The organism is Bifidobacterium reuteri DSM 23975, from assembly GCF_000741695.1.
GTDB classification, from domain to species: domain Bacteria; phylum Actinomycetota; class Actinomycetes; order Actinomycetales; family Bifidobacteriaceae; genus Bifidobacterium; species Bifidobacterium reuteri.
In genome coordinates, this window is record NZ_JGZK01000017.1 from 173,014 (window position 1) to 230,684 (window position 57,671).

45 protein-coding genes and 1 tRNA gene (2 of these 46 only partly in view) are annotated in these 57,671 nt (G+C 60.1%); 32 read left to right on the forward strand and 14 right to left on the reverse strand.

Translation table 11 applies throughout. From position 1 onward, the window contains the following. The 7 genes from BREU_RS10055 to BREU_RS11355 form a co-directional block, all read left to right on the forward strand. On the forward strand, nt 1-14 hold the final stretch of the coding sequence (locus BREU_RS10055; protein WP_081886678.1) for an HK97 gp10 family phage protein. The gene continues 403 nt to the left of window position 1, outside the view; the window shows 14 of its 417 coding nt (coding positions 404-417); the start codon falls outside the window, past its left edge; its stop codon occupies nt 12-14. Next, on the forward strand, nt 11-406 hold the full coding sequence (locus BREU_RS12020) for a hypothetical protein (protein WP_052382118.1): 396 nt from the start codon (nt 11-13) through the stop codon (nt 404-406). The genes BREU_RS10055 and BREU_RS12020 overlap by 4 nt, the downstream gene beginning before the upstream one ends. 155 nt (nt 407-561) lie before the next feature. Continuing rightward, entirely contained in the window at nt 562-2,136 is a 1,575-nt protein-coding gene (locus BREU_RS11350; RefSeq protein ID WP_052382119.1) for a phage tail tape measure protein, read from the forward strand. Continuing rightward, complete coding sequence (locus BREU_RS10070) at nt 2,133-3,551, forward strand: hypothetical protein (RefSeq protein ID WP_044089679.1); 1,419 nt, start codon at nt 2,133-2,135, stop codon at nt 3,549-3,551. The genes BREU_RS11350 and BREU_RS10070 overlap by 4 nt, the downstream gene beginning before the upstream one ends. After that, nucleotides 3,548-4,078 carry a hypothetical protein gene (locus tag BREU_RS10075; protein WP_044089680.1) on the forward strand — a complete coding sequence of 177 codons (531 nt, stop codon included), beginning with the start codon at nt 3,548-3,550 and terminating at the stop codon, nt 4,076-4,078. The genes BREU_RS10070 and BREU_RS10075 overlap by 4 nt, the downstream gene beginning before the upstream one ends. A 25-nt stretch (nt 4,079-4,103) precedes the next feature. Then, on the forward strand, nt 4,104-4,478 hold the full coding sequence (locus BREU_RS10080; protein WP_238567074.1) for a phage holin family protein: 375 nt from the start codon (nt 4,104-4,106) through the stop codon (nt 4,476-4,478). A gap of 196 nt (nt 4,479-4,674) precedes the next feature. Beyond that, nucleotides 4,675-5,334, forward strand: coding sequence for an SH3 domain-containing protein (locus tag BREU_RS11355; protein WP_052382120.1), 660 nt, complete (start codon nt 4,675-4,677; stop codon nt 5,332-5,334). A gap of 29 nt (nt 5,335-5,363) precedes the next feature. Here the strand turns inward: BREU_RS11355 and BREU_RS10090 are convergent, their stop codons facing one another. Further along, nucleotides 5,364-6,203: a tyrosine-type recombinase/integrase gene (locus BREU_RS10090; protein WP_044089681.1), complete on the reverse strand. Its 840-nt coding sequence runs from the start codon at nt 6,201-6,203 to the stop codon at nt 5,364-5,366. Nucleotides 6,204-6,515: 312 nt separating this feature from the next. Between BREU_RS10090 and rpmE the strand changes: the two genes are divergently transcribed. The 3 genes from rpmE to prmC all read left to right on the forward strand — a co-directional run bounded on the left by rpmE (nt 6,516) and on the right by prmC (nt 8,994). Continuing rightward, nucleotides 6,516-6,728, forward strand: a complete 213-nt coding sequence (gene rpmE, locus BREU_RS10095) for a 50S ribosomal protein L31 (protein WP_044089693.1) — start codon at nt 6,516-6,518, stop codon at nt 6,726-6,728. 130 nt (nt 6,729-6,858) lie between these two features. Next, on the forward strand, nt 6,859-7,947 hold the full coding sequence (gene prfA / locus BREU_RS10100; protein WP_044089694.1) for a peptide chain release factor 1: 1,089 nt from the start codon (nt 6,859-6,861) through the stop codon (nt 7,945-7,947). Between the two features lie 156 nt (nt 7,948-8,103). Next, a complete protein-coding gene (gene prmC, locus BREU_RS10105) occupies nt 8,104-8,994 on the forward strand; it encodes a peptide chain release factor N(5)-glutamine methyltransferase (RefSeq protein ID WP_044089695.1) in 891 nt (296 codons plus the stop codon). A 238-nt stretch (nt 8,995-9,232) separates the two neighbouring features. Here prmC and BREU_RS10110 read toward each other — a convergent pair whose 3' ends face one another. Next, nucleotides 9,233-9,904 (reverse strand): sugar O-acetyltransferase, encoded by a 672-nt coding sequence (locus BREU_RS10110; RefSeq protein WP_044089697.1) that lies wholly within the window; start codon nt 9,902-9,904, stop codon nt 9,233-9,235. A gap of 264 nt (nt 9,905-10,168) precedes the next feature. Here BREU_RS10110 and BREU_RS10115 point away from each other — a divergent pair, with 264 nt between their 5' ends. The 8 genes from BREU_RS10115 to amrS all read left to right on the forward strand — a co-directional run bounded on the left by BREU_RS10115 (nt 10,169) and on the right by amrS (nt 20,927). Next, the gene (locus tag BREU_RS10115; RefSeq protein WP_044089698.1) at nt 10,169-10,837 is read left to right on the forward strand and encodes an L-threonylcarbamoyladenylate synthase; all 669 of its coding nucleotides are present in this window, start codon (nt 10,169-10,171) and stop codon (nt 10,835-10,837) included. Beyond that, nucleotides 10,834-12,030: an MraY family glycosyltransferase gene (locus BREU_RS10120; protein WP_044089699.1), complete on the forward strand. Its 1,197-nt coding sequence runs from the start codon at nt 10,834-10,836 to the stop codon at nt 12,028-12,030. Before BREU_RS10115 ends, BREU_RS10120 begins: the two co-directional genes overlap by 4 nt. Nucleotides 12,031-12,094: 64 nt before the next feature. Then, nucleotides 12,095-13,645 carry an IMP dehydrogenase gene (gene guaB, locus BREU_RS10125; protein WP_044089700.1) on the forward strand — a complete coding sequence of 517 codons (1,551 nt, stop codon included), beginning with the start codon at nt 12,095-12,097 and terminating at the stop codon, nt 13,643-13,645. 221 nt (nt 13,646-13,866) lie between these two features. Beyond that, a complete protein-coding gene (gene orn / locus BREU_RS10130) occupies nt 13,867-14,517 on the forward strand; it encodes an oligoribonuclease (RefSeq protein ID WP_044089701.1) in 651 nt (216 codons plus the stop codon). A 249-nt stretch (nt 14,518-14,766) separates the two neighbouring features. Continuing rightward, nucleotides 14,767-16,086, forward strand: a complete 1,320-nt coding sequence (locus BREU_RS11360; protein ID WP_052382121.1) for a DEAD/DEAH box helicase — start codon at nt 14,767-14,769, stop codon at nt 16,084-16,086. A gap of 18 nt (nt 16,087-16,104) precedes the next feature. Next, nucleotides 16,105-17,517 carry a DEAD/DEAH box helicase gene (locus BREU_RS10140; RefSeq protein ID WP_044089702.1) on the forward strand — a complete coding sequence of 471 codons (1,413 nt, stop codon included), beginning with the start codon at nt 16,105-16,107 and terminating at the stop codon, nt 17,515-17,517. A 295-nt stretch (nt 17,518-17,812) separates the two neighbouring features. After that, on the forward strand, nt 17,813-19,855 hold the full coding sequence (amrB, locus tag BREU_RS12475; RefSeq protein ID WP_044095962.1) for an AmmeMemoRadiSam system protein B: 2,043 nt from the start codon (nt 17,813-17,815) through the stop codon (nt 19,853-19,855). Continuing rightward, nucleotides 19,842-20,927 carry an AmmeMemoRadiSam system radical SAM enzyme gene (gene amrS / locus BREU_RS10150; RefSeq protein WP_081886681.1) on the forward strand — a complete coding sequence of 362 codons (1,086 nt, stop codon included), beginning with the start codon at nt 19,842-19,844 and terminating at the stop codon, nt 20,925-20,927. Before amrB ends, amrS begins: the two co-directional genes overlap by 14 nt. Nucleotides 20,928-20,952: 25 nt before the next feature. Here amrS and BREU_RS11365 read toward each other — a convergent pair whose 3' ends face one another. Beyond that, nucleotides 20,953-23,256: an SCO7613 C-terminal domain-containing membrane protein gene (locus tag BREU_RS11365; protein WP_152598605.1), complete on the reverse strand. Its 2,304-nt coding sequence runs from the start codon at nt 23,254-23,256 to the stop codon at nt 20,953-20,955. Between the two features lie 625 nt (nt 23,257-23,881). On the opposite strand from BREU_RS11365, the gene BREU_RS10165 reads away from it, so the two are divergent. Continuing rightward, entirely contained in the window at nt 23,882-25,663 is a 1,782-nt protein-coding gene (locus BREU_RS10165; RefSeq protein ID WP_044089704.1) for a proline--tRNA ligase, read from the forward strand. Between the two features lie 348 nt (nt 25,664-26,011). Continuing rightward, complete coding sequence (locus BREU_RS10170; RefSeq protein WP_044089705.1) at nt 26,012-26,656, forward strand: single-stranded DNA-binding protein; 645 nt, start codon at nt 26,012-26,014, stop codon at nt 26,654-26,656. 132 nt (nt 26,657-26,788) lie between these two features. Here the strand turns inward: BREU_RS10170 and BREU_RS10175 are convergent, their stop codons facing one another. Next, nucleotides 26,789-29,011: a M13 family metallopeptidase gene (locus tag BREU_RS10175; protein ID WP_044089706.1), complete on the reverse strand. Its 2,223-nt coding sequence runs from the start codon at nt 29,009-29,011 to the stop codon at nt 26,789-26,791. Between the two features lie 265 nt (nt 29,012-29,276). On the opposite strand from BREU_RS10175, the gene BREU_RS10180 reads away from it, so the two are divergent. The 5 genes from BREU_RS10180 to BREU_RS12030 all read left to right on the forward strand — a co-directional run bounded on the left by BREU_RS10180 (nt 29,277) and on the right by BREU_RS12030 (nt 34,243). Beyond that, the gene (locus BREU_RS10180) at nt 29,277-30,209 is read left to right on the forward strand and encodes an HdeD family acid-resistance protein (protein ID WP_044089707.1); all 933 of its coding nucleotides are present in this window, start codon (nt 29,277-29,279) and stop codon (nt 30,207-30,209) included. A 308-nt stretch (nt 30,210-30,517) separates the two neighbouring features. Continuing rightward, complete coding sequence (map, locus tag BREU_RS10185; RefSeq protein ID WP_044089708.1) at nt 30,518-31,300, forward strand: type I methionyl aminopeptidase; 783 nt, start codon at nt 30,518-30,520, stop codon at nt 31,298-31,300. 148 nt (nt 31,301-31,448) lie between these two features. Then, nucleotides 31,449-32,741: a citrate synthase gene (locus BREU_RS10190; protein ID WP_044089709.1), complete on the forward strand. Its 1,293-nt coding sequence runs from the start codon at nt 31,449-31,451 to the stop codon at nt 32,739-32,741. A gap of 220 nt (nt 32,742-32,961) precedes the next feature. Beyond that, a complete protein-coding gene (locus BREU_RS12025) occupies nt 32,962-33,603 on the forward strand; it encodes a hypothetical protein (protein WP_150335698.1) in 642 nt (213 codons plus the stop codon). A gap of 232 nt (nt 33,604-33,835) precedes the next feature. Beyond that, entirely contained in the window at nt 33,836-34,243 is a 408-nt protein-coding gene (locus BREU_RS12030; RefSeq protein WP_140462699.1) for a chymotrypsin family serine protease, read from the forward strand. A 463-nt stretch (nt 34,244-34,706) separates the two neighbouring features. Here the strand turns inward: BREU_RS12030 and dapD are convergent, their stop codons facing one another. Together dapD and BREU_RS10205 are read right to left on the reverse strand one after the other, a co-directional pair. After that, nucleotides 34,707-35,726: a 2,3,4,5-tetrahydropyridine-2,6-dicarboxylate N-succinyltransferase gene (gene dapD / locus BREU_RS10200; RefSeq protein ID WP_044089710.1), complete on the reverse strand. Its 1,020-nt coding sequence runs from the start codon at nt 35,724-35,726 to the stop codon at nt 34,707-34,709. 59 nt (nt 35,727-35,785) lie between these two features. Continuing rightward, nucleotides 35,786-36,907, reverse strand: coding sequence for a helix-turn-helix transcriptional regulator (locus BREU_RS10205; RefSeq protein WP_044089711.1), 1,122 nt, complete (start codon nt 36,905-36,907; stop codon nt 35,786-35,788). A gap of 114 nt (nt 36,908-37,021) precedes the next feature. On the opposite strand from BREU_RS10205, the gene BREU_RS10210 reads away from it, so the two are divergent. Continuing rightward, the gene (locus tag BREU_RS10210; RefSeq protein ID WP_044089713.1) at nt 37,022-41,164 is read left to right on the forward strand and encodes a DEAD/DEAH box helicase; all 4,143 of its coding nucleotides are present in this window, start codon (nt 37,022-37,024) and stop codon (nt 41,162-41,164) included. A gap of 79 nt (nt 41,165-41,243) precedes the next feature. Here the strand turns inward: BREU_RS10210 and BREU_RS10215 are convergent, their stop codons facing one another. Both BREU_RS10215 and BREU_RS10220 read right to left on the reverse strand, forming a co-directional pair. Further along, on the reverse strand, nt 41,244-41,723 hold the full coding sequence (locus BREU_RS10215; protein ID WP_044089716.1) for a GNAT family N-acetyltransferase: 480 nt from the start codon (nt 41,721-41,723) through the stop codon (nt 41,244-41,246). A gap of 120 nt (nt 41,724-41,843) precedes the next feature. Further along, on the reverse strand, nt 41,844-42,899 hold the full coding sequence (locus BREU_RS10220; protein WP_044089717.1) for a Gfo/Idh/MocA family protein: 1,056 nt from the start codon (nt 42,897-42,899) through the stop codon (nt 41,844-41,846). A gap of 169 nt (nt 42,900-43,068) precedes the next feature. Between BREU_RS10220 and BREU_RS10225 the strand changes: the two genes are divergently transcribed. Continuing rightward, nucleotides 43,069-44,241 (forward strand): aminotransferase class I/II-fold pyridoxal phosphate-dependent enzyme, encoded by a 1,173-nt coding sequence (locus tag BREU_RS10225; protein WP_414133025.1) that lies wholly within the window; start codon nt 43,069-43,071, stop codon nt 44,239-44,241. Nucleotides 44,242-44,407: 166 nt separating this feature from the next. Beyond that, nucleotides 44,408-45,376, forward strand: a complete 969-nt coding sequence (locus tag BREU_RS10230) for a Ppx/GppA phosphatase family protein (RefSeq protein ID WP_044089719.1) — start codon at nt 44,408-44,410, stop codon at nt 45,374-45,376. A gap of 2 nt (nt 45,377-45,378) precedes the next feature. On the opposite strand, the gene BREU_RS10235 is transcribed toward BREU_RS10230, so the two are convergent. Next, the gene (locus BREU_RS10235; RefSeq protein WP_044089720.1) at nt 45,379-46,539 is read right to left on the reverse strand and encodes an endonuclease/exonuclease/phosphatase family protein; all 1,161 of its coding nucleotides are present in this window, start codon (nt 46,537-46,539) and stop codon (nt 45,379-45,381) included. 289 nt (nt 46,540-46,828) lie between these two features. Between BREU_RS10235 and BREU_RS10240 the strand changes: the two genes are divergently transcribed. The 4 genes from BREU_RS10240 to BREU_RS10255 all read left to right on the forward strand — a co-directional run bounded on the left by BREU_RS10240 (nt 46,829) and on the right by BREU_RS10255 (nt 49,918). Next, nucleotides 46,829-46,901, forward strand: a tRNA-Arg gene (locus tag BREU_RS10240). Nucleotides 46,902-46,982: 81 nt separating this feature from the next. Beyond that, on the forward strand, nt 46,983-47,387 hold the full coding sequence (locus BREU_RS10245) for a GNAT family N-acetyltransferase (protein ID WP_044089721.1): 405 nt from the start codon (nt 46,983-46,985) through the stop codon (nt 47,385-47,387). A gap of 122 nt (nt 47,388-47,509) precedes the next feature. Beyond that, nucleotides 47,510-47,935 carry a nucleoside 2-deoxyribosyltransferase gene (locus BREU_RS10250; RefSeq protein ID WP_044089722.1) on the forward strand — a complete coding sequence of 142 codons (426 nt, stop codon included), beginning with the start codon at nt 47,510-47,512 and terminating at the stop codon, nt 47,933-47,935. Nucleotides 47,936-48,061: 126 nt separating this feature from the next. Then, nucleotides 48,062-49,918: an AMP-dependent synthetase/ligase gene (locus BREU_RS10255; RefSeq protein ID WP_044089723.1), complete on the forward strand. Its 1,857-nt coding sequence runs from the start codon at nt 48,062-48,064 to the stop codon at nt 49,916-49,918. A 137-nt stretch (nt 49,919-50,055) separates the two neighbouring features. On the opposite strand, the gene BREU_RS10260 is transcribed toward BREU_RS10255, so the two are convergent. The 5 genes from BREU_RS10260 to BREU_RS10280 all read right to left on the reverse strand — a co-directional run. Next, nucleotides 50,056-50,343, reverse strand: coding sequence for an exodeoxyribonuclease VII small subunit (locus BREU_RS10260; protein WP_044089725.1), 288 nt, complete (start codon nt 50,341-50,343; stop codon nt 50,056-50,058). Nucleotides 50,344-50,447: 104 nt separating this feature from the next. Beyond that, on the reverse strand, nt 50,448-51,812 hold the full coding sequence (gene xseA, locus BREU_RS10265; RefSeq protein WP_052382123.1) for an exodeoxyribonuclease VII large subunit: 1,365 nt from the start codon (nt 51,810-51,812) through the stop codon (nt 50,448-50,450). A 65-nt stretch (nt 51,813-51,877) separates the two neighbouring features. After that, on the reverse strand, nt 51,878-54,937 hold the full coding sequence (locus tag BREU_RS10270) for a type I restriction endonuclease subunit R (protein WP_044089726.1): 3,060 nt from the start codon (nt 54,935-54,937) through the stop codon (nt 51,878-51,880). Nucleotides 54,938-54,939: 2 nt separating this feature from the next. Further along, the gene (locus BREU_RS10275; RefSeq protein ID WP_044089727.1) at nt 54,940-56,118 is read right to left on the reverse strand and encodes a restriction endonuclease subunit S; all 1,179 of its coding nucleotides are present in this window, start codon (nt 56,116-56,118) and stop codon (nt 54,940-54,942) included. Continuing rightward, nucleotides 56,118-57,671, reverse strand: partial view of a type I restriction-modification system subunit M gene (locus tag BREU_RS10280; RefSeq protein WP_044089728.1) — the 3' portion only. It continues 174 nt past the right edge of the window; the window shows 1,554 of its 1,728 coding nt (coding positions 175-1,728); the start codon falls outside the window, past its right edge; the stop codon is at nt 56,118-56,120. The genes BREU_RS10275 and BREU_RS10280 overlap by 1 nt, the downstream gene beginning before the upstream one ends.

Genomic DNA, 57,671 nt, shown 5'->3' on the forward strand with positions numbered 1-57,671 from the left:
ATCTAAGCAAATGACCACCAACGAGGACAAGACCCCGAACACCCGAATCAAGTACATGGACGGCACCACCGACGAAGTGTGCGTGACCATGTGGCAGCGATGCCAAGCGGAAACACACGCGAAGGCTAAAGGCTGGGGAAACCTCATGGACGCCGCCGTGAAGTTCAACACCTACAGCGCCTATGTGCGCTGCCGACAGATCGGGGCCACAACGCTGCCGTTCGAGCAGTGGGCCGACACCGTGATTTCAGTGGAAGACATGACCAACGACGCCGCCGCCGACTCCGACGACACGGCCCCCGCCTACGACGGCACCGCGCTTCTTGCCGCCACGCCGGACAGCAACGGCATGGCGGACACACCGGATTTTTTGAGCAATGGGACTCAGGAAGCTACGGCGAACTGAGCTGCGTACTGGCGGCGCGCTTCGGCGGCACGCCGTGGGCATGGAGACGCGAACATGTGCCCCAAGAAGCCGATTGGGGCACATGCACGCAGCTCCTGAAGGACGAAGCCGAGGAAACGGAACAGTTACGACGCAAGGCAAAGTGAGGTGATCGCATGAAGTCGGCTATCCTGGCTATACGCATCATAGGCGACGCCACACAGGCCGTCGCGGCCATGGACAAGGCCGAACGCGCGTCAATGAGCTTCAAGGACAAGATAGGCAAGGCGTCAGTCGCGGCCGGTGCCGCCCTCGCCGCCATCGGCGCGGGGGCCGCCACTTGCGCGAAGAGCGCGGCCGACCTACAGCAGTCGGTGGGCGGCGTCGAAACCGTGTTCGGCAGCAGCGCAAGCAAAATGCTGGAATGGTCCAACAACGCGGCTCAGGCCGTGGGCCTCAGCAAGAACGAGTACAACGAGTTCGCCACGCTTGTCGGCTCACAGCTTCAGAACTTCGGCATGTCGGTGGAACAGTCGGCAAGCAAGACCAACGAGCTTATCGGACTTGGCGCTGACCTGTCTTCCATGTTCGGCGGTACCACCGCCGACGCCGTGGACGCGATCAGCGCAGCGCTGAAGGGCGAGATGGACCCCATCGAAAAATACGGCATCTCGCTTAACGACGCGACACTACAGGCTCAGGCCGCGTCTATGGGACTAGGCGACCTGTACAAGAGCGGCGACCGCAACGCGAAGATGCAAGCCACCCTTGCGGCCATCACGGCCCAGTCAGGCAAGGCCGTGGGCAACTTCGCGCGTGAGAGCGACACGGCACAGGGACAACAGCAGCGCATGGCCGCATCGTTCGAGAACGCCAAAGCTGCCCTTGGCGAAGCCCTGTTGCCCGCCATCACCGCAGCCGCTAGCAAGTTGGCAGAGTTCGCCACATGGGTACAGGCCAACAGCGCATGGCTGTTGCCGCTCATCGGCGTCATCAGCGCAGTCGCGGCCATCATTGTCGTTCTCAACGCGGCCATGACCGCCTATAGCGTCGTGGCCGGTATCGTCGCCATTGCACAGGGTTCGGTAAATCTCGCCTTTTTGCCGGTGATCGCGGTAATCGTCGCCATCATCGCCGTCGTGGCCCTGTTGGTGATGAACTGGGACAAGGTGAAACAGGCGGGCGCGGCGGCGGCGCAATGGATAGCCGACAAATGGCAGGCGTTCACGTCGTGGCTGAGCGGTATCGGCGCAAGCATCGGGCAGTGGGGCAGCGACACATGGAACGGCATCAAGGACACCGCCAAGGGTGCCGTGGACGGTATCGCCGACTTCTTCGGCGGGCTGAAAGACAAGGTGCTCGGCGTGTTCGACGGCATCATAGGCGGCATCAGGAAGGCGTTCGACTGGGTATCTGACCTATGGGGCAAGATCACGGGCGCGCAGAACGCGGCAAGCGGCCTCAGCGCTTCGGCCGCCAGCGTCCGGTATGCGGCGCAGCCAATGGCCGCGTATCAGATGGCCCGAACCATCACGCCCATGGCAGCGCGCGGCTACGCGGTGGCCCCGGCATTGTCCCGCGCCGTCACGTCCACCGTCGCCAACCGTGCGGCCCCCGCGCGCCAGGTATCCCAGACCATCAGCATCAACGTAGACGCGCACGGCAATCTCGATAACGACACGGTGGCCGGCGAGATCGTGACCGCCCTCGACCGTTGGGCAAGAGTGAGAGGAAAGGAGCTTGCATTATGAGCACGGCTACACCAATTCCCGAAACGTGCCGCATCTTCCTGGACTCGGAACCACTGCCGAAAAACGAAGACGGCGGCACCCTTCCAGTCCCGCTATCTCCACTCACCATCACATGGGGCGCTTCGACCCCTTGGGATGAAACCACGCCCAACGTGCTTAAGATAACCCTTATCGACCAAGGCGGACGATACGCGCGCACCGGCGACACGCTGTTAGGGCATCGAATCACCGTTACGCCCGAATGGAAGAACACCAACAGTCCACTGCCATTCTGCCTGTTTGATGGCGTCATCACAGACACGGACATCATTCCCGACAAGTCGCGCCACCGCCTGAACATCACGGCATCCGACCGCTTGTATCTGCTGCGCACAGACTGCCGCAAGGGGCCGAACTGGAATCAGAACGAAACCATGGTGCAAGGCTTCCAATGGTGGCCAAAAGGTGACACCACTGCTCAATTCAAACAGTGGATTGAAAACGACGGCATCAACGGATCCTGGTTTCCATGGTCCACGCATATCGCCGGCATCAAATCGGACGAACGTTCAAGCCTGTTGAATTGGGCGGAATCCCTGAAGACACGTCAGATCAATAACAAATACATGTTCGAGATCGACCGAATGCTGTTTATGTCCTATCAGAACATCAACGCCGACGTGCTCCCCTCATTTGAAGCCGTGTATCTGCGGTGGACCACTGAAACCGTTCTTACAGGCCCTTATATCAGGACGGGAGACGACAACACCGACATTTACAAGGACACACGATACATAGACGCCGCCGACGTGCTGACAGACCCGAAGCCCACCTTAACCGGCGCGGATTCCTATTACACGCAATTGGAGCTTCGCTATTCGCATCTCAAACTGGCGACATCATCAGGCCAACAGATATTTGAGGTGGTCCAGGACGGCAGCAGTGTCAAACAGATAGCAACCCCACGCCGTGAAGGCGAGACATGCCTAAGCGTCACGCTTAACTGGGCGGACTCGGGGGCGGCGCAGAACAATATCAGCGTCGTGGACACCTCCCGCGCGGAAACCGTTCTAAAAACCCAGAACGAACGCGTAAGACTGCCAGAGGTCACCTTCAGAGGCGACAGGCTCAACCAACTGTTCTTCTTCTGTCGGCCCCGCGTTATTGTCATCGTCAATTCAATGTTCGAGCGGACAACCCGAGCCACACACGGGCCATGGGCGATAATCGGCGGAACCCTCACCTACGACGTGACCAACCAGAAAAGTCATTGGACGCACAAAGTGCGATTGTTCCCCGCCGTGGACGCATCAAGCGGCGGCACACCCACCTGCGGGGAGCTGAAACAGATCAACAGTAAAGCGACCTTCGCCGCCGCAAATTGGACGCTCGGCGGACTGCGCTACGTGACGAAGACAGGAGACGAACCCGTATGACGGTAGCAACCACACCCGTTTACAATCTTCCCTACCCGGAAGACAACGAACCCATCAAAAACCTTCCCGACATCCTGCAGCAGCAGGCCGAAGGCATCGAAGCAGTGCTGGAAAGATTCGACTTCAACGGAGCCGACGCGGAACAGTATGCGGCCAGGCTTGCCAAAGTGGAAACCCTGCTGGCCGCACTCGGCATGAGAACCGGCGCTTTCGGCTACGACGCCACGAAAATCACCGTGACCACCAACAGCCTTATAAGATTGGGCAACTTGGTCATCGCGTCAGCAGTATTCACCTACAAGAGCGGAGTCATCACCGGCAACAGTGCATCCTTCGACCCGCTGACTGTTCCGCGAGGCTTCGGAAAGAACGGCTCCGACAGAAGCCGCATCAGCATCACACACACCCAAATCGCCCCCGATACCGACGACTCATGCGTCGTGGGGCACGTCATCCGGCAATGGTCAATCAACAACCCCACCAGCGAATACTCACTTATGGGCATCTGGCAGACCGACGACGAATAAAACCATCAAAGGAAAGGAAAGATCCATGCATTTCATGCAGACAAGCGAAATCGCCGCACTGTCCATCGTGGCATTGCTCATCTGTCTGGACTATCTCACCGGGCTCATGAAGGCAGCCATGCAGCACGACATCAGCAGCGAAAAGATGCGATTGGGCCTATGGCACAAAAGCGGCCTCGTGCTGGTCATGGTATTGGCCGAAGTAGTGGAACGCGGCCAACAATACCTTGACATGGGCTTCGCAGTGCCGCTCATCATCCCGGCCGGCGTATACATCAGCATCACCGAGATTAGCAGCATCCTGGAAAACATCGGGGAAATCAATCCCGAGATAAAAACCGGTCCCATCATGGGACTCTTCCGCAGCGGCAAGGAGCCGAACAATGGGACGCAGGCATGAAAACACTAACGATTCTCTGGCTTCTGGGCCTCGCCATCGTGATTCTGTTCATCCACGGCAGCGACACGCGCCGCTGAATGACCTGACCGACTGGCTGCTTGCCATAGGAGCATGCCTGTTCCTCGCCGCAGTCGCGGGTGCCATCGCCGCCGCATTCATATACTTTGCCCTCTCTCTTCTCTGAAAGGAAACCATCATGAACATCGACCAGTTCGCCGCCGCGTACAACGGTAAGACCGTGGACGTTGACAAGGCATATGGCGGGCAATGCTGGGATTTATGGAGCCGATACGCGCAGGACGTAGCCGGCGTGCCTCAATCAGCCACGAACACCAGCAATGGTTATGCTGGCAGCGTCTACACCACCACCTACGACCAGCAATCTGCGCTACGAGACAGATTCGACAGGCTCCCCGCGAACGCCACCCCCGCAAAGGGCGATGTGGCTTTTTGGGGCCAAGCCCCCGCCACACCATACACGCATGTGGCCATCGTCCTTGCCGACCAGGGAGGCAGCCTGTTGTGTCTGACCCAGAATCCCGGGGCCACACATCAAGCCGCCATCACCAAAAACGGGCTGCTCGGCTACCTACGACCCAAGACCATTGATGCAACTCCGACGCGCGGCATCGAAGGCGCTTGGCGTGTCAACGTAGCCAAACTCAACGTGCGAGCCCAGCCAAGCACCGGTGCACAGATCGTGGCCCAATACTCGGCGGGCCAGACCGTCAACCTAGACGGCTGGACCACCCGAGCCGATGGCTACGATTGGGGCCGCTATATAGGCGCGTCCAGTGGTCAATACCGCTACATCGCCTTGGGGCCGGCCGGCACCACCAGCTATCTCACACGTTGAGTAAACCGTCAAGTCATTTCATATTCACGTCACATGGCCAACGCTGCCATCATGCCTCTCAAATGCTCGGGAGGCATGGCCACGTACCTTTGCGTGGTGGCCACGCTCGTGTGTCCAAGCAGGGCGCACACAGCGAGCAGATCGCGCGTCTGTACGTAGGCGCGCGTGGCCGCTCGATGGCGCAGGCTGTGAGTGGAATAGCCTTCTGGTAGGCGACGGCTGATTATCTTGCCTACCCGTTCAGGCATGATATGGCTTTTCCCGCCATCGTTGCGTGATGGGAATAGCCAGCCGTCGCCGGCCTCGGCTATCCGCTCGGCCAGGTCATCGGTCAAGGGTACCAGACGTTGTTTGTTCCCCTTGCCGTTCACTATCAGGCTGCGCCCGCCCCATGTGTCCGCCAGCACATCGGTACCACGTATCTGCGCTATCTCGCTACGCCTCAACGCCAGTTCGGCGCCTAGCCTGACCATGAGCCTGTCCCGCTCGTTCATGCCCTCCATCGCCATGCGTATGCCGGCATCGGGACAAGGGTGCGGACGCGGGTGTGACCCGGTTATATGCGGCAGCTTTGCTGCCGGGTCTACGGCGATGCGTCCGTGGTCGTGCATCCACTCGAAGAAGCTGGCCAGCGTGGCCCTAATGCCCTTGCGGGTCTCCGCCGCCAGATGATCGCGCCCCATCCATGTTTCGCAGTCGGTGCGTGTGACCTGTTCGGGCGGTTTGTCCACCCAACGGGCGAAGCCGGCCAGCTTCAGGCGTCTGGTGTCTATCGTCGTGGCCGCCCGGCCGCACGCCGCGAGATACGTGAGCCACTGTTCGGCAGGTTCCCGCCATGATTCAGGCCACGGTTGTCTCTGTACTCGCATGATTGACCACCTCCTTGTGGTCATACGAATTTAGGACTACCTAGGCTGCTAGGATGAGCCAGCGAAAAAATGCGCGGCCGCGCAGGGGCTTGGACCCTGGACGCGGGCCGCCCGGTCCAGGGTCCAAGCCCCTGCGGCCCCACTCATTTCCTTATATGATGCGCTGCTCTTTCAAATGATGCGAAGGAACGATTAGCGTGTCTGCAAGACGTATTCACGTCCATATGCACGAGTATCATCCCTTAGGTTCCGGTTCACGCTATGCCATTGGGGCATGGCGACCCGGGTCCCCCGAATCCATAGGAGACGCAAATGAAGCAGGGTATCCATCCTGATTATCACCCCGTTGAGGTGACGTGCTCGTGCGGCAACACCTTCGTGACCCGCACTGCTGGCAAGGAAGACCACATGTTCGTTGACGTGTGCTCTCAGTGCCACCCGTTCTACACCGGCAAGCAGAAGATTCTCGACACCGGTGGCCGTGTTGCTCGCTTCGAGAAGCGCTACGGCAAGAAGAGCAAGTAGCATACTTCACGCCAGTCCGACTTGGTTCGGCATGCTTCGGCATACCGGACGCGGACTGGCGTTTTTGTATGTTGTGAAGATTTTTTGATGTTGGGTGTCGATCTAAGGACCATAAGGAAAGAGCAACGACATGGCAGACGAACAGTTCCCGGCCGCGGCGACCGCACTTGAGGAGTATCGGTCCATCGAACAGCAGATGGCGGACCCTGAAATCGTGTCCAATCCGGACAAGCTGCGCAAACTCGGACGTCGTCATGCCGAATTGGGTGCAATCGTCAGCGCCTACACCTCGTGGTTGCGCATCAAGGATGATCTTGAAGCGGCCCGTGACATGGCTGATGAGGACGCCGACTTCGCCGAAGAGGCCAAGCGGCTGGAAGGCGAACTGCCGGCCGCCGAAGACAAGCTTCGCACTGCGCTGATTCCGCGCGACCCCGATGACGCGCGCGACACCATCATGGAAATCAAAGCCGGTACCGGTGGAGAGGAAGCCGCCCTATTCGCCGGCGATCTGCTGCGCATGTACACCCGGTACGCCGAAAAGCGTGGCTGGACGGTGAACATCCAGTCCGAGAACACCACCGAGCTTGGCGGCGTCAAGGACGTGCAGATCGCCATCCGGGCCAAGGGCACCCCCGCTCCCGAAGACGGCGTGTGGGCTTCGATGAAGTACGAGGGCGGTGTGCACCGCGTGCAGCGCATCCCCGTCACCGAATCGCAGGGACGCATCCAGACTTCCGCGGCCGGTGTGATCGTGTTCCCTGAAGCCGATGAGGATGACGACGAGATTGAAATCGATCCGAAGGACCTGAAGATCGACATCTTCATGAGTTCGGGCCCCGGCGGACAGTCGGTGAACACCACGTATTCCGCTGTGCGCATGACCCACATCCCCACCGGCATCACGGTGAACATGCAGGATGAGAAGTCGCAGATCCAGAACCGCGCAGCCGCATTGCGTGTGCTCAAATCCCGTCTGCTCGCCATGAAGCACGAGCAGGAGGCCGCCGAGGCCGCGGACATGCGTCACTCCCAGGTGCGTTCGCTCGACCGCTCCGAGCGCATTCGCACCTACAATTTCCCGGAAAACCGCATCGTCGACCACCGCACGAACTACAAGGCATACAATCTGGATGCCGTGTTGGACGGCGACCTGCAGGCCGTCATTGATTCGGACATCCAAGCCGACGAAGCCGAGCGTCTGGCGAACCAGAAGTAAGCTCCATCAGAGCAGTGGCTTGGCCGGGGTTGGCGGGGACATATGGTGTTCGACACACTCAAGGCCGTTTGGCCAAGCCTAGGGTCTCACATCACATGTCCCAGCCAACCCTCTTTGCGCTGATATTCTGCGTTTGCGGCCGGATGGGATGGACAGGTGACGACCGTAGGTTCCGTTGGCGATGTTATCCGGAATGCGGCGGCGCGGTTGCGTTCGGCTGGCATCGAGACGCCGGAGCATGACGCCAAGTTGCTGTTGGCCGAGGCTGCGGGCGTGGAGCTTCGCGATATCGACAAAGCCATGCTGATGGGCTCGGAGCTCGACTACGATGCCGGGCGCTTCCAGACGATGTTGGAACGCAGGGCCAAACGCGAGCCGTTGCAGTACATCGTGGGCCATACACCCTTCCGATACCTCGATCTTGAGGTCGGGCCCGGTGTGTTCATCCCTCGTCCGGAGACCGAAACTGTGGTGCAGGCCGGCCTCGACTGGCTCACCCGCCATGGTATGATGACCCCGCTCGTGGTGGACCTGTGCGCCGGGTCAGGTGCTATCGGTCTGTCTGTGGTCACGGAGGTGCCGGGCAGCCGTGTCTGGGCCGTGGAATTGGAGCCCCGTACCGCCGAATGGACCCGCCGCAATCTTGCGGAGACGGCGAAGCGATACCCCTCCATCGCGTCCAATTATCAGCTTGAGATTGCCGACGCCACGTCGATGGCCACTCTGGCCCATCTGGACGGCACGGTGGACATGGTCATCACCAATCCGCCTTACATTCCCGAGCTTGACGTGCCCGAACAGCCGGAAGTACGCGACTGGGACCCCGAATTGGCGCTGTATGGCGGCTCCGCGGACGGTACGCTGATTCCCGAGCGCATCATCGAGCGTTCGTTCCGTCTGCTGAAGCCGGGAGGCGCGCTCGTCATGGAACATGACGTGAGTCAGGGCGACCGTCTCGTCGCCTATGCCAAGGCCGCCGGGTTCACCGAGGCCTCCACCGGCAGGGACTGGACCGGTCGGGACCGCTACCTCTTCGCAGAAAAGTAGGATGCAACGGTTTAACGACTGCATGTTGGATAATGCGCGAGACACAAGTGCATTATCGCTCTGATCGCGGTTGCGTCCCACGATCGCTAGGAAATTATACTTGCGTCCTGCGGATTCGATGAAAAGAATCGTTGGAAATCCGCCATTCGCTGTGCGCGCATCATTATGCACAGTGGGCCGCAACCGCAATTTCGGCATGTATGCACTTGCGTCCCACTGCTATCGCTGGAAGGAAGAGCTACTGCGCGTAATACTGGAGCTCGGCCGCGTCCTTGTCGGTGATCTCCCTGATCGGTCGCGCCGGATTGCCTACGGCCACAGTGTGCGGCGGAATATCGCGTGTAACCACGGCACCGGCCCCGATCACGCAGCCTTCGCCGATCGTCACCCCGCCGATCACCGTCACATTGCCACCGAACCAGCAGTTCGAGCCGATGACGATAGGTTTGCCGTATTCATAGTCGTACATCGAGCCGTCCTCGGCCTGACGCACATTGCGATCCTGCCAGCGCAACGGATGCATCGGCGGCAGCAGTGAGACATTCGGCCCGAACAGCACGTCGTCGCCGATAGTCACCGGGCAGCAGTCCAGCACCGTGAAATTGAAGTTCGCGAACACACGATCGCCGATGGTGGTGTTGCACCCGTAATCGAAGAAAATCGGTCCCATGACATCCAGGCCCTTGCCATGTCCGGGCAATAGCTCATCGAGCAGCGCGCGTCGTGTGGCATGATCGCCACGTGGCGTGGTGTTGAATCGCGTGCACAGGTCTCCTGCCTTCTCTCGCAGGGCGGTGAGTTCAGGATCGGCCGGATTGTAGAGTTTGCCGGCCAGCATCTCCTCGCGCTCGCTGGCGCGCGGGAAACGCGGTTTGACAGGAGGCAGCTCAGCTGCGATTTCGATGCTCATGGACGCTCCTTTGTTACCTGTTTTCAAGCCTGTGCATGCGATGGCCATGCAGCGTGCTTTCTGCATCAACCATAATCGGCATACGCCATATGCGCCGGACAGCTGTGTCACGGCATCCGACAGGTGGACGCGCGGTCGGGATCGGTCGGCTGAATGGAGTTGCGGGGATGAGGTCTACGGTCTTGCCATATGATGCACGTCGTGGTGCGATGATGCAATAGTGGATTGTTGGTTACGACAAGTGAACGGAGATGGCGGACGGCTATGGGTTCTGCACAGGCGTTGAAGATCACGGATGAGTCACTGGAGCGGGCCGCGCGCATCGTGCGCGAAGGCGGAGTGATCGTCATTCCGACGGACACCGTATATGGTGTGGCCTGCGATCCGCGCAACCGGGAAGCCATCGCACGTATCTACGAACTCAAGCATCGTCCACGGTACAAGGCATTGCAGGTGCTGCTGTCGTCCATCGACCAGCTCGACCAGCTTGGATTGGACCTGCCCTCGCCGCTGAACCGGCTGTCCGCGGCATTCCTTCCCGGAGCGTTCTCGCCGATCGCCGTGGCACGCCCCGATTGCACGCTGGCGACTCTGGCGGACACCGCCGAAGGCCGTCCGGGGACCCAAGGCATACGCATCCCCAACTCCCGGCTCTGCCTGAAGATTCTGAAGGCCACGGGGCCTGTCGCCGCATCCAGCGCGAACCGGTCCGGTGAGGAAAGCGCACAAAGCGTGGAGGAGGCCATCGCAGCCTTCGGCGGTGACGTCGATCTGTATCTGGATGGCGGTTCCACGCCGGGCCACGTTTCCAGCACTGTAGTAAAGGCCGATCCGTATGGACGGGACGGCATCGAGATATTGCGTGAAGGAGTCATTGCGCAAAGCCTGATTCGCAAGGCACTTCACCTGAACGGCGGAGGACTGGGCGCGTGAGAATCTATCTGCTGATTGCTGCCATCGCCGGCGGAGTCACCTGGTTGGTGACACCATTGATTCGCCATGTCGCCATCGAGATCGGCGCGGTGGGGGAGGTGCGTGCGCGCGACGTGCACACCATTCCGACTCCGCGCATGGGCGGACTCGCCATGCTGATCGGCTTCACCGTTGCCACGATCTTCGCCAGCAAGACCATGTTCCTCTCCGGACTGTTCACCGGCAACTACCAGATGTGGGTTATTCTCGCCGGCGGCATCATGATAAGTCTGCTGGGCATGGCTGACGACCTGTGGGACCTCGACTGGATGCTGAAACTCGCCGGGCAGCTGCTGATTTCCGTGTTCGTGGCATGGGGCGGTTTGCAGATCATATCGTTGCCGTTCGGCGGTTCCCTGATCACGGCCTCGCCGAGCCTGTCCATGGCCATCACCGCGTTCCTCATCGTGGCGTCCATCAACGCCGTGAACTTCGTGGACGGTCTGGATGGCCTGGCCTCGGGAATCGTGGCCATCGGAGGCATCGCGTTCGCTATCTATTCGTATATCATCGCCCGGTATTCGCCCAGTTACGCTTCGCTGGCCACGTTGATCGACGTGATGATGGTTGGCATCTGCGTGGGGTTCATCCTGCACAACTGGCATCCGGCCAAACTCTTCATGGGCGACTCCGGTTCGATGCTGCTCGGCTATCTCATCACCTGCGCTTCGATCGTGATGACCGGCCGGCTCGATCCCGCATCCATCCACGCCAGCATCTATCTGCCGGTGTTCATGCCTATTCTGCTGCCGATTCTGGTGCTGTTCCTGCCGGTGCTCGACATGTGCCTCGCCATCGTGCGTCGTCTGGCCAAAGGGCAGTCGCCGATGCATCCCGATCGCATGCACCTGCATCACCGCATGCTGCGCATCGGCCATTCCGTTCGCGGCGCCGTGCTGATTCTGTGGGGTTGGGCGGCTCTGATCGCCTTCGGTTCGCTGATGATTCTGTTCTTTAAGGCCCAATATGTGATGATCGGCATGGCCGTGGCCGTGGTGGTGCTGACTGTGGCGACGATGTATCCGTATCTGAAGCACCGCATTCCCGAAATGCAGGCCGAGAGCCGGGCGATGGAGGCGGTTCGAGCGGGCGCGCAGCATGCTGCGGCGCTAGGTGACACGAAGGACGCTGAGGATTCAGAGCTGAAGCCGTGATCGTTGCCGGTGACCCCGCGGGAGTGTGTTGCGCGAGGTCAGCGCATGTTCATATAGTGTTTACATGGCTACAAACCTTGATGAATTGAACGCCCAGTCGGCGTACGCCCCCCTTCCCCCGATTTTCGCCAAGCTCGGCCTTGCTTATGATGATGTGCTTCTGCTGCCGAACGAGACGGATGTGATTCCTTCCGAGGTGGACACCAGCACCCATCTGACCCGTAAGATCACGATGAAGGCCCCGGTGCTCTCCGCTGCCATGGACACCGTCACCGAGTCCGAAATGGCCATCGCCATGGCCCGCAACGGCGGCATCGGTGTGCTGCACCGCAACCTTTCCATCGATGACCAGGCCGCTCAGGTCGATGTGGTCAAGCGTTCCGAATCCGGCATGATCACCGATCCTCTGACCGTGAATCCCGACGTGACGCTCGCCGACCTCGACAAGCTCTGCGGCAAGTTCCACATCTCCGGTCTGCCGGTCGTGGACAAGGCCAACAAGCTCGTCGGCATCATCACCAACCGTGACATGCGCTTCATCGCCTCCGAAGACTACGACACCCTGAAGGTCAAGGACGTCATGACCAAGGAGAACCTGGTCACCGGCCCGTCCAACATCTCCAAGGACGACGCCCACCGACTGCTCGCCCAGCACAAGGTCGAGAAGCTGCCGCTGGTCGACTCCGAAGGCCACCTGACCGGTCTGATCACCGTCAAGGACTTCGTCAAGACCGAACAGTACCCGGATGCCACCAAGGATGAGCAGGGTCGTCTGCGCGTGGCCGCCGGCGTCGGCTTCCTCGGTGATGCCTGGCAGCGTGCCTCCGCCCTGATGGAGGCCGGCGTGGATGTGCTTGTGGTCGATACCGCCAACGGCGAGGCCCGTCTGGCGCTCGACATGATCTCCCGACTGAAGCACGATTCCGCATTCGACAACGTGCAGATCATCGGCGGCAACGTCGGCACCCGTTCCGGCGCCCAGGCCATGATCGATGCAGGCGCTGACGCCGTCAAGGTCGGCATCGGCCCCGGCTCCATCTGCACCACCCGCATCGTCGCTGGCGTCGGCGTGCCGCAGCTCACTGCCGTGTACGAGGCCGCCCAGGCCTGCCGTGCCGCCGGCGTGCCGTGCATCGCCGACGGTGGCATCCACTATTCCGGTGACATCGCCAAGGCCCTTGTGGCAGGCGCATCCTCCGTGATGCTCGGCGGCACGCTCGCCGGTTGCGAGGAGGCTCCGGGCGAGAAGGTGCTCCTGCACGGCAAGCAGTACAAGCTGTACCGTGGCATGGGTTCCCTCGGTGCCATGGCCCCGCGCGGCAAGAAGTCCTACTCCAAGGACCGTTACTTCCAGGCCGACGTCACCTCCAGCGACAAGGTCGTTCCGGAAGGCGTCGAAGGCGAAGTGCCGTATCGTGGCCCGCTGAACGCTGTGCTCTACCAGATGCTCGGCGGCCTGCACCAGTCCATGTTCTACATCGGCGCCCACAGCATCGCCGAAATGCCCGAGAAGGGCCGTTTCATCCGCATTACCGACGCCGGTCTGCGTGAATCCCATCCGCACGACATCGTGATGACCACCGAAGCCCCGAACTATTCCGGCTTCCACAACTGATCCGGAATATCGTTCTCCTCGGCCGATATGACCGACGTTGATTGACGAAAGGGCCCCAAGCGGGCCCTTTCCGTGTAAGTGGGCACGTGCTTCCTCGCATGGATTTGCAGGCGCGAAACAATCTCAGGCCGGAGCAGTCATGTCGCAGCGGGGCTTGTAGTCACTGCGGTATAGTCTGAACTGTTCTGATATGACGAATATACCCGGGAAAGGGGCCCACGATGGTGGATGCGCATGATGCGGAAACCTACAGCGCGAAGGACTCGCGCCTGATCTGGATTGACTGCGAGATGACCGGACTCGACATCTTCGGCGGTGACGAGCTGGTCGAGGTGTCCGTGGTGCCCACGGATTTCGACCTCAACGTGCTGGACGAGGGAGTCGATTTCGTCATCAAGCCGAGCCAGAAGGCCGTGGACCATATGAACGACTTCGTGCGTCAGATGCATACCCGCTCCGGGCTGATCAACGAATGGGAGCATGGCCTGAGCCTCGAGGAAGCCGAGAAAAAAGTTACCGAATACGTGCTGCGCTTCACGCCCGAGGGCGTCAAGCCGCTGCTGGCGGGCAACACTATCGGGAGCGACAAGAAGTTCCTCGACCATTACATGCCCGGCCTCATGAGCCACCTGCATTACCGCAGCGTGGACGTGAGCACCCTGAAGGAACTGGCCCGCCGCTGGTACCCGGCGGTCTATGAGAACCGTCCGCCGAAGAACGGCGGCCACCGCGCGCTCGCGGACATCATCGAATCACTGGACGAGCTGCGCTACTACCGCAAAGCGTTCATGGCGCCGGTCCCCGGCCCGGACGATGCCGAAGCCAAGGCCATCTCCGCGGACATCGTGGCCACCAGTCTGCTGAACAAGTAACGTTGGACAACGTGGACTGAGCAACCACAACGAGGGGAGTTGGAGATGTTTATGTCGAAACACGAGCAGGAAGCAGCGCCGAGCACGCTTCCGACGCACCTTCTGCCTTTGCCGCCGAAGCCGGGAACGACAAAACGGGACAGTTCGGACGGTAAGGTTCCGAGGTCCTCCCAGCCTGCGCCTGCCAAGTCGACGCAGACGCCAGCCCGGTCCATCCAACCAAACGTCCCGCAGACGGTTGCGGCCTCAGTGCCTGCTGGCTCGACCGGCCAAACCTCCCGTCCGACGAGTGCACCGGCCTCCGCCCAGGCTCCTGCACCGGCACCGGCCGCTGCCGACGGCGTACCTGCAGGGCAGCGCGATTTCTCCGGACCCGCACATGCCGCGCTCAAACAGTTCTTCGGCTACGATTCCTTCGTGCCCGGTCAGTTCCCGGTGGTCAACTCCATCCTCAACGGCCGCGATGTCATGGCTGCCATGCCCGCCGGTCCCGACCGATCACTGTGCTATCAGTTGCCCGCCACTGTTCCGCATACCCTTACCCTGGTGATTGTGCCATCGCCTGCGACGGTGGGTGCCGAGGTGGAGCATCTGCGCAGGCGCGGCATCGCCGCTGCGCTGATTGACGGCCAGACTGACCAGCAGCAGAGCGACGTGATTTATGCCGCAGCCGCCAATCGGCAGATCAGTGTGCTGTATGCCGCTCCCGAGCGCCTCCTGAGGCCTGATTTCATCGACTTCGCCAAGCAGGTGCGCATCGACATGGTCGTCGTAGACGAGGCCCAGTGTGTGCTTCAGGAGAATGCCGGTTTCCGCGCTGAGTACCGCAATATCGCCGGTTTCGTGCACATGCTGCCCAAGAGGCCCGTGCTTGCCGCATTCGCCGATGTCGCAGATCCGGGGCGATGCGATGCGATTATCACCGAACTTGGTCTGAAAGACCCCTACCGTATCAACGCGGGTTCCGGTCAGCCTGATACCCAATCACATGCTTCCGAAACTGCATCTCAAGGCAACAGTGCCACTGCCGACCAGAAGAAGACGGCAGCCGCTTCCAAGCCTGAAAGCCACAAGGCCGGAGCGAAGACCGAGCCGAAGGCATCCACGAAGACATCCACGAAGACATCCAAGAAACCTCGTCCGAAGCGAGCTGATCGCCTGACCGATAAGGAGAAGGCGGCGCAGGCCGCGAGACATGCCGAGACCGTCAAGCGGAATGAGGAACTGCAGGCGCGTGTGGCCATGATTGACGGGAACGAGCGTGCTGCGGCGGAGCGTGCCATAACCGGGTTGGTCGGTGAGCTGCGTGCGGCCAAAGGGGAGGACCCCGCCGTCTCTTCGGTCACCTTTACGCTGGCGGGTGAAGCCGCGGACTTTATCGCCGCCGCAGGACTGACGTCGAATCCTCACTTCGGTGAGCTCAAAGGTCGTTTCGATCGCGATCTGTTGCGTGGAATCGTAATGGACATGACGCAGCGGGGTTCTCTGGTCATGGAGAACCGGCGTCTGCGCCTGCCCGGCACAGACAGGGCATCCGGTTCCGGCCCGTCCACGACTTCGCAAGCCTGACATCGGGGACTGAACGGTATGCGTCAATCCGAAGCGCTGGCCATCCTGAACGCCGGCGCGAACGTGTTTCTGACTGGTGCCCCCGGTGCGGGCAAGACCTACACGCTCAACGAGTTCATTCGCGGGGCGCGTGCGGATGGCGCCGATGTGGCGGTCACCGCGTCCACCGGCATCGCCGCCACGCATATCAACGGCCAGACCATCCACTCGTGGAGCGGCGTGGGCGTGGCCACATCGCTGACCGCGAATCTGTTGAAGCTCATCCGCTCGCGCCGCAAGCGCAAGATCGAAGCCACCGACATCCTCGTCATCGACGAGGTCTCCATGCTCCACGCATGGCTGTTCGACATGGTCGATCAGGTATGTCGGGCGGTGCGCCATGATCCACGGCCGTTCGGCGGCATCCAAGTGGTGCTCTCCGGCGATTTCTTCCAGCTGCCGCCGGTCTCCGTCTCCGGGCGCAACAACGATCTGATTGCGCCGACGCCGGAGTTCGTCGCCTCCCGGGAACGGTATGCGCAGGCCGGGCGCAACCCGGAGGGTTTCGTCACCGAATCGCTGGTATGGGATGAGCTGAACCCGGTCATATGCTACCTGACCGAGCAGCACAGGCAGGACGCCGGCGATTTGCTCACGGTCCTGACCGATATCCGCCGCAGCGCCGTGACGCAATCCGACCGGGATACGCTGGTCACACGTCTCGGCCATATGCCCGAACCCGGACAGGTCGCCGTGCATCTGTTTCCGGTCAATCGCCAGGCCGACGGGCTCAATGACCTGCGGCTCAACCAGATCTCGCTCGAGCCGCATGAATTCCATGCCGAGACCGCAGGCCCCGCCAATCTGGTCGATCGGCTCAAGAAGAACATGCTCGCCCCCGAACGGTTGGTGCTCAAGGAGGGCGCGGCGGTCATGGCCTTGCGCAACGACGCCGACCGGCAGTACGTCAACGGCTCGCTTGGCACCGTGCGCGGCTTTGCGCCGGAGGCCAAAGGCGGATGGCCGATTGTCGAATTCGAGAACGGCAACATCGTCACCATGAGGCCCGCCGCATGGGAGATGATGGACGGCGAGACCGTGCTCGCATCCGTTCATCAGGTGCCGCTGCGCTGTGCTTGGGCAATCACCATCCACAAGTCGCAGGGCATGACACTCGATCGGGCTGTCATGGATCTGCGCCGCACGTTCGCGCCCGGCATGGGCTATGTGGCGCTCTCCCGCGTGGAGTCGTTGGATGGACTCTATCTGGCCGGCGTCAACGAACGCATGTTCCTGGTTTCGCCCGATGCAGTGACGTTGGATGGTTCCTTGCGCGACGCATCCGCAGCCGCCTCCGACCGTTTAGCCGATGAAGGCGTCACCGCGTTCAAGCCATCCGCCACCGCGCTCGACGCCGCAGATGACGACTTCGCACAGGATGCCTTGTTCTGATTATCGGGTTTGTGCTCTTCTGGAGTTGTTTCTGCGTTACGAGGGGCTGATTTCAGGGTTTCGGAACATCTATCTGCGTTACGAGGGGCTGGCGACGTGGTGACAGCGCGGTAAGAGACCCTCACAAATGGCGGAATGACGGTGTCGTAAGGCATATTCAAAGGATGGGGGAGCCCCTCGTAACGCAAGTAGTGCTTCCGGGAAACCGAAATCAGCCCCTCGTAACCGAGATCGGTATCATAACTGGTTTCTTTGCGGCATGGAGTGGCTACCATGGAGTGCAGGGGTGGTGATCATGTCGCTATCTGAACAGACTCATGGAGACAACGAAGTTCGTGTGGCCGCAGCGTCTGCCGGTCGTGACGCCGGAAGCAACGCAGACCGCAACGCCGGTCGTAATACGGGAAGAATTCGTCCACCTGCCGTAGCCGGCGCGTTCTATCCTGCCGACCGCATTGCGCTCAAGCAGCTTATCAACCAGCAGCTCGATTACGGGCGTGCGCTGGTGAAACAGCTGGCACCGCGGCTGCCTCAAGGAACGCCGAAAGCGGTGATCGTGCCGCACGCCGGTTATGGGTATTCGGGCACGACTGCGGCGCTGGCGTATGCGCTGCTCGAACGCGGTCGCGGTACGGTGAAGCGTGCGGTGATCGTCGGGCCGACGCATCGGGTGGCTGTGCGAGGCGTGGCATGTTCGACGGCTGACGTTTGGTCTACGCCGCTGGGCGTGATTCCAGTGGATGTGGAGTCCGAACGAAAGGCGATGGGGCTGTCGGGTCGCGACAGCTCAGGAGCCGCCCGTATGCGTGATGGCGATCAGTGTGGTGGCTATCATGATGGCGTGACTGCGGGCGCTGATGGCGCTGGCCAGCATGACAACCCGCATGCCGAGCCGTTGCGATCCGGTATGCGCGCTCGCTCTGGGGCCCGGGCTCCGACGATGATTGTCAACGATCCCACGCATGTGCAGGAACATGCCGTTGAGGTGCAGATTCCATTCCTGCAGACCGTATTCGGTCCGGATCTGAACATAGTGCCGCTCAACGCCGGTGATGCGAGACCCGAAGAGGTGGGCGACGTGCTGCGCGCATTGTGGGGAGGTCCGGAAACGGTCGTCATTATCAGCTCCGATTTGTCGCATTATCATCCCGAGGCGTATGCACGGCAACTTGATGACGAGACGATATCCGACATCGCACATCTCAGGCTGCCGATTCATCCGCGCAGGGCATGCGGGGCGTATCCAATCAACGGGCTGCTGGATGTGCTGGTGCGTGGCTTGACGCCGGCACAGTATGAAACGGTTTGTGAAACATCTCGTGAAACGTTGAAGGCGAATCAGGCGAGCGGCACAAGGCCGGCAGTCGAGACAGATCAAGAGAGCGACCGTCAAGAAAACCGAGCATGTCTGCATGCTGTCGAACGCCACTTTGACCTGCGGTTGCTGGGGCGCAGCACCTCAGGTGATGACGGTGTAGTGGCGCTCGCGGGTGAGCCTCGCCCGGCTATGGACGATCCTGATGAGCCGGTGGTGGGGTATGCCTCGTTTGCCGTATGGCAGGAGGAGGCTGCTCAAGAGAGTGCAGAGGATGCAGATGATCCAGGGAATGTACGTGGCGACAATGCCGGCGGTATCCGGCAGACCAAATCCTCTCCTGAATCTTCTGCAGAATCCTCTGCAGAAAGAAGGAATGCCGGTGATGCAGCTGAACAATCTGACGGGTCCAGTACATCTGACAGGTCGAATGGCACCGACCGAGGTGCGACCCTGCTGAAGCTGGCGCGCATATCGATTCGTGAGCATCTGGGTATTGACGGCGATTCCGACGAGTCCTCCGAATCCATCATCGCACGTAATCCTTGGCTGGAAGAGCCTGGCGCAAGCTTCGTGACCTTGACCGAGAACGGTCGGTTGCGTGGCTGCATCGGCACGCTTGAAGCATATCGGCCGCTCGGCCGCGACGTTGTCGATCACGCGGTCGACGCCGCTAGCCGCGATCCGCGCTTCAATCCGCTTACGGCTGCGGAATACCCGCTCATTGATGTGGAGGTATCCGTATTGGGCAAGCCAGAGCCGATCATAGGGTCGGATGGCATCCCGGTGCGTTCGCGTGACGAGTTGGAAGCCGCGCTGCGCCCCGGTGAGGATGGGTTGATTCTTACCGACCCGCGTGGTCGCAGGGCCACATTTCTGCCGCAGGTGTGGGAGCAGCTGCCCGACCGGCATGACTTCGTTTCGCACCTGCTCGCTAAAGCGGGAATCCGCCCGTCGTATGACTGGGACAACGGCGACATCGAATGCGAACGGTATGAGGTGACCGCATATGCCGAACGTTGAATCAGATTCAGTTCCGGCAGTCGCCATCGGCCGTTGGCAAACGCAATTCCACGACGGCACAGGCCGTGCACGATGCGAACTCTGCCCACGGCGCTGCGTGCTTCGCCCGGGCCAACGCGGCTTCTGCTTCGTGCGGTCGAACCACGACGGTGCCATCGTCTGCGACACGTACGGTCGCAGCTCCGGATTCGCCGTCGATCCGGTGGAGAAGAAGCCGTTGAACCATTTCCACCCCGGCTCCAGCGTGCTGAGCTTCGGCACGGCCGGCTGCAATTCCGGTTGCCGGTTCTGCCAGAATTGGGATATCTCCAAGGCGCGCGACTTCGACAGACTCGGCGTGGAGGCGAGTCCCGGGAAAATCGCGCAGGTGGCGCACGAGCGTGGTATCGACTCGGTGGCGTTCACCTACAATGATCCGATTGTGTTCGCCGAATACGCGATAGACACCGCGCAGGCCTGCCGTGCGCTCGGCATCCATCCGATCGCCGTGACGGCAGGATACATGAGCGCGGTGGCCAGACCGGATTTCTATGCGGCGATGGACGCGGCGAACATCGACCTCAAAGGCTTCACCGAGGACTTCTATTGGAAGGTAACCGGAACACATCTGGCTGATGTGCTCGACACCATCGACTACGCGGTCAATGATGCGCGCACCCCGGACGGCGGGCATGTGTGGGTGGAGCTCACCACATTGCTCATACCGGGGCTCAATGACGACGATGCTCAGCTGCACGCCGAATGCACATGGATTCGGGAGCATCTGGGCCCCGACGTGCCATTGCACTTCTCGGCATTCCACCCGGCGTGGAAGATGAAGGATGTGCCGCCCACGCCGCATGGCACGCTGACCAGGGCGCGTGGCATCGCGCTCGCTGAGGGATTGCATTACGTGTATACCGGCAATGTGCACGACCGTGAGGGAGACACCACATACTGCCCGAATCCGCAGTGCCATGCCGTGCTGGTGGAGCGCGACTGGTATCGAATCAATGCCGATCGCCTGTCCTGTGATCGCGGCGGAGACGGTCGATGCCCGGAATGCGGCACTGCCATTGCGGGCCGTTGGTAGGGGAGGGCTGCTGGCAGGCAGACCGTCATCGTAGGTCGCTGATGCGCGAGGCGATGCTCCTCATCGATCGCATACTGGCCTCGTACCGCGCCGCCGCGGCGATGAGCAGCACGCCGCCGATAAGCAGCCACACCCACCAGTAGTGGCGTGAGAATTCGGCCAGCCAAGGCCAGATCACCGTCAGCACATGAATGACGAGTATCACCGTGCCATACACCAGCGGGGCCTGCAATCCCCGCAGTGCACCGAGCAGCAGTGCGCAAATCGAAATGGCGAACAGCGCGAGGACGCGCGGCAGTGACAGTGGCTCGAACCAACTGATGAGCAGCGATGGCACCATGAGCAAAGTCAGTGCAGGCCATAGCGCCGGCCAACTACGCAGCGCGGGGCGGACCTGCATCCAACGTACGCCTATGACAAGGGCCGTCGCGCCGGACATGATGGCGAACAGATCCATCGGCGCATACGGTTGCGGGTCGGTTACCGCCAGATAGATCAGCGTCAGACTGGTGATTGCCGTGAACACGGTGACGGTGATGTGCTCGGCGGGGAGAGGCTTCGGTGCTGTGCCGTGCGGCAGCGTCGATTGCGGCCATTGCGGCTGTGCTGGCTGTGGCATCGCCTGTTGAGGCTGCTGGATTGACTGTGGTGCCGGCTGGGCCACTGGGGTGGTTGTCGGTTGTGCGGCGACGATCCATGAGATGGCGGTCACTGCGAGCATCACCACAAGACCCACGATCGAAACCACCATCGGCAGGGGACTGCCATGCGTGAAATCGCTGTCGATGACGATGAGCATCATGAGCGAGCCTATGACACTTGCCGAAACGCGTTCCTGCTTGCTGATGGTGAAGCGCTTGGTGTGACGGAACATCAATGTGGCGGCGGTGATAGCGAAACCGGTGATGGCGATCATCAGCAGGTCGGCAACGGTCTGAGCCGCCTGGTCATTGCCCAACGGTCCGTTCAGCACGCGACGCAGCAGCGATTCCGATCCTGCCGACAGCGACCAGATGAAGCCGATCGTCGGCATGACGCGATTGACGGGAGGCAGTGTACTGCCGGTGCGTGCCGTCGGCTTGAGGTGCAGCATCACCAGCATCGCGGCCCATAGCGCTGGCGGTATGAGGCAGATGATGATGACAAGCCACAACGGATCCGCGTCCATGATGAGCGCGTATCCGAAGAAGGTGACAGCGGTCAGACCCACCGTCGCTGCAGTCAATGACGTCATCCATTCGAAGTCGGCGTAGCGCGAGGTGTGAGGGACCTGCACGAAGATGGCGAACAATAGTGCCGCAGCTGAGCCGATCTCCACGGTCAGCACCCATTCCACATTGTGGTTGTCGGTGGGCAGCGACGAGGCAATCGACATGAATGCGAGCGGAATCGCGCACATGGCGTACAGCGTGGTGGCCCGCAGTGGAATCGGACTCAGTGGAACCGGACTCAGTGGAACCGGGCGCACGGCCGGCTGCGTCACGGGATGCTCTGTTGAGTACTCCGCAGCGTGTGCTTCTGAGAACCCAGCAGAATCTGGCAAGGTCGATGAAGCGGCATTGGACGGGATGGTCTGCGTATTCGGTTGCGAGTCCGTGACCGTTGCTGTCTGATTGGATGGCAGATGCGACGCTATTGCACGCAGGCCGAACGCCAATGCAGTCACCAGAAGAATCAGTACGCCGGTGCACACTCCATTGGGAATCGTGCGCGTTACCGGAGGGATGCCGCTGACCAGTGGGGCGTCAATGGACAGCGCGGCCAATCCCGCCCAAGTCAAACCTTCGGCGGTGACGCGAAGCCGATTGGTAAGCGCCATGCCGACGGCCAACGCAATGGCACCGACCACACCGATGGAGACCGCGCGACCGATATCGCCGAGCAGGCCATAGGCGAACGAGGCGAACGCCAGCACCGCGATGGTCACCAATGCCACGCCGAGCACCAGCAGCAGCATCTGCACGTTTGAGTGCTGCGGCTTGGATTGGGTTGGCGCAGTCGGAATCGATGCGGGTGGGGTGGCCGCAGCGCCGCTTGGCCATACGGCCTGTTGCACAGGGGACTGCGGGAATGGGCCCTGCGGAAACTGTGCCTGCGGGGACGATGCTTGCGGCAACGGTGCTTGTATGAACGGGCCCTGTGGCGGCAGGCTTGCAGGCGTGAACGGCGATGGCTGCGGTGGGTAGGTCTGGGAGTACTGCGGAGCCATCGGCTGCGGCTGCGGCTGCTGCGGCTGGGGGTACTGCGGAGCTTGGCTCGACTGTGTGTATGCGGCAGGATAAACGGGAAGCGCGGCAGTCGGCTGTGGCGCGGTCGGCTGTTGAGTCATGTGCTGCGGCTGGAATGGGGAATACTGTGGCGCGGGTTGCATGGGCTGCGAATACGATCCGCCTTGTTGCGGTACCGGTTGCCGATGCGGTATTTGCTGACTGTGCCGCGATTGCGGCGGTTGCGATTGCGACAGTTGCCATTGCGGAGGCTGTTGGCTATGCTGCCATTGCGGTTGCTGCCATGGTTGCGTCGGCTGCTGGACCACCTGTTGCCGCACGGGTTGCGTCGGTTGCTGGACTGACTGCTGCGGCAGTACCGTCTGTTGTTGCGGCACCTGCTGCTGTGCCGGTTGCCGTACGCCTTGCTGCGGTTGCGGCACTTGTTGCTGAGGTGTCGGTTGCGGCTGCGTTATCGGCTGTTGAGCTGACTGCGCAGTTGGCTGCACTGGTACCGCCTGCTGTGGTTGTGATTGGTTGTTCCATTGTTTGGTTGGCTGCGTCATCGTGCCCTCCTGCCCCTTCAACATCATTCTCCCACGTGCGATCCGCAAAGCCAAGGTGTCGGATGATACACAATCCAAAGATGATTCCTGTGCAATCGCACAGTGAGACGGAGAGCCGCAGCGTTACGGCTTGTCGGTTCACGTGAATATCGTTGACCCCATGACTTCCAATACCCTTCGTATGTCTACTCTGTTCCTGCGCACACTGCGCGAAGACCCGGCCGACGCGGACGTCGATTCCGCCAAGCTCCTGCAGCGCGCCGGCTACATCCGCAAGGCCGCCCCCGGCATCTGGACCTGGCTGCCTCTGGGCCTGCGGGTCCTCAACAAGATCGAGGCCATCATCCGTGAGGAGATCAACGGCATCGGCGCCCAGGAGGTGCATTTCCCGGCTTTGCTGCCGCGCGAGCCTTATGAGGCGACCCATCGCTGGGAGGAATACGGCGACAACATCTTCCGTCTGAAGGATCGTCATCAGGCCGACTATCTGCTTGCCCCCACCCACGAGGAGATGTTCACCCTTCTGGTCAAGGACATGTACTCCTCATACAAGGACCTGCCGGTCACGCTGTACCAGATTCAGACCAAGTATCGTGACGAGTTCCGTCCGCGCGCCGGCCTCATCCGCGGCCGCGAGTTCATCATGAAGGACGCCTACTCCTTCACCATCGACGAAGAAGGCATGCGCAAGGCCTACTACGACGAGCGCGGTGCCTACGAGCGCATCTTCCAGCGCCTTGACCTCAAGTACGTGCCGGTGTTCGCCATGTCCGGCCCGATGGGCGGCTCCGCTTCCGAGGAGTTCCTCGCCCCGATGGCCATCGGCGAGGATACCTTCGCCCTGGCGCCTTCCGGCAAGGCGTGGAACGTCGAGGCGCTGCACACGCCGGAACTGCCGGAGGTCGACGCCTCGCACACGCCTGCGATGGATACGCGCGAAACACCCGACTCCAAGACCATCGAGGCGCTGGTCGATACCGCCAACCGTCTCTATCCGCGTGAGGACGGCCGTGAGTGGACTGCGGCCGACACGTTGAAGACCGTAGCCATCACAGTGATGCATGCCGAGGATGAGGATCACGACAAGCCTTGGCGCGAGGTCATCGCAGTGGCGGTGCCGGGTGATCGACAGGTGGATATGAAGCGTCTCGAGGCGCAGTTCGCTCCTGCGGAGATTGAGGAATCCACTGAGGAGGATCTCAAGGCCCATCCCGAGATGGTGGCCGGCTACATGGGTCCGATGGTGTTCGGCAGGCAGGGCGAAGCCGCGGGCGTGGCCGATCCGGTGCGTTTCTTCGTGGACGCACACGTCGTCAAGGGTTCGGATTGGATCATCGGAGGCGATGAAACCGGCAAGCACCGATTCCATGCGGTCTACGGCCGTGATTTCGAGGCTGACGGCGTGGTCGAAGCCGTGGAGGTCCGTCACGGCGATATGAGCCCTGATGGTTCCGGCCCGTTGAGCTTCGAGCGTGGCGTGGAGATCGGCCAGGTGTTCCAGCTGGGTCTTAAGTACTCCAAGGCGCTGGATCTGAAGGTCCTCGACCAGAATGGCAAGGCAGTGCCGGTGTGGATGGGATGCTATGGCATCGGTGTCTCCCGCGTGCTCGCCTGCATCGCCGAAACGCATCACGACGAGACCGGCTTGGCATGGCCGTCCGTGATCGCCCCCGCCCAGGTGCATGTGGTGGCTACCGGTAAGGACGACAAGGCCTTCGAAGGTGCCGAGAAGCTGGTCGAGGAGCTTGAGGCCAACGGCGTCGAGGTCATCTATGACGACCGCAAGAAGGTCTCCCCGGGCGTGAAGTTCAAGGACGCCGAGCTGATCGGCGTGCCGACCATCGCCGTGGTGGGCCGTGACTTCGTCAACGACGGCACCATCGAGATCCGTGACCGCGACGGCGGGAACAAGGTCGCCGTGCCTGCTGATGAGGCTGTGAAGACGCTGCTCGAGCGGCTGTAAGGCCGCTGCCCGCGAGCCGGGCCAGAAGCCCATGCTGATAGGGCCAAACTGAACGGTATGAAACGCCATCCTGCTGATGCAGGGTGGCGTTTTTCATGCTCTGAGGGAGTCAAGTGTTGTCTCGGTGGCAGAATCGTTGCGGATATCCCTCGGATGTGTGTGACGGTGGAAAGCCGAAAGTTATCCACAGCACCTCTAACCCGGTCATAGTATCCACATTTGCCGGTCGGGCTTGCACGGGTGGATCATGCTCCTTCACAGTGGAAACTACCGCCTGCTGCCTGCCCGCAATGATGCGAACGACGGTCAGGCGGTCCATGACAACAGCGTCAAGTGAAAGGATCGATCATGGCAAACCAGCAGGCATCTGTTACGATGACGGGATTTGTGGCCAGCGACCTGGTCAAAGGAGGGAATGACAATTTCGTGGTGCTGTCATTCCGCATGGGAAGCACCCGTAGCCGGTTGAATCCCAATACCCGGCAGTGGGAGGATTTCGGCACGGCGTGGATCACTGTCAAGGCATTCCGTTCCTTGGCCCTCAATGGGCTGCAGTCGATTCGCCGCGGCGACCGGATTATCGTGGTCGGTGTGTTGAACACCGAACAATGGACCAACGAACAGGGTGAGGTGCGCAGCCGGACCGTTCTTGAAGCCAGCAATATCGGGCATGATCTGACTTTCGGCACTACGAATCTTGCGAAATCGCAACGGGCGAACGGCAACGGCAATAGCAATGGCACTGCCGGAGCAGCAGGTTCCGGGGATGCGGCCAGTGGCAATGTGCCCGCTGATGGTGCCGAAGGCCGCGATGCCGGCAGCGGGGTGGCGCTGCCGCAACGTCCGGTGCCGCCGGTCGAATTCGATAATGTCGTTTCCCGGCAGGCGCCGTCCGATTCGGGAACGATGCCTTCCGGTGTGGCGGTCGAACAGCCTCAGACGGCAGTGCAAGAGTCGTATGGCGATGATTTTGCCGATGAGCCGGACATGTAGCCGCGCATGTGAGCGGATATGTGACTGTCGTGATATGCAAAAGGCCTACAGCCGTATGCGTATCACGACTGTAGGCCGAAGCAGGTGTGTTATGAGGTGAGGATTGTTCTGAGGATTATCTGGTGGGTTGCGTCACCAGATACGCACGCGGTCGGCGGGGTCAAACCACATGGCGTCGTCCTTGGTCACGCTGAATGCGTCGTAGAAGAAATCCACGTTGCGGGCGATGCCGTTGGTGCGGAACTCGGCCGGCGAGTGCGGGTCGATCTGCAGGTACTGTTCGGCCAGCTCGTCGCGGTTCTTGGTGCGCCAGATGGAGGCGTAGCTCAGGAAGAAGCGCTGCAGGCCGGTGAAGCCGTCCATGTCGGGCGCGGTATCCAGCAGCGCCTTGATGGCGGCGGGGGAGCCGTCCTCGGCCTTGCCCTCGGCTTTGCCCAGCGCGAATGCATAGGCCTTGAGCGCGATGTTCACACCGCCCAGGTCGCCGATGTTCTCGCCGATGGTCAGCGCGCCGTTGACATGCGGGGCCTTGTCGGGCTCGTCGGCGTACTTCTCCGCCAGCTGCAGCGGTACGAAGCTGTTGTACTGATCGATCAGAGCCTTGGTCCGGGCCTCGAAGTTCCTGCGGTCCTCGTCGGTCCACCAGTTGTTGAGCTTGCCGTCGCCGTCGTACTGCGAGCCCTGGTCGTCGAAGCCGTGTCCGATCTCATGGCCAATCACCGCGCCGATGCCGCCGTAGTTCGCGGCGTCCTCGGCGTCCGGGTCGAAGAACGGGGGCTGGAGGATGGCAGCCGGGAAGACGATCACATTCATCGTCGGCTCATAATAGGCGTTCACGGTCTGCGGATTCATCAGCCACTCGTCCTTGTCGACCGGCTTGCCGACCTTGGCCAGCTGGTATCCGGTCTCGTACAGGGCTGCGGCCTTCATGTTGTCGGCGAGCAGGGCGTCGACGTGCACGTCCAGCGCCGTGTAGTCGCGCCAGTGGTTCGTGTATCCGATCTTCGGCGTGAACTTGGTGAGCTTCTCCAACGCCTTCGCCTTGGTGTCATCGCCCAGCCAATCCGAGTTGGCAATCGAGACGCGGTAGGCGTCGATCAGGTTCGCAACCAGCTGCTCCATGCGGCGCTTCGCGCTTTCCGGGAAGTGGCGGCGTACATATTCGCGGCCCACGTCTTCGCCGCAGATGCCGTTGACAAGGCTCACGCCACGCTTCCAACGGTCGCGCTGCTTCTTCTGGCCGGAGAGCACCTTGCCGAAGAAGTCGAAGTTCGTAGCATCGAATGTGCGGGACAGGTATGCGGCGTTGCCGACGATCAGGTGCACTCGCGCCCACAGCTTGAGGTCGTCCAGGTCGGCGTCGTTCCAGAATGCGTCGAGTCCGGTGAGGAAGCTCGGCTCATGCACGATGACTCGCGCGAACACCGAACGGAAGTCGATGGGCTGTACGGCGGCGGCCGGCGTGGCGTCGTATCCCGCCTGCCAGGCGTCGATCCATGCGTCCATGTCGAAATGGCTCAGCGCTGCCTTGAGATCGGCGTAATCGGTGGGATTGTAGGTCTTCACCGAATCGCGCGTGGCCACGTTGTCCCAATGATTCGCCGCGATACGCGTCTCCACGTCAAGCAGACGTCGGGCCATGTCGAGGGCCGCCTTGCTTGGCGTGACGGCGGAAGTCTGCGTGCTGCCATCTTCGGAATCACTGTCGTCGATGCCGCGCGGCAGCTCGTCGTCCTGATTCGGGTTGTCTTCGGCGGCGGGCGCATAACCGGCGTTCACCAGCTGGATGGCGACCATCGTCACGTAAGCCTCACGCACCGGGGCGTAATGGTCCTCGCGATAGTACGCCTCATCCGGCAGCAGGATGCCGGCCTGTTCGATGTGCGCGATGTTGTATTCCGGCGCGCCGGGGTCGCCGTACACGGCGAGGCCGAACAGGTCCGGGCCGTCGACCGCGCTGAGACGGCCGAGCACGCGAGTCAGCTCGGCTTTGTCGGCGGCGTTGTCGATCGCATCAAGGTCGGCCTTGAGTGGCGTGATGCCGGCCGCCTCGATCGCCTTGGTGTTGAGGAACGAGTGGTACAGTGCGCGCGACTTGGTGGCGGGGCGCTCCGATGCGGACGTGGTGTCCGGATTGGTATTGTCGCCGTCATCCTCGAGGATTTCGCGTACCTGGTTCTCGGCGTCTTCGGCGAGCTTGTCGAAGGAGCCGTAGCGGGAGCGGTCGTCGGGCAGACGGTAGGTGTCGATCCATGGGCCGTTTACGTAGCGGAACAGGTCGTCGGTCGGCTTGATGACGGATGAGAACGATGCCGGGTCGATGCCCGACTTCAATGATGCTTGATTTTGTGCCATGCTCCCAGCCTAATCATCGTGGGGGAGAAGCGCCGGCAATGGACTTGGCCGAGAGCTGATTCGTGTGGTTGCGTGCTGTGGGCGTGGATGGCGGGACGAGGTTTCTTCGGATGTGGATTTGCTGTATGCGTCCGCATGGTTGTAAGGCGCGTAGCTGCTAGACACATAACCATGCAATGCGCAACGTTATGCCCATGGCATGAATTAGACAGTATGCCTAACATAGGTATCGGAATCTGAACTATGGGATGCGAAAGGAGCCATCATGAGCGATCCGAACACTCCGAACGGCGATAACCAGAATCCTCAGCAACCGCAGTATGGCGCATATGACAGCAATCACGGCGGCCAGTATCCGCCGCAGCAAGGTGCGCCGCAGGGGCAGCAGAACAACCAGCAGTATCCGCAGGGCGGCCCGTACCAGCAGCCGTATTACGGCCCGTACGCCACCAATCCGAATGGCAATCCCTACGCCTCCTCCCAGCCGTACGGACAGTACGGTCAGAATGGGCAAGGCCAATACAACCAATACAGTCAGGCAGGCCAGCCGGGTCAGGCCGGTCAGCCCGGTGCCGGTGCCAACGGCAATCCCTTCGGCGCGCAGCCCGGCTGGTACGCCGGCGACTTCAATCCCTTCCGGCTGTTCGAGGAATGGTTGCCGCAGAAGGCCAAGACCACTGTCCGCGTGATCTACGGCGTGGTGGGTGTAGCGGCCATCGCGCTGGGTGTGGCGTTGCTGTTGGTGCCGAACAAGACGCTGGCATTGGCTGCGCTGCTGCTCGGCGTCTATTTTGTGATCTCCGGCGTGGTGCGCATCGTCAGCGCCCTGGTCACCCCGATGCTGCCGGGTGGCTGGAGGGTGCTTGATGTGCTCATCGGCATACTGCTCACGTTCGGTGGCGTGGTCGTGGTGCGCAACTACGGCCTGACCGGTCAGACCCTGGCGCTGCTGATCACGCTGATGGTCGGTTTCGGCTGGATCATGGAAGGCGTGATGGCGCTTGTGGAATCCTGGCGCATCCCACGCTCCGGTTGGGCGGTCGCCTACGCCATCATCTCCATCATCGCCGGTTTCGTGGTGCTTATGAGCCCGCTGAGCTCCACCGTATTCATGGTGATCTTCGGCGGTTGCGCCATGGTGGTCATGGGCGTCACCGCCCTGATTCGCGCATTCACCTTCGGCAAGCCGCGGCAGTAGCGGTGTTTTCCTGACGCGCCGACGGGTCCGCGAAGCGTCCCTGGGGAGTCCATTCCCCGGGGACGCTTTGCGATGTGCGTCCGTATCGGACATGTCTACAGGGTTGTTCGGCAATCCGGGATTCCCGATTCCCGACTCCTGATTCCTGATGATTGGGAATTGCGAATGTGATTACCGGAAAAACGTGGATGGCGTGTGGGCGGACATCGGTAACTGTTGTAATCGCAACGGCTCCTGGCGATTGACGCCGGGGCGGGTTAGTATTGAGAACGACTTTCAGTAAGAAGCCTATAGGTAGAAAGAACCTCATGATCGAATTGAAGACCCCTCGTGAAATCGAGGAGATGAAGCCCGCAGGCCGTTTCGTCGGCGGCATTTTGAAGGAGCTGCAGGAGACCACCAAGGTGGGCACCAACCTGCTTGAGATCGACGAGTTCGTCCACAAGAAGATCGTGGACCGCAAGGGCGCCGAATCCTGCTATGTGGATTATGCGCCGGACTTCGGCACCGGCCCGTTCGCCCACTACATCTGCACGTCCGTCAATGACGCCGTACTGCACGGCATTCCGTACGACTACAGCCTGAAGGACGGCGACCTCGTCTCGCTCGACCTCGCCATCTCCGTGGACGGCTGGGTGGCTGACTCCGCCGTGAGCTTCGTGGTCGGCAACGACCCCGACCCCGAGGATCTGCGGCTCATCAAGTGCACGCAGGAGGCGCTCGCCGCCGCCATCGACGTGGCCAGGCCCGGCAACCGTCTGGGTGACATCTCCAACACCATCGGCGACATCGCACGTGAGTACGGGTACCCGATCAACCTCGAGTTCGGCGGCCACGGCGTGGGCCACATCATGCACGGCGATCCGCATGTGCCCAACGACGGCAAGGCCCACCACGGCTACAAGCTGCGCGACGGCCTGGTCATCGCCATCGAACCGTGGTTCCTCAAGACCACGGACGAGATCTTCCAGGACCCGAAGGACGGCTGGACCCTGCGCTCCGAGGATGGCTCCCGTGGTGCCCATTCCGAGCACACCATCGCCATCACCGAAAACGGCCCGATCATCCTGACCGACCGCACCAACCTGTGACCATTCGGCGGCACTTGGCTTTTGCCAGGTGCCGCCGCGTTGTGAGACAGCAACTTGCGCTGAAACATGCATGCCATATAGTGAGCCATACTTTTGAGCCGAATGGCGAGTTCCATCGGCATCGGCCCGTGCGTAAGGGGAGACAGGTATGGCAACAGCCCAGCTGAATGTGGATGACAGCAAGTACACGCTGCCAGTGGTCAAGGCGACCGCAGGCGCGGATGGCATCGTGGTGTCCAATCTGCGCAACGATGGCTGGGTGACGTTGGATCCCGGATTCCTCACCACTGCGCAATGCGAGTCGAAGATCACCTATATCGACGGGAAGCATTCGATTCTGCGCTATCGCGGATATCCCATCGAGCAATTGTGCAATCAGTCCGACTTCCTCGAGGTCGCATGGCTGCTGAGACATGGCGAGCTGCCCACCAAGGAGCAGTACGAGAAGTTCGTCTCCGCCATCAACCATCGCACGATGGTGGGCGAGGACTTCCGCACGTTCATGGGCTCCTTCCCGCGCACCGCGCACCCGATGAGTGTGCTCGCCTCCGCCATCAACGCGCTGGCCACGTTCTACCCGGACACCACCGACATCACCGACTCCGACCAGCTGGATGAGGCCGCGGTCATCATCATGGCCAAGGTGCGCACGATTGTGTCCTACATCTTCCGCCGCCGCCGCGATGAGCCGATGCTATACCCGGATTACGCGCGCGGTTATGTGGACGACTTCCTGCGCATGTGCTTCGCCGTGCCGTACGAGCCGTTCGAATCCGATCCGCTGTATGTGCACGCGCTCGGCCGTTTGTTGATCATCCACGCCGACCATGAGCAGAACTGCTCGACGTCCGTGGTGCGCATCGCCGGTTCGGCGCATGCCAATCTGTATTCCGCTGTGGCCGCCGGCGTCAACGCGCTGTCCGGGCCGCTGCACGGTGGCGCGAACGAGGCCGTGCTTCGCCAATTGAAGGCCATCCGCGACTCGGGCAAGTCCGTGGCCGAATTCGTAGCCGAAGCCAAGGCGAACGGGCAGAAGATCTCCGGACTGGGACATCGTGTCTATAAGTCCTATGATCCGCGTGCCGCAATCGCCAAGCAGTATCTGGAAAAGATCATGGAGCGCGAGGATACCTCCAAGCTGCCAGCCGACGAACGCGCATTGTTCGACGTGGCTGTGGAGCTGGAGCGCATCGCGTTGAGCGACGAGTATTTCGTCTCGCGCAACCTGTATCCGAACGTGGACTTCTACACGGGTTTGATTTATCGTGCCATCGGTTTCGACCCGGCCATGTTCACCACGCTGTTCGCGCTCGGGCGCATTCCGGGATGGATCGCCCAATATCGCGAGATGCTTGCCGACCCGAACACCAAGATCGGTCGCCCGCGTCAGGTCTACACCGGTGCCGTGGAACGCGACTACGTGCCGATGGATGAGCGGTAGTGAATGCTTGTTGAAGCTCCCCGTAATGGGGAGCTTTTCGTTTTCAAACTGTTGTACAGGCTGTATTTGATTTCTCGAATGCTGTTTATGAAGCAACATAATTAATATACTATGCTAAACATGTCTGTTAAACTTCAATTTGCACGTCTGTAACGGTATTTGTATATAGTGATATTTGAATCAAAGGAGATAAATATCAAATAGGAAAAGGGGGTGGGTGATGATTAAAAAAAGAGTAATTGCTTCCGCAATTATTGCTGTATTCCTGGTATTGCCTGTATCTGGTAATGCTACTTCCGAAATAACATATGATTCAAAACAGTATACAGTTTCTGCTCCAATCCCGAATGAAATAAGAAAGAATCTCGTTAGTCCATCTATATATTCAAACTCACCAATTCCGCAAGATACAAGAATTGTTGTTGATCGTATACGCTCTATTGATGATAATAGACAGATAAATGGAGTTGAATATTTTCCTGATGAAAAAAGCGTCAGGATTTACGCTGCTGGTGATGTGTCATATTATGAATCATTGATAAGAGGCAGCGATTCCAGTATACCGATAGTACTCATTAAATCAGCATATTATCCCAGTGAACTACATGATGCAATTCAGGATATCCTCTATAGGACATCGAATTTTAATGATCATTTAACATCAATTGCTCCGAAGACTGATGGCTCTGGAATCGTTGTTGCTGTCGATGTACCGGATTCTCAATCCGTAGCGTCTATTGATATGCGAGCACAAAGTATTACAAGCATACCAGTAGAGCTGAATTATGCCGAAAAGATGGAGTCTGCTATTCGTGTCGGTGACACGATTCCTTATTCTACTGGCACAATTGATGAGCAGTGATTTGGGAACTGCTTGTACTACCGCGTTCTGGGGTACAAATGCTCATGGCGAGCAGGTTATTACTGCTAATCACTGTGATACCACGCGATCGTGGAAGATGGGCGCATATGACAGTTCTGTTTTATTAGGTGCCGGCAAAGCAGGTAATTATACCGAGTCTGATGTTGACGGAATAACAATGACAAGTTCTCTTCAAAGGAGTCCCACTATGTGATTGGGGGGGGGGAATTATTTGGAGAATAATGTGGTGGCTTTACATGGTATTGCAAGAGAGCCGATAGTTGGTGATTATGTTGTATACAATGGTAGTTTTTCTGGAACAGTCGCGAACAATATAGTTACTGCTGTTAATCTCACTATCAATTATGGCAACGGCAAGGTATATGGTGGTTTAGTGAAAACAAAGCAGCAGAATGAGATACCTGCAGCTGGCAATGGAGACAGTGGTGGGCCGGTGGCTATGGTTGATGCTTCTGGTAGGGTTTACGCAGAAGGAATTATTAGCGGAATATATCAAGGGTCGAATTCTTGTACAGGAATTCCGGCAGATGACTACCGTAAATGTAGCTCTATTGTTACGTATGCGCCTTTGCTCCCATACCTAGAGTCTGAGGGAACTGCTGTTTACGTGAGTCAATGACGGCTATTGCGGTTGAGTTGATGAGAGTGTTTCAGCGGGGCACAACCGCGGCCGAGTCGTAAATATGCTTCGTTGGGAATGATTCAGTGGGACAGTATCACTGGTGGACCGTGGTTTTGCTTCATTGGTGAATCGTAGTGGGGTGTTCTGTTGACTGGATCGAGGTTTTGCTCCACTGAGCGTGTTTCAGTGGAGCACAACCTCGAGTGGATCGTGGATACGCTGTGCTGATGAAGAGTAATAGGGGTGTTGTGTCGGCTGGATCGAGGTTTTGCCTCTCTGGATTGGGTTCAGCGGGATATTCTTTCGTCCGGGCCGAGGAACTGCCCCGTTAGGATGCTTTCAAGCGGGGCAGTTCCTCGGTCCAGACGACAGAACGCCTCACTGGAAGACCAGTGAGGCGTTATTGCATACATTGGATGGACGCGGCTGTGCCGCGACGGCTTCATAAGAACTGACGTACTCAGTTCTTATGAAGCTTGGCGTTGAGCTCAATCCCCACCTTCCGGTAGCGGGCCTCGATGCGGCCGCTCACGGAGTTGCGGATGAACAGGATGTTGTCCTTGCCGGACAGGTCGGCGCCCTTGACCACGTCGAGCGGCTCCCCGGCGGCTGCCTTGGCCTTGTCCCAGACGGTGATCTTGGTGCCGGCGGTCACGTAGAGTCCGGCTTCGACGACGCAGTTGTCGCCCAACGAGATGCCGATGCCGGCGTTGGCGCCGAGCAGGGAATGCTCGCCGATGGAATTGCGCAGCTTGCCGCCGCCGGAGAGGGTGCCCATGATGGAGGCACCGCCGCCGATGTCGGAGCCGTTGCCGACCACGACACCCTGCGAGACGCGGCCTTCGACCATGGAGACGCCGAGCGTGCCGGCGTTGAAGTTCACGAAGCCGGCGTGCATCACCGTGGTGCCTTCGGACAGGTAGGCGCCCAGGCGAACGCGGTCGGCGTCGCCGATGCGCACGCCGGTGGGCACCACATAGTCGATCATGCGCGGGAACTTGTCCACGCCGAACACGTTGACCGTGGCGGCCGGGGCGGCAGCCGGCAATCCGGCCTGTGCGGCGAATGCGAGGGCCGCATCCGTGGCGGCGCGCTCCACGTCGGCCTTGCGCAGGGTGAAGTCCTCCACGGCGAACGGGCCGTAGTTGGTCCAGACGACATTGTTGAGCTGGGCGAAGATGCCGTCGAGGTTCAGCGTGTTCGGCTGCGCCATGCGCATGCTGAGCAGGTGCAGTTTCAGATAGGCGTCGGCAGCGGAGCTGATCGGCTCATCAAGCTCGCTGACCGTGAACACGGGGATGCGGCGGATGCCGCGTGCGTCGGCCGCATCATGGGCCAACGTGCCGAAATCGTGGTTCGGGCGGTCGGCTTCGGACGGCGCCTGACCGAGGGTCAGCTCCGGGTACCAGACATCAAGGGTGTTGCCGGCGGCGTCCACGCTGGCCAGACCCCAACCCCATGCGGTGCGCTCTTCGCTCATGTATGTGCTCCTTCGTGAATGTGTGCATGCAACTGGATTGCCATGCGATGGTTCCCACCTTAGTGCACATCCGGATGATATGCGGCCGCCATCCTACGACCGGCATCATAAAGCCGGTTGCGCAGCGAATCCGGCTCGATGATGGCCACGCGGCCATCCCAGGAATACTGCAGCGCCCACCAGAACACGGCCTTTTCGGGGGCGTTCACGATGACTTCGAACTGCTCGCCATCAGGCGAATGCTTGATCTGCGGATCGTCGAACCATTCGAAGACGTTGTTGAGCATCGGACGATCCCGTATGGCGATGCGGATGCGCACCGGTTCGTCGGCCACCGGATAGGGGCGGTGTCGCATGAAATCCACGGCATCGAACCCCTCGGACGCCGGACGCTCCATTCTCAGAGGAGCTTCGTTCGCCCCTTTGGTGGTGACGCCCGCGATGCGATTGACCACGAAGATGCGCAGTTTGTCCTCACCGTGACGATGGCAGATCAGGTAATAGCGGCCGTTCTTGTACACCATCTGATAGGGGTCCACTGTGTATAGACCGGTATGGGCGCCGGACTGCCCGTCGGCATGGGTATGGCTGGTATGCGGGACCATGGTGCCGTCAGGCCCGTAATCGCAGTATTGGAATGTGACGGCGTGGCCGTCTTCGATGGCTTGGTTGAGCTGGTCGATGGTGGAGAGGAACTCGCTGTTGATATGCGTGTATGCGGCGACGTGATTGAGATAGTCGATGGATTCCCCGGCCGCGCCGGCCAGTTCGCGGATCTTGCCCACCAGCTCGTCCAATGTGTCCAGACTGATGCGCGAGAGCGTCAGGCTGTCGGCCAGAAGCCGCATTTCGGCGGGGGAGAGGAACGCGTCCAGATACCATCCCGGTTGCGGGTCCTTGCATTCCACTGCGGCGACATCAGCCTCGGTGAGGTAGCCGACCCGGCGACCCAGAAACTCCGTGGATGCGAGCTTGTGCAACTGGTTGCGCACGGTTTTGGGCGTGGGCAGCTCATCGGGATCGTTCACATGGTGCATGGCGGCGAGATGGTCGAGGATCTGCCGTACGGAAAGCCCATGTCCGAAATAGCTGTGACGCCACAGCACCTCGAAGATCTCCAAGGAGGCATTGCCCGCATAGGTCTTGCGTTTGGAGGTCTCGCCTGCATGTTGCGCGTTCATAGCCCTAAGGCTACCGCGTATTCGTCTAGGATGGGATTGTTTGCATGTGCATTCGGTCGGTGCTTCCGACCGATGCGGCAAGTACGGAATGGATTCGGAAGGAGACGCACGCTCATGGTTGGAGGTTATGGCGTGTTCGGGCGTATCTCCGACAATGCGCATGACGCCGATGTCGATTTCTCATATGATGATGCGCTCGGCGACGAATTCGATGACTTTGCCCGGCGCTGGATCCAGCGTCGCCACAATCCGCATGGTGCCGCCGCTGGCACGGAATCAGACGACTTCGGTTTAAACGATAATGATGTCGATAACGCTGTCGGTAACGGCGACGGTATCTCCGGGGACGCCGTATTCGGCTCAGGCGATGCACTGACCGCCAAAGACATGCCCACGCCGTACGCGCACTCTCCCTACATCCCCCAGGCAGGCCGTGCCGCATGGTTCGATGACGGATACGGTGGCGATGCCGGCAACAGTGGTTCGTCGGCGGCATCCACGGCGCAGCCTGTTCCCATCGACGCGTTGCGCAGGGACGTGGAGACCACCGCCTCCCGGGCAGTGGTCTCACGGGCCCGAACCATCGCCAACAACGCCGACATCATGCTGATCGAACCGTATTACAGCGCGAATACACACATCGGTTACGCCACGTTGGACGCCACCCTGCGCGGCACCACCAGTCCTTCCAGCCGATATCGCACCGAATTGCAGTTCTCCCTCGACACTGGGGATATGTCCGGCGGCTCATGCACGTGCCCGGCGTATGGACGCGGTTATGGCATCTGCAAGCATATGGCCGCGCTCGCGCTCGCATTCTGTGACGACCCGCAACGGTTCGAAGGCTATCATGGCGGTGCGGTGCGGTCCTCCCGGGCGATGCTCGATTTCATGACACGCATGGATGAGCAGCGGGACCAGAACCGGCAGCGTCGCCGCAATGCCGTGATGCAACGCATCGGCGCCGCGGCGGATTCATCCGCGTCCTCCTCCCACGCCGGACAGCGCAAGCAGCCTGCCACACGCGGTTATCAGGGGCCGCGTCAGACCGTCTCCGCAGGCCAGGTCAGGCTCGCCCCGATACTGAGCTTCATCGATGGCGTATGGAGTGTGGAATTCAAGATCGGTGCGCCGGTGAACGGCGCCAGCTACGTGTTGAAGTCGATTCCGCAGTTCGTGTTCGCCATGCAGCATGCCGAACACGTGGATTACGGCAAGAAACTCGCCTTCACTCATACCCCGGGCATGCTCGATGCCGATTCCGGGCCATTGTTGGATTTCCTGCAATCGGCGTTGGACATCCGGCATGCCGCAGAACAGCAGGACCGGTATTACGGGCATATCGCCATCGACAGGCATATGACGCTTTCCGACCGGGAAGTGGCTTCGCTGCTCGCGTTGCGCGAGGGCATCGGCGTGCAATTGATCCTGGACACATGGTTCTCCGGCCAGGCTTCAGCCGTCGGCGTTGACGGAGGCGATCCCGGACTGCGGCTACACCTGACCCGACGTGACTTCCGGGCATACGGCCCCGATGCCGGCTATCTGCTCGCAGGCACACCCGCGGTGGAGGCCGTGGTGGACGCCGGAGCGGACTCATGGCTGCTGCTTGCGGCACTGAATCCGGTGAGCCATACCTCGGCCATGATGCTGCAGGCGCAACGCAGAAGCGCTGCCGGATGCCGTTTCGTGCGCTGCCCGAAGCAGCTCGCCCCGATACGTGGCCTCATCGGCGAACTGTTCGCTCCTGACGGTGGAGGCCAGGTCGTCACCGGTGACGATATGGCGCTGTTCGCCCGCACATTGCTGCCTGAATTGGTCTCCTCGGGCCTGCTGGAATCACAGGACATTCCGCGGGAGCTCGTCGAGCTCGCCCCGGCCGAAGGGGCCATCGAGGTGTATCTGGACCGCACCGAGCAAGGCGTCGAATGCGAGGTCAAGGCCCGATACGGTGAAGCGAGCGTGCCACTGCTGCCTGCCGGCCCGGTGACCGATGTGCATGACGGTGCTCCGGTCCGCACGGCGGTAGGCCGGGATTATGACGCCGAGCATCTGGCCCTGGATGTGGTGAAGGAATTCTTCGAGATGCCCGGCGCTGGCGCATCCGCGCATACGGGCGCCGCTGCTCGTAGACAGGGATTCCGCACCCGGACCGCTCGTGCCGCTGCTGCGCGGGAGGCGGGGCAGGCGCGGGCGAAACAGTCGGGTGCCGCCACCATCGACAGGAACGACACCACGCGCATCGTGCGTCTGTTCGATGAGGGCATCGCCGCCCTGCATGAGGTGGGCGACGTCTACACCACGCCCGCATTCGACAGGTTGTTGGCGCCCAAACCGCCGAGCGTCAAGGTGGGGTTGTCGGTCAAAGGCAATCTGGTGGAGATCTCGCCTATCGCCGATGAGGTGCCTCCGGATGAGGTCGGAGCGTTGCTCGCCTCGTATCGCCGTCGTCAGCGATTCCATCAGTTGAAGGACGGGTCGCTTGTCCGCCTCGACGGTGCGAATCTCGACACCCTCGACAGACTGGCCTCCGATCTGGAGCTCAGCGAACGGCAGCTTGACGGAGGCGTCATCGAATTGCCGGGCAATCAGGCGTTCCTGCTGGATGGCGAACTGCCCGATGACGGCTCGGACGTGGTCAAGGACGCCTCCTTCACCCAATACATCGACGACCTGGCGGTGATCGACCCGAATGCATACGAGGTGCCAGACAGTCTCAAACACGTGCTGCGACCATATCAGGCCGAAGGATTCCGATGGCTGAGCACCTTGTGCGACAAGGGATTCGGCGGCATCCTGGCCGATGAGATGGGTCTGGGCAAATCCGTGCAGCTCATCGCGTTGATAGTGTCCCGCTATCAGCGCGAAGACGCGCGGCATGACGGGCGATTGCATCCGTCTCTGATCGTCTGCCCGGCATCACTCGTCTACAACTGGGCTGCGGAATTCGCCAAATTCGCGCCAAGCTTCAACGCGGTGGTGGTGGCCGGCACGAAGACCGAACGCCGCAACGCCATCGCCCGTGCCTTCCACGCCGACGAACCCACGGTGCTGATCACGTCCTACGACCTGTTGCGCCGCGATGTGGACGACTACACCGCCGATAATGAGGACGGCCCTCGCCAATGCGAGATCATGGCGTTGGACGAGGCCCAGTACATCAAGAACCATGCCACGAAGATCGCCAAGGCCGTCAAATCGGTTGCCGCCGCCCATCGTTTCGCGTTGACCGGCACGCCGATCGAGAACCGGCTTTCCGAGCTTTGGAGCATCTTCGACTTCCTGATGCCGGGGTTATTGGGATCCTATAAACGATTCCGCGAACGCTACGAACTGCCAATCTCCAACGCCCGCGCGGCGGACGGCAGCACCGCCGAGGGACGCGCCGCCGCCGAAGTCAATCCCGAGTCCGCGCGCGTGGCACACAAGCTGCAGGCCTTGGTGGGCGTGTTCATCAAACGTCGTCTCAAGCGGCAGGTCCTCACCGATCTGCCGGACAAGCTGGAGACCACACTGACCGTGCAGTTGGAAGGCGAACAACGCAAACTGTATGCCGCACACGAGCAGCGGTTGAGGATGCAGCTTGAACACAGCGAGGAAGCGGATTTCAACACGTCCAAGATCCGCATCCTCGCCGAGCTGACCAGATTGCGGCAGATTTGCTGCGATCCTCGCTTGGTCTACGCCGACGCCAAGGACCAGTCGGCCAAACTCGCGGCCATCACCGAACTCGTGGAGACCTGTGTGAGCGAAGGCAAGAAGGCGCTGGTGTTCTCGCAGTTCACCAGCTTCCTCGACCTCATCGCCGCACGATTCGATGCGGCGGGACTGCGGTATTACACCATCACCGGATCCACGCCCAAGAAACAGCGTCTGGTGCTGGTCGACCGCTTCAATGCTGACGACACCCCTGCGTTCCTGATCTCACTCAAAGCCGGCAACACAGGCCTGAACCTGACCGGGGCGAGCGTGGTCATCCATGCCGACCCATGGTGGAACGCCGCCGCCCAGGATCAGGCCACCGACCGTGCGCATCGCATCGGCCAGACCGAGGACGTCAACGTCTATCAGGTGGTGGCCAAGGACACCATCGAGGAGCGCATCCTCGAGCTGCAGCACAGCAAAAGCGAGCTCGCACGGCAATTCACCGACGCCTCGCTCGCCGCAGACGAGACCACGTCCGGTGCATTCGGAGCCGCGGCCTCGCCGTCCATCGCGTCGCTCACCCGCGATGACCTGCTGGATTTGCTGGGCTGAACTCCCACTGGTGGCGCATAAGGCTCTTCTCGCAGCGAATCGGCATGCCTTGCGGATGAGAACCGGCACGCCGTGCAGATTACAGGATCTGCTCCATGCCGATCTTGTAAGGCGTGAGCCCCATGCGTTCGTAGAAGGCCTGGGCGCCGGGATTGCAGGACCAGACGTTGAGCGTCACGTTGTAGCAGCCGGACTCGCGCGCGAAATCCAGCACGAAACGATACAGCGCGGACCCCACATGACGGCCGCGCTCCTGCTCGTCCACGCACAGGTCGTCGATGTACAATGTCGTGATGTCGGTGAGCACATGATTGTCCGGATGCTGCTGGAATACGCAGAACGCGTACCCCAGCAGCAGGCCGTCCGCATCCACGGCCACGAACACGGGGGTGCGGTCATCGGCGAGGATGCGTGAAAGCTCGTCGTCTGTGTATTTCTTGGCGCCGCCCTTGAACAGATCGGGCCGCCCCTGATGGTGCACCTGCGCCACCTGGAACAACAAGTCATCGATGCGTGGCATGTCGGCGGCGACGGCTCTGCGAATCGTGAGTTTCTCCATATCGGCCAGTGTATCCTCCATGCCAAGCATCCGCGGCACCCGTGGTTTGGCGGTGGGTGGCCCTGCACCGCTTCGGCGATGCGACGGCAGTGCGATGGACGGAGGATACGCGGTTGCGTCCTACGCCTCGAACGGGAACTTCAGACCCCACACGTTGCGGATCTGGTCCATCAGCTCCATGATGCGAATCGTGTCCGCATGGGGCATGGCCTCGCATTCGGTCTTGCCGTCGAGCAAGGCGTTCGCCGCGTCAGCCACCTCGTACTCGTATCCGGTCAGTTGCGGCGGCACTGCGACGCTGCGCACGGGCCTGTGGTCATTGTCATAGATATCGATGGTTTCCGGGTTGTTGATATTGGTCACCATAAGGTAGCCGTCAGTGCCCCATACGTAGCCTCCGCGATCCGATGAGACCATCATCGAGCTCGTGGCCACGCCCATTGCGCCGTCATCGTAATACAGCGTCGTGGAGTTCTGCGCGTCCACGCCCGTCTCATGCGGGATCATCGAAGTGCTGATTCGTTCGATAGTGCGGCCATGGTCGGCGCCGAGAACCATATCGAGAAAGTTCAGCGGATACACGCCTACGTCCAGCAGAGCGCCGCCCGCGCATGCCGGATCGGTCATACGCGGAACCTTCCATACCGGGTAGCACAGGTTGGCGCTGGCCGAACGAACCTCTCCGATTTCACCGGAGCCGATGATCTCGTTGATCAGAGCGCGGCTCGGCATATACCGTGTCCAGATCGCCTCCGTACACAGCATGCCGGTCTCCTGCGCCACGGCCAGTGTGTCACGGGCCTGTGTGGTGTTCGCGGTGAACGATTTCTCCACCAACACGTTTTTGCCGGCGCGCATGCAGGCAATCGCCTGTTCGGCATGCAGGCTGTGCGGAGTGGCGATATAGACCAGGTCCACATTCGGGTCCTCCATCAGTTCCTCGTAGGAGCCGTAGGCCTTGTCCAGATGCCACTGGTCGGCGAATGCCTGGGCGCGGGCGGCATCGCGCGCGGCTACCGCATAAGGATGTATCAGATTCGTGTACTGCTCATTCGCGGCCATCTTCGTCAACGTGTCGGCCATGGTGTGGGCGATATTGCCAGCACCGAGAATGGCGACATTGACCTTGTCACCGCTGGCTTCGAATTCGGCTCGCTTGCCGTTGAATCTGCTCATCATTCCTCCTTGAATATGGTCTGTCCGCAACAGCGTCTACGGCAATTATAGAAGTCAGGGTGCTGTGTTCCGTCTTGTTGGTCAGCCCCTCGTAAGCGAGTTTGTTGTCCCAGCGGGTGGATAAAACCGGATTATGGACAACAGCAATGCAAAGCGGGCGACCCCGGTCATGTCCCGCAGGGCGAGGGAGATCAATCCATTCCGTGCGATGGTGTTCGGTGAGAAAGCGGACTCGATGATCGCATCCGGAATCAGCGTCATCAAGCTTTCTCTGGGCGAGCCGGACTTCGGAGCCCCGCCGGCGGTGCGGGATGCCATGCGTGAGCAGTATGATGGCCGCGCGTTGCCCTATACGGCCGCCATGGGCCTGCCGGAACTGCGCCAGGCCATTGCGGACTTCTACCGTGAACGTCATGATCTGGACATCGACCCCAAACGCATCTGCATCACCGCAGGAGGATCGGCTGCATTGCTTCTGGCCACGGCATTGACCATCGACCCCGGTGACGACGTGATCGTCGCCGATCCGTCCTATCCATGCAACCGTGAACTCGTACGTTCGTTTGAGGGCAATGTCATCGATGTGCCGACCTCGGCGGCGACCAGATTCCACCTCAACGCCGATTTGTGCGAACGGTATTGGACCGACCGCACCAAGGCTGTGATGATCACTTCGCCGTCGAATCCAACCGGCACCACCATCGATTTCGATGTATTGGCCGGAGTATGCCGTCTGGCCGCATCCCGAGGGGCGTGGCGCATCGTGGACGAAACATATCTCGATCTGGCCGACCGCGAGCCGGACGGCAGTGAGGTCAGGTCCGTGCTGGCCTGCGACCCGGATGCCATCGTGTGCAACAGCTTCTCCAAGTTCTTCGGCATGACCGGTTGGCGGCTCGGCTGGGCCATCCTGCCTGATGATGCAGCGGTGTTGGAGGCCGTGGACGATCTGGCCACCAACTACTACCTGTGCGCCCATACACCCACCCAGCATGCGGCGCTGGCCTGCTTCACGCCCGAGAGCCTCGCCGAATGCGAGGCGCGGCGTCAGGAGCTGCTTGCACGCCGCCATATTGTGATCGACGGGCTCAAGCGCATAGGCCTGCCGGTCGAAGTGGAGCCGAATGGCGCGTTCTACGCCTACTTCAACATCGAACGCACGGGCCTTGATGCGTGGACGTTCTGCGAACGGGCGTTGGAGGAGGCCCATGTGGCGCTGACCCCTGGCCGGGACTTTGGCGCCGCCACCGCCGATACGCATGTGCGGCTGAGCTACGCCGCCTCGCGTGACGCGTTGAGTGAGGGGCTGAAGCGGCTCGGCCGGTTCGCGGAAACGCTGTGATGCAACGGCTGTGATGCAGGGGAATGTTGTAGAGTAGCTACGTTTGACGAATGCCGTCTCCCTGCATTGTCGGTGGTGTTGATGATGCACGGGGCGCGGCTGGATATGTCTGTTGTGGGCAACGGTCTGCCACGCCGGTGCGCCGCAATGCGAGTGAGAGAAGAATATGGTTAATCTTCGTGCGCATACCACGCGACTCGGTGTGCTTGATATCGGTTCCAATACCATCCATATGCTTATCGTGGACGCGGCGCCCGGCGCCCGCCCCGAGCCCGAGGCCAGCACCAAGTCCACTGTCCGACTGATGAAATACCTCAAGGAGGACGGCTCCATCAAGAAGGCCGGCATCGAGGCGATTCTTGATGCGGTCTCCCAATGCATGACGCTCGCCGAGGAATATCAGATCACCCAGCTGCTGGTCATGGCCACGTCGGCGTTGCGTGAGGCTCCCAACGGCAACAAGGTGATTCACAAGATCGAGGAGATGATCGGGCAGGGCGTGACCGTGCTGTCCGGCACTGATGAGGCGCGACTCACATTCCTCGCCGCCCGCCGCTGGTATGGCTGGGATGCCGGGCGACTGCTGGTGCTGGATATCGGCGGCGGTTCTCTGGAAGTGGCCATGGGGTCGGACGAGGAGCCGACTGTGGCACTGTCCGTGCCGGCAGGAGCGGGGCGTGTGACCGTCGACTTCCTGCCCACTGGCATGGCCACCCCCGCCGAGCTTGAGGACGTGCGCAGGAATGTGCGCAAGATTCTCGAGCCGATGGTGAATGCGTTCCCGCAGTCCAAGCATCCGAACCACGCAGTGGGCACGTCCAAGACCTTCCGCTCGCTGGCACGTCTGTGCGGCGCGGTGATTCGCCAGCCAGGACGCGAGGATACGGCGATCATGACGCGTGAGCAGTTGGAGGATTGGATTCCGCGTCTTGCGGCGATCGCTCCGGAGCAGCGTGTGGCGCTGCCGGGCATCACGCCGGAACGCACGATGCAGATCGTGGGCGGTGCTGTGGTGGCCGACGAGATTATGAAGGCACTCAACATTCAGGAAGTGGAGATCTGCCCGTGGGCGCTGCGAGAAGGCGCCATCTTGCGCTGGCTCGACCAGTTCGGCCGCACCCGCCTCGGATTCTAGCGCTACTGCATCACGTCGATGGTGACGAGCAGGGCCGCATGATCGGAGCCGGTGATCCTGACGGTCTTGCATTGCCCGGCCCGCATCCCCTGATCGAGTACCACATGGTCGATGCCGGCGAACATCGGCAGTCCCGGCCGGTTCGTCGGCCAGGAGAACGTGAAACCGTGGCCTGAGATTCGCGCGGCGTCCAGGAACCGCGAGCCGAGGAATTCCCGGAATGGGGCGTGGTCATAGGTGGCGTTGAAATCGCCCATGAACACATATCGCGTATCGGTGTGGCCGCGCATGAGCCCGAGCTCGTCAATCGAGCGCTTCCACTGCCGCCAATAGCCGGGCACGGGTGCGGTGGTGTGTACGGAGACGAATCGGATCTGGTTGCCGCCCATGTCCACCGTGCCCGCGGGCATGAACGAAGCACTGGAATTCACCTCGTCGTCCACCGGTTGGGAGAGCGGGGTGGCGGACCACAGGCCGTTGCCGTAGACGCCATCCGATGAGGAGACGTTCGAATACGGCAGATAGCGTTCGATGCCGGCTTCCTTGAGACGTTGCACGAAGTCATCGGTGGTCTCCTGAAGGGCAAGCACCTCGACCCGCTGGTCTCGGACCGTGTCCACGATGGCCTGGGCGTCCGCCTGTCCTTTGTATACGTTGAACGTCATCACGCGGGCGAAGGCGTCGGCGGTGTTTGCCTCGCTCGCTGCCACGGCATTGTATGCGGCCTGGGGGAGCGGGTCTGGCGAGTGGAAGAACGGATATTGCCAATAGCCATTGATTCCCACAGCGGCGACGGCGATCAGCGCGGCGAGCACCTTACGGGACATGATCGCCATGAGCAGCGCGATAAGGCCAAGCAGCGCGAACCAAGGGGTCGCCGCTATGGCGACCGGCACATATGGCAGCGCCTGCAGGTCGGCAGGCAGCGCGCGCGCCGCTGTACAGATCAGCGCGGCGATGGCGAACAATGCTGCAAGAAAACCGAGGAATCGATGGCTATTGTGATGATGCAGCTGCTCCTTGGTGTACGGCTTGGTCCGTGGACGGGACTGTGAACGAGACCCTGCTTGCGATTGGGACTTGTTCGAGGAAGACCGAGTGCCTGCTGACCGGGAGCGGGAGGACGCGGACTTGTTCGTGGGAATGCTCCGTGTGCGTGACATGTCATCCTTCCTTACGTCCTGGGCGTCATTCCTGCACATCCGGCGGTCGCTCTTGCGTAACCTTTACGCGAATGGACCCGGTTATTTCGGATGTGCGGCAGGCCGGTGGATTCGATCGGGAATCCCTCGGCGACGGTTGCATGCCTGAGTGCATGCGCGAGTTGCTACTGTATCGTGCCGCGCTGGGGCGCGGGCTGATTTTGCCGGGTGGCTGACGAGTTCGCACCAAACCGGCACGAATTGTACGAATTGCCCACTGGCTATGTCCCGTGTACAATGAAACGTCGTTGCCCGGGTAGCTCAGTGGATAGAGCACCGCTCTCCTAAAGCGGGTGTCGCGCGTTCGAATCGCGTCTCGGGCACTTGGCGCCGTCGTTCGGCATTCATCCGTCATATGGTACGCGGACGTACCGGTGCGTATGCGATTGCTACCATAATCGGCTATGGCTATCGAATACACGGAAGAGAAGCGTTTCACTCAGGATCAGGTGCAGGAGCTGTTCCGCTCGGTCGGTTGGGAATCGGCGAACTATCCTGAGCGACTGTTCAAGGCGCTTCAGCATTCGGATACCGTGATCAGCGCCTGGGATGGCGGTCATCTGGCTGGACTGGTACGTGTACTGGACGATACCGAAATGGTGGCATACATGCATTGGGTGCTGGTCGATCCCGCCTATCACGGCCAGGGCATCGGTGGCCATATGGTCGAGCTGGTCAAGGCGAAGTACCGCGAGTACCTGTTCCTCGAGGTGATGCCAGAGGAGAGCAAGAACGCGCCGTTCTACCAGAAGCACGGTTTCCATCTGATGGAGGACGGTCGCGCCATGCAAATCGTCAACCGGGGCTGATTGAAGCCTGCATTATCTCGTGAAGACTGCGATTTGTCATGCCATGTTCACTATATGAATGATTGTCCATAGACTGAGCTAAGGGTATGGAAATCATTCGTGCTGCGGTATGACTGGAAGCCATGAGCGAAAAGGAATATGACTATTACGTGGCCGGCCCGTTCTTCGATCCTGAGCAGACTTCGAGCATGGAACGTCTGGAAAAGGTGCTGGAGGAGCACGGTAAGAAGCTGTTCAAGCCGCGATTCGTCAGCCAGTTTGAGGAAGTCGGCCCGGAGGGATGCTTTGCGGACGATATCAAAGGCATCAATTCCTCCAAAGCGGTCATCGCCAACCTCATGGACGAGGATGCGGGCACGATGTTCGAGATTGGGTACGCGCATGCGCTGGGTATGCCGGTCTATGGCTATTTCGATGGATTGACGCCGATGGATCGCGTGAACCTCATGGTGGCGCAGGCCGTCGAGATGGTGTTCGCAGGTCCTGAAGACGTGGCGAAGTATCTGGAGACTGGCGAGCATACCGAGGTCGATTACATCCAGTTCTGATGGTGTGGTTTCATGTGCCGCACAGGATTGAAACAGCCGGGCATATAGCGTCCAGATGTGAGTCCAGATGTGAGAAGTAACGGACTGTTTTACTGTTTTGTATCAACGATGGAGTTACATAGAGGTATGACTGAAAACATCGCTGATGTGGCACACAATGAGACCACGATCGTCAAGCAGTTCACCAATCCGGTCAAGGAGCCGATCGACAGCGACATCAATCTGTTCGACTTGCTCGACCGTCGCGCCAAGCGCGATCCCAAAGGCGCCATGATCGAATACAAGGCCGAGGATGGTTCATGGCAGCCCTTCAGCGCCGAAGTGTTCCGCCGCATGGTCATCGATCTGGCGAAGGGTCTGATTGGACTGGGCGTCAACAAGGGTGATTCCGTGTCCATCGTGTCCCACACTCGTTGGGAGTGGACGGCGCTGGATCTAGCGATCATGTCCATCGGCGCGCTCACCGTGCCGGTGTATGAGACGAACTCCGCAAGCCAGGTCAGTTGGATTTTCAACGACTCCAAGGTCACGGTGGCGATCGCCGAGGATGACGGTCAGCGTGACAAGATCGAGTCGGTGCGTGATGAGGTGCCGACGCTGCGCAACGTGTTCGTGATCGATGCCGGCGGCCTTGACGCGATCAAGACCTATGGCGAATCGGTGACCGATGCCGAATTCTGGGAGTACAAGAACGCCTCCCATGGTGATGACCGCGCCACTATCGTGTACACGTCCGGGTCCACCGGCACACCGAAGGGTGTGGAGCTGACGCACCGCAACTTCGCGTTCCTGGTGCTTTCCGCCCTGCAGTACATGCCGCGTGCAGGCGCATGGCCGGATCGCCGGTTGTTGCTGTTCCTGCCGTTGAGCCACGTGTTCGCGCGATTCATGGAGTTCTTCAGCTTCGGCGGAACCATCACTCTGGCTCTGAGCTCCAATATGAAGACCATGGTCAGGGATTTCGAGACCTTCGGCCCCACGCTGCTGCTCGCCGTGCCTCGCGTGTATGAGAAGGTGTACAACGCCGCCTCCCAGCGCGCGGGCACCGGATTCGCCGGCAAGATGTTCGCCCGGGCGGCGGAAAACGCGCGCGCCTGGTCGAAGGCGGAGCAGCGCGGGGAGAAACTGCCGTTGGCTGGGCGCATCGCGCACGCGTTCTATGAGCAGGTGGTATACAAGAAGATCCGCACGATCTTCGGGCCGAACGCCGATTTCGCCATCACAGGCGGAGCTCCGATGGATTCCGAGCTGTCCCACTTCTTCAACGGCATCGGCATGCCGGTGCTAGAGGGGTATGGCATGACCGAAACCTGCGGTCCGGTGTGCGTGAGCCTGCCGGAGGACAACCGCATCGGTACCATCGGCATGCCGATGTGCGGCATTACGGCAGGTATCGCGGAGGATGGCGAACTGGTGGTCAAGGGACCCCTGGTGTGCAAGGGGTATCACAACAATCCTGAGGTCACCGCTCAGCAGATCACCGACGGCTGGCTGCATACCGGCGATCTGGGTGACATCAATGAGGACGGTTTCATCTCCATCACCGGACGCAAGAAGGATCTGATCATCACCGCCGGCGGCAAGAACGTGTCTCCGGGCCTGCTGGAGGCTTCGGTGATGACCTCGCCGGTGGTCAACCAGTGCTTGGTAATCGGCGACAAGAAGCCGTTCGTGGCTGCTTTGGTGACACTGGATCTGGCGGACGCCAACGCGTGGCTGGAGGCTCAGGGCGCCAAGCCGGAGCCGGATTTGGCCTCGCTGGCGGGCAATGCCATCGTGCACGCCGAAGTGGAGCGTGCGGTCAATGCCGCCAACGAGGGTGTCTCCCGCGCGGAATCCATCCGCAAGTTCGAGATCCTGCCCGACGAGTTCACTGAGGCCAACGGCATGCTCACCCCGAGCCTCAAGACCCGTCGTGCGCAGATCGTCAAGCACTACCAGGAGCTCATCAACAACGTCATCTACGTACCGTTGAAGAAGTAATCCGGGCTTCCCGTAGGCGAGGTGAGGCCGTAGGCCGAAGGGGAACTCAGTCCAGATTGGACTGGGCCAAACCGTTAAGCGGGGAGCCCGGTGGGCTTCCCGTAGGTTTGGTGAGCGGCTGTGCCGCGAAGGGGAACTCAGTCCAGATTGGACTGAGTTCCCGCCGTAGCCTCGTTGGCGGCCTGCTGGGCCTGCGCCTGATCGAGCTTGGCGCGCACGTCGTTAAGCAATCCCTGCGCGCGTTGGGCCAGGGCCTCGCCGATCTCCCACTGGCGCATCGACTGGTCGAGGCTCAATCCTCCAGTCTCCAACGCCTGCACGGCTTGGATGAGCTTGTCACGTGCCTCCTCATATGGCATCTGGGCGATGAGCTTGCGCTCCTCATCGGTCAGCGAAGAAGCCGGTGCGGTGTTCTTGTCGGTCATGATTCCTCCTCTGTTCCCCTGAAGCTTGCCCTATAGGGGCAAGCCGGCCGCGTAACGAGGCCAAGGGATGGTTGTCTATATGCAAACTGTAATGGTTGCTGTCGTTATTCGTTTGTCGAGGTGGTGGTGGCGGTGATGACGCCCCTCTTCAACGTCACGGTGATATTGTCTCCGACGTTGATGGCTCCGGCATTGTCGACCACATGCCCGTCTGCGGATTGCACCACTGCATAGCCGCGATTCAACGTGGATTGCGGACTCAACGCGGTCAGGGATGCATGCGTCTTCTCGATGGTGAGTTGTGCGTCATCCACGATGCGTCGAAGACCGATGTCAAGGCGCTGCAATGAGTCGTCGATAAACCGCTGATGCGGCTCCAGCATGGTATGCGGCTGGGTGAGGCTGGGCCGATTGGCGTATCCCTCCACCAGACGAATCTCGTTCTCGACGCGGGAGCGCATGCGCAGACGCATGCGGTCAATCGCGCCTTCGATGAGCTGCGACTGCTCGAATACATCCGGCACCACACGTTTGGCCGCGTCGGTAGGTGTGGATGCTCGCAGGTCGGCCACCAGATCGAGCAGCATCCAATCGTCCTCATGGCCGATGGATGAGATCAGTGGCGTCGTGCAGGCGTATGCGGCACGTACCACGCGTTCGTCCGAGAAGCCCATCAGATCCTCGAATGAACCGCCACCGCGAGCCACGATGATGACGTCCACCGTAGGATCGGCGTCGAGCTGTTGGATGGCCTGAACTACGTCCGTCGGGCACTGTTCGCCCTGCACGTGGACATGCACCACTTTGAACGATACCGCTGGCCATCTCAGGTTCACGTTGGTGATGACATCGCCTTCGGCACGTGCTTGAGGTGCGCAGATCAGTCCGATGGTCTTCGGGAATTCAGGCAGTGGGAGCTTGTGATCGGCATCGAACAGGCCTTCGCCCTTGAGTCGCTGGCGCAGCTCGTCGAACATGGCTTTGAGGCTGCCGCCCGCGCCGACGCGCAGAATAGTGTCGCCTCGAAGTGAGAGCGAGGTGCGCTTCATCCACAGGTTCGGCTTGCCGTGGATGACCACGCGATCGCCCTGCACGAATTCACTGGCGGCCTGGGCGAAGCGTCCGAATCCGTTGACCTCCATCGCGATGTCTTCGACATCGTCGCGCAAAGTGAGATACGCCGAACCGGCTCTGCGCGTATTGATCTGCGTGATCTGCCCGGTGACCCAAGCCGAAGGCCAGCGATCCACCGCACCGTAGAACTTCTGGCTCAGCACGCTCACCGGCCAAGGGTTCTGCGCGGTGGTTTCCGCCGCACGCGCAGGAAGCTGATCGACCGGTCTTGGGCCGTCAGGCAGATTAATGGTGCCAGCAGCACCTTGATTCTGGCCAGAGGCGAAACCGGCACCGGCCAACGAGGCGGCGGTAGGTGCCGCGCCCGTATATGGAGTTCCCATTGCAGTAGTCATGCCTTCCACTATAAATGCGCGAATCGATGAGGGTAAAAATTTACCCTCATCGATTCGCGTGCGTCCTATTCTTCTCGCTCTTCTCGCTGTTCGCGAGTGTAGAACTCATCGAAAAGGAATTCCTGCACGTGGCGCAGAGCCTCCTGACTGTTGCTGAGTTTGCTGAAGAGATCCGTGTTCTCGGCTTGCGACTCGAACAACGCTTTGAGGAACGCGGAGTCGAACGGTGTGCGGAAATCGGCTCGGGAATTGTTCTTGGCCTGAGTGCGTAGCTTGGCGTCTTTCTGCAGTACCGTCATCAGTCCTTCGAAATACTTGCGCACTGGGTCGCCGAAGTCGGTTCCGAACAAATCGTTGAGGTAGTTGAGGATTTTGGATAGATAGTCTTCATCATCGATGGTGGGCCCCACACCGACGGTGCCGGCGTTGTTCTTGACCGGTTCGCCTCCGGTCAATGTGATGTCGGCACGTCCCTTGTTCTCGATGCGCAGCTGTGTCACCGCGATCAGATCGTCGATGGGCTCTTCCGCTGCGTATTTGGGCGCGAGTTCCCGGTTGAGGAACGCCAGATACGTGTCGAGGTTGAAGAGCTCTTCGTCCTCCAGCCGGATCAGCTGCGTGATATACGAATAAGTACGCAGGAACTTGCCGACGCGCTTGTGGAACTCGTTCTGACGCTCCTCGTCTAGATCGGCGTACCGTTCCTTGGCCGGGCCGAGCAGACGCAGCACTTCCGGCATGGTGGATTCGTCCGGCTTGCCCAGCCACACCTTGCATAATGCCGCTATTTCCGCATCATCGTAGATCTGGAATTCGCCGAGCGCGGTCTTCATGTCGTAGATGACGCTCGGATCGGTGACGCGGTCGAGGTCGGTCTGCATGTAGTACGGCTCGAACGCTGCTTGAATCGTCTCAGGCTTGTTGGCGAAATCAAGCACGATGGGAGCCTGCTTGCCTGGACAGGTGCGGTTCAGTCGTGAGAGGGTCTGTACGGCGGCCACTCCGGTGAGTTTCTTATCAACGTACATGGCGCACAGCTTCGGCTGGTCGAATCCGGTCTGGAACTTGTTCGCCGCGATCATGAGGTTGAACTCGGATGTGTCGAACCGCTTCGCGATTTCGCTGGAGGGGAATCCGTTGAGTATTCCTTCAGTCACCTCCTCACCGTCCAAATCGAGTTTGCCGGAGAATGCGACGACCGGTTTCACGCCCGCATATTCGGCACGAGCGGAAAGCCGCTTCATGTACCTGTAGTATTCGACGGCGGCTTTGCGGCTGGACGTCACGACCATGCCTTTGCCATCACCGTGCAGCAGTGGCATGACGTGATCGTGGAAATGATCGACGATGATTTTGGAGATTTGCGACACGTTGCTCGGGTCGAGCTTTACGAAGTCCATAATCTCTTTCTTCGTGCGTCCGGCCTTGCGCTTGGGGTCTTCTTCTGACTTCTTGACCAGATGGAAATACGTTTGGAACGTGGTGTAGTTGGTGAGCACATTGAGGATGAAGCCCTCCTCGATGGCCTGCTTCATCGAATACAGGTCGAACGCTTCCGGTCTGCCGGTAGAAGGGTTCGCCGTGCCGAACGTTTCGAGCGTGCTCGGCTTCGGCGTAGCAGTGAACGCATAGAACGACAGGTTCGATTGCACGCCCTGTGCGTTCAGCTCGTCGCGCACACGCATCGCCGCATCGTCCGCGTCTTCGTCCAGACCGCTGTCGTCCCAGTCGTATGCGTCGGAATCAAGTTCGTCGGCATCATCGGTGTTGAGGCCGGTGTGGTCGCCGAGGGCCTGCTTGGTTTTGCGATGTGCCTCGCCGCTTTGGGACGAATGCGCCTCGTCGATGATGATGGCGAACGTGCGGCCGGAGGTATCGGTCTGATTGTAAATGTACGGGAACTTCTGGATGGTGGAGATGATGATGCGGGAACCGGCATTGACGGCATCGCGAAGCCCTGCAGAATCCTTGGCGATGGCGACCATGCCCCGAGGGTGCGGCATGTTCATGATAGTGCCCTGCAACTGTTCGTCAAGCACTACACGGTCCACCAGCACGATCACCGAATTGAAGAACGAATTGCCGTCGCTCTGCGTCAGGGATGCGAGATGATAGGCGAGCCAGCCGATCGAATACGACTTGCCGGAACCGGCCGAATGCTGGATGAGGTAGTTATGCCCCGGGCCCTGCTCCTGCGTGGCCTTGAGCAGTCGGCGCACCGCGCGCAGCTGATGGTAGCGGGGGAAGATCACCGCCTTCATTGCGGAACGCACCTTACGCGTGATCTTCTTGCCGTTCTTGTCTTTCTCGTGGTAGGTGATCTGCACGAACCGTTCGACGATGTCCAGCAGAGAGTCCGGCGTGAGTACTTCCTCCCACAGGTAGGATGTACCGAACTTGCCGGGTTCCGCCGGGGGATTGCCGCCGCCGGCCTTGCCGTTGCCTTGGTTGGAGGGCACGAACTTGGTTTCCTTGCCCTTGAGCCATGTGGTCATGAACACGTCGTCCGCATCGACCGCGAAGTGCACGAGCGAACGAAGATCGGGCTGGAAGACCTGCTCCTTCGGATTGCGGTCGGTCATGTACTGGCGGATTGCATTGTTCACCGTCTGTCCGGTCTGATGGTTCTTCAATTCGATGGTGACCAGCGGGAACCCGTTGACGAGCAGCACCACGTCGATGCGGTTGTTGAGGTCGTCCTTCATCGTGCCGTAATGGAACTCTTCAGTGACCTGGAAGCGATTCGCGTGATAATGCTCCACTGCGGTCTGGTTCAGATCGTTCTTCGGCTTGAAGTAGAGGAGCTTGAACTTGGCTCCCGGAGCCATCTCGATCTGATTGCGCAGCGCCCAGAGCAGGCCCTTGTCCGCGATGACCTGCTGAATGCGCTTGAGGACAGCCTGACTCCAGTTCCCGCCGTACTGTCGCTCGACCTTGGCGACTTCCTTTGGTTGGGTGTCGATCAGGAATTCCTTCAAGGTCTGCTCGTCGATCGCCGTTTCGCGATTGAAGTTCTGATCCATCTGCGACTGCGGCACATAGGTATAGCCTTGCTGCTCGAATCCGTCGATGACGTGGTTCTGGAACGTGTGCTCGCTCATGCTGCGGGTCGGTTTGACTGCCATGATTAGTCTTCTTTCACTCCGGGTACTTTGACTTTGCCGGTCACGCACTCGCTGATGAGCGATGACCTATATTCCTTCAACCGGACAATTAGGGATTGCTTCTGGGCGATGAGGGAGTCGATTTGTGATAAATGTTCGTCTAGCCAATCAACAATATGATTTTGCTCTGCTGTGTCTGGCAAAGGAAGAGCCATATTCCAGTATGCTGTTTGCGTCATGCTGGGCAATGTGGTTTGCGACATGTACTGTTTGTAATCAAAACATGTAGCCAAGTAGTAGTAATAGCGCAGACTAATAGTATTGCTTGTTACTTTTACATCGAATGCGGTATCGACATTCCAGTATTTGCCGGTAACATAATGCGGAATATGAAGAGTTGCTCCCTTACGGCCGATTAGCACGGCTGGACCCTCTTTGTATTCTCCGCAAGTTTTGAAGCTGCCTTCGCCGCTTCCATATACCGGAATGTTCCCATTGGTTTTGGGGTCAGAACCGTTAGTTATGCTGACTAAGAACTTTGCCTTTTCGATATGCCAGTATTCTGGAATCTGACCAATCCAGTCGATGCCGGAGTCCTTCATGGGCGCGTTTGGGTCGAGGCCTTTGGTGACAGCTTCGGAGATGACGGACTGACGGTACTCGTTCAACAGCTCAATCGATCGCTCAACATCCGCCACCGCCGCATCAATCGCCGCCGTCTTCTCATCCAGATAATCAGCAATGGCCTGCTGCTCAATATGGTTGGGGACCGGCGTATGTTGATTTTGTACGATCGATGCTGAAATTCCAGGTTGTGCCGCGGTCATTGATAAATTGCCGAGATTCATGGCATGCAATACATATGCAAAATAACGTTTGTTATACATGGCATCCAGAAAACACGCTATAAGCGCATGCTCGGTAATCCACGCATTTCCCCCTATGAAGCGTGTTGTGCCACAGGTGGCGCCTTGACGACTCACAATGACAGTCTGCCCTTGAACGTTACACTGGTTGGCCCTACCTCGTATGGCGCCACCGCCATATACTGGGAAATCTCCTTCTGCGTCATACTGATCATCTGGCAAAGCCGAACCACTATGAAGCTGAAGCACATGTCTAATTGCAGTGGTCTTCCACCCCTCCGGAATCTCACCGATCCAATCGACGCCGGAGTCCTTGTATTTACTGTATCGTTCCATCACAACCCCACCTTCGCGAGGCTGTCGGCGATGGATGCCTCCAGCGAACGGATGTCATCGAGAATCGCCGCAGACGGGCGCAGCGGCGTGTATTCGTAGAAGTAGCGGGTGAACGGAATCTCGTAGCCTACCTTGTCCTTCTTCCGATCCATCCACGCGTCGGGCGCGTACGGTTTCACCTCGCGCTCGAAATACTCGTCGATATCCTGCTTCAACGGAATGTTCTCCGTATCGCGTAGTGTGGCGTCGGGCTTCGGATTGCCCTTGCGGTCGGTCACGATATCGCCATGCTCGTCTCGCAGCGGACGCTCCACGGTCACGGTCGTGTATCCGAAGTCATCCACGTCGAAGATCTTCGAGGTCTTCGTCTCCTCGAACGCGTTGTACTCCTGCACGATGGCGCGAATCTGCTCGCCGCTCAGCTCGTTGCGCTTCGAGCCAAGCGACTTGCGCATCTTGGTGAACACGCCGTTCGCGTTGATGAGCTGCACTTTGCCCTTGCGTTCCGCGGGCTTGTTGTTGTTCAGCACCCAGATGTATGTGGCGATGCCCGTGTTGTAGAAGAAATCGTTCGGCATCGCCACGATCGCCTCCACCAGGTCAAGATCATGCAGCAGCCATTTGCGGATATCGCTTTCGCCGGAACCGGCGGCACCAGTGAACAAGGGGGAGCCGTTCATAAATACCGCAATACGTGCGCCACCGTCTTTCACGGGGCGCATCTTCGAAACCATATGCTCGATGAACAGCAGCTGGCCGTCGCTCACACGCGGCAACCCCGCGCCGAACCGGCCCCTGAATCCCTCGTTCTTGTACTCGGCCTCCACCACGCTCTTCGACTTTTTCCAATCCACGCCATACGGCGGATTCGAAACCTGATAGCCAAACTGCACGTCGGCGAATGCGGGGTCGGTCAGCGTGTTACCGAACGCAATGTTCTTGGCTTCACCGCCGCGCAGCAACATATCCGCCTTGCAGGTGGCGAACGTGGCCGCGTTCAGCTCCTGCCCGAAGCAGTACACAGTGGCCTTCGGGTAGTACTCATTCACGCGATCCTTGAAAATCGACAACGCGCCGCCCGTACCGGCACATGGGTCGTACACGTTCACTACCTTGCCGTCTTGGGACAAGTCGGCCGAAGCTCCCGAGATTAGCAGATCCACCGCCAGCTCCACGCCGTCGCGCGGGCTGAAATGCTCGCCAGCCGTCTCGTTCGACATTTCGGAGAAGCGACGCAACAGGTTCTCATAGATGTTGCCCATTTCGACGTCGCTCACTGTTTCCGGTCCGAGATCGACCGTGCAGAACTTGTCGACGATCTGGAACAGCAGATTGTTCGATTGCAACGAGTCGATGCGGGAGGAAAAATCGAACTTCTCGAACACATCTCGTGCGTCCGCAGAGAAGCCTTGCACGTAGTAGGTCAGATTCTCGGCGATGTTGTCCGGATCGGCGCGCAGTTTGTCCATTGTGTACGTGCTCGTGTTGTAGAACGGCAGTCCGGCGACCGACCTCAGCCGATAATCCGAGATGGCGTCCGCCATGTTCATGGC

What these genes read in the sequence shown, in the direction of transcription:
- BREU_RS10260 (WP_044089725.1), bottom strand. Translation starts at nt 50,343, where the DNA reads ATGACCGACAAGAACACCGCACCGGCTTCTTCGCTGACCGATGAGGAG.
- BREU_RS11355 (WP_052382120.1), top strand. Translation starts at nt 4,675, where the DNA reads ATGAACATCGACCAGTTCGCCGCCGCGTACAACGGTAAGACCGTGGAC.
- dapD (WP_044089710.1), bottom strand. Translation starts at nt 35,726, where the DNA reads ATGAGCGAAGAGCGCACCGCATGGGGTTGGGGTCTGGCCAGCGTGGAC.
- BREU_RS10170 (WP_044089705.1), top strand. Translation starts at nt 26,012, where the DNA reads ATGGCAAACCAGCAGGCATCTGTTACGATGACGGGATTTGTGGCCAGC.
- prfA (WP_044089694.1), top strand. Translation starts at nt 6,859, where the DNA reads ATGGCAGACGAACAGTTCCCGGCCGCGGCGACCGCACTTGAGGAGTAT.
- BREU_RS10090 (WP_044089681.1), bottom strand. Translation starts at nt 6,203, where the DNA reads ATGCGAGTACAGAGACAACCGTGGCCTGAATCATGGCGGGAACCTGCC.
- BREU_RS10190 (WP_044089709.1), top strand. Translation starts at nt 31,449, where the DNA reads ATGGCAACAGCCCAGCTGAATGTGGATGACAGCAAGTACACGCTGCCA.
- orn (WP_044089701.1), top strand. Translation starts at nt 13,867, where the DNA reads ATGGTGGATGCGCATGATGCGGAAACCTACAGCGCGAAGGACTCGCGC.
- BREU_RS10115 (WP_044089698.1), top strand. Translation starts at nt 10,169, where the DNA reads ATGGGTTCTGCACAGGCGTTGAAGATCACGGATGAGTCACTGGAGCGG.
- BREU_RS10075 (WP_044089680.1), top strand. Translation starts at nt 3,548, where the DNA reads ATGACGGTAGCAACCACACCCGTTTACAATCTTCCCTACCCGGAAGAC.
- BREU_RS10220 (WP_044089717.1), bottom strand. Translation starts at nt 42,899, where the DNA reads ATGAGCAGATTCAACGGCAAGCGAGCCGAATTCGAAGCCAGCGGTGAC.
- map (WP_044089708.1), top strand. Translation starts at nt 30,518, where the DNA reads ATGATCGAATTGAAGACCCCTCGTGAAATCGAGGAGATGAAGCCCGCA.
- BREU_RS10250 (WP_044089722.1), top strand. Translation starts at nt 47,510, where the DNA reads ATGAGCGAAAAGGAATATGACTATTACGTGGCCGGCCCGTTCTTCGAT.
- guaB (WP_044089700.1), top strand. Translation starts at nt 12,095, where the DNA reads ATGGCTACAAACCTTGATGAATTGAACGCCCAGTCGGCGTACGCCCCC.
- rpmE (WP_044089693.1), top strand. Translation starts at nt 6,516, where the DNA reads ATGAAGCAGGGTATCCATCCTGATTATCACCCCGTTGAGGTGACGTGC.
- BREU_RS11350 (WP_052382119.1), top strand. Translation starts at nt 562, where the DNA reads ATGAAGTCGGCTATCCTGGCTATACGCATCATAGGCGACGCCACACAG.
- amrS (WP_081886681.1), top strand. Translation starts at nt 19,842, where the DNA reads ATGCCGAACGTTGAATCAGATTCAGTTCCGGCAGTCGCCATCGGCCGT.
- BREU_RS10110 (WP_044089697.1), bottom strand. Translation starts at nt 9,904, where the DNA reads ATGAGCATCGAAATCGCAGCTGAGCTGCCTCCTGTCAAACCGCGTTTC.
- BREU_RS10165 (WP_044089704.1), top strand. Translation starts at nt 23,882, where the DNA reads ATGTCTACTCTGTTCCTGCGCACACTGCGCGAAGACCCGGCCGACGCG.
- BREU_RS11365 (WP_152598605.1), bottom strand. Translation starts at nt 23,256, where the DNA reads ATGACTCAACAGCCGACCGCGCCACAGCCGACTGCCGCGCTTCCCGTT.
- BREU_RS10180 (WP_044089707.1), top strand. Translation starts at nt 29,277, where the DNA reads ATGAGCGATCCGAACACTCCGAACGGCGATAACCAGAATCCTCAGCAA.
- BREU_RS10255 (WP_044089723.1), top strand. Translation starts at nt 48,062, where the DNA reads ATGACTGAAAACATCGCTGATGTGGCACACAATGAGACCACGATCGTC.
- BREU_RS10210 (WP_044089713.1), top strand. Translation starts at nt 37,022, where the DNA reads ATGGTTGGAGGTTATGGCGTGTTCGGGCGTATCTCCGACAATGCGCAT.
- BREU_RS10070 (WP_044089679.1), top strand. Translation starts at nt 2,133, where the DNA reads ATGAGCACGGCTACACCAATTCCCGAAACGTGCCGCATCTTCCTGGAC.
- BREU_RS10140 (WP_044089702.1), top strand. Translation starts at nt 16,105, where the DNA reads ATGCGTCAATCCGAAGCGCTGGCCATCCTGAACGCCGGCGCGAACGTG.
- BREU_RS10275 (WP_044089727.1), bottom strand. Translation starts at nt 56,118, where the DNA reads ATGGAACGATACAGTAAATACAAGGACTCCGGCGTCGATTGGATCGGT.
- BREU_RS10230 (WP_044089719.1), top strand. Translation starts at nt 44,408, where the DNA reads ATGGTTAATCTTCGTGCGCATACCACGCGACTCGGTGTGCTTGATATC.
- BREU_RS10215 (WP_044089716.1), bottom strand. Translation starts at nt 41,723, where the DNA reads ATGGAGAAACTCACGATTCGCAGAGCCGTCGCCGCCGACATGCCACGC.
- BREU_RS12020 (WP_052382118.1), top strand. Translation starts at nt 11, where the DNA reads ATGACCACCAACGAGGACAAGACCCCGAACACCCGAATCAAGTACATG.
- BREU_RS10270 (WP_044089726.1), bottom strand. Translation starts at nt 54,937, where the DNA reads ATGGCAGTCAAACCGACCCGCAGCATGAGCGAGCACACGTTCCAGAAC.
- BREU_RS10205 (WP_044089711.1), bottom strand. Translation starts at nt 36,907, where the DNA reads ATGAACGCGCAACATGCAGGCGAGACCTCCAAACGCAAGACCTATGCG.
- BREU_RS12025 (WP_150335698.1), top strand. Translation starts at nt 32,962, where the DNA reads ATGATTAAAAAAAGAGTAATTGCTTCCGCAATTATTGCTGTATTCCTG.
- BREU_RS10235 (WP_044089720.1), bottom strand. Translation starts at nt 46,539, where the DNA reads ATGTCACGCACACGGAGCATTCCCACGAACAAGTCCGCGTCCTCCCGC.
- BREU_RS10080 (WP_238567074.1), top strand. Translation starts at nt 4,104, where the DNA reads ATGCATTTCATGCAGACAAGCGAAATCGCCGCACTGTCCATCGTGGCA.
- xseA (WP_052382123.1), bottom strand. Translation starts at nt 51,812, where the DNA reads ATGACTACTGCAATGGGAACTCCATATACGGGCGCGGCACCTACCGCC.
- amrB (WP_044095962.1), top strand. Translation starts at nt 17,813, where the DNA reads ATGTCGCTATCTGAACAGACTCATGGAGACAACGAAGTTCGTGTGGCC.
- BREU_RS10225 (WP_414133025.1), top strand. Translation starts at nt 43,069, where the DNA reads ATGTCCCGCAGGGCGAGGGAGATCAATCCATTCCGTGCGATGGTGTTC.
- BREU_RS10245 (WP_044089721.1), top strand. Translation starts at nt 46,983, where the DNA reads ATGGCTATCGAATACACGGAAGAGAAGCGTTTCACTCAGGATCAGGTG.
- BREU_RS10175 (WP_044089706.1), bottom strand. Translation starts at nt 29,011, where the DNA reads ATGGCACAAAATCAAGCATCATTGAAGTCGGGCATCGACCCGGCATCG.